Here is a 47,306-nt window from a genome sequence, read left to right as displayed (position 1 = left end):
TTTTTTCTTTTTCGCTAATCTCTCTCAGCGACAAGTGTTATCTTATCATATACACTTTTCTCTGTCAACAAGTTTTTTCATTTCTTTTTGATCAATTTTTGTTGATTAATTTCTTATCTGAAATGTTTTGTTGTTCTTGCGACGTGTTTTATCTTAACACCTATATGCTACATAATATTTCTCAATATTCCTAGTTATATTAAATTAATCTTATTTATCTAATAATTCCTTTTAATTTCTTTGTTTTCTTATTATTGATACACTAGGACATGTTTCTATACTAAATTGCTATTTAAATTTAAATACACTATATTTTCTTCTATATTTATTATTTATATACTCCTTTGTTTAACTTATTTTTTGTACTTTTTATAAATAAATATGTTTTATTTTTATTTATAATATTTGAATGTATTATATATTTTCCTATTTGATTTGCTAATTTATAATAATAAAAAGCCACTACAATTTTATAATTTGTAATGACTTTTTATTATTTTTTGTTTATTTTTCTTCTTCTGATCTTTCTAATAGTTTCTCTATAGAAGTATCATCCTCAGTTTTCACTGTATCTATACTTTCTACTACTACTTCCTGTAGAATTTCATTCTTTTCACTGCTATCTGCTGAAGATATTTTTGCAACTGCAACAACTTTTTCCTCTCCTAATGTTCTCATAAGAGTTACTCCCATTGCGGATCTACTAGTTATTGATATATCAGCTACATTAATTCTTATAGCTACTCCTGATGTGTTTATAAGCATCATTTCATCATCTTTTTTGCATACAGACGCTCCTACTAATTTACCAGTCTTCTCTGCAACTTTATAAGTTATAAGTCCTACTCCACCTCTATTTTGAGTTTTATACTCTGTTAAAGGTGTTCTTTTACCAAAACCATTTTCACTTATAACTAATAATTCTTCATCATCTGTTGCTATATCCATACAAACTGCAATGTCATTCTTTCTTAAGGATATTGCCTTTACCCCAGATGCTGTTCTACCCATTGGTCTTACATCTTTTTCACTGAATTTTATAGCATATCCGTCTTGAGTAACAATAATTATCTTAGCATCTCCAAATGTTAACTTAACTTTAAGAAGTTCATCTTCATCTCTCAAATTAAGAGCTATTAATCCATTCTTTCTTAGATTCTTAAATTCACTTAAAGGTGTCTTTTTGACTATTCCATTTTTTGTAGCCATAAATAAGTATCCCTCTAAATTAGGATCCTTTATAGAAAGTACAGTTTCAACTCTTTCATCTTGTTCTATTGGAATTATATTAACAAGATTAGTTCCTTTTGCTGATCTTCCTGCATCAGGTATCTCATATGCTCTAACTTTATATACTCTACCTCTATTAGTAAAGAATAATACATCTGAGTGAGTTGATGTTACTACAACATGATCAACAAAATCATCCTCTTTAGTAGTCATTGCCTGTATGCCTTTTCCCCCTCTTTTTTGAGCAGAATAAGTATCAGCTGCAATTCTTTTTACATATCCACTATGAGTTAATGTAATAACGATATCCTCTTCTTGTATTAAGTCTTCAAGATCAATTTCATTTTCTTGTTTCTCTATTTGAGTTCTTCTTTCATCGCCATATCTACTCTTTATTTCTAAAAGTTCTTCTTTTATAACTTCTAGAAGTTTGACTTCTGATCCTAATATATCTTTTAATCTATTTATTAGTACCATAAGCTCGTTATATTCATCTTCTATTTTATCTCTTTCTAGTCCTGTTAATCTTGCAAGTCTCATATCTAGTATAGCTTGAGATTGTTTTTCACTTAATGCAAATCTTTCAATAAGAGTGTTTCTAGCTATTTCTGAGTTTTTAGATCCTCTTATAATGCTTATAACTTCATCAATATTATCTAATGCTATCTTTAATCCTTCTAAGATATGAGCTCTTTCTTCAGCTTTACTTAGTTCAAATTCTGTTCTTCTAGTTATTACTTGCTTTTGGAAGTTTATATAATGAACTAGTATTTCTTTTAAATTAAGTACCTTTGGTTCATTATCAACTAATGCCAACATTATTACTCCAAAAGTATCCTGCATTTTAGTATGTTTATATAATAAATTAAGAACTACACTAGGATTTGCATCTCTTTTTAGTTCAATTACTATTCTCATACCATCTCTATCTGACTCATCTCTTAAATCATATATTCCATTTATTTTTTTGTCTTTAACTAAATCTGCTATATTTTCTATTAATTTAGCTTTATTTACTTGGTACGGTATTTCGGTAACAACTATTCTATGTCTTCCGTTTTCCTCTTCTATATCAGCTTTTGCTCTAACTATAACTTTACCTTTTCCAGTTTCATAAGCTTCTCTTATTCCATTTTTGCCCATTATAGTTGCCGCTGTTGGAAAGTCTGGTCCTTTAATTTTAGACATTAAATCAAGAACCGTAACCTCTGAATTATCTATTAGCATTATTGTTCCATCTATAATTTCACCTAAATTATGTGGAGGTATATTAGTTGCCATTCCAACTGCAATACCAGATGACCCATTAACTAAAAGATTAGGAAATCTTGATGGTAATACTACTGGCTCTTGCTCTTCTCCATCGAAATTATCTATAAAGTCTACGGTATTTTTGTTAATGTCTCTTAATATTTCTGATGAAATTTTGTTCATTTTTGCTTCTGTATATCTCATTGCTGCTGCTGAGTCACCGTCTACAGAACCAAAATTTCCATGTCCATCAACTAACATATACCTCATAGAGAAATCTTGTGCCATTCTAACTAAAGCATCATATACAGATGAATCTCCATGTGGATGATATTTACCTAAAACTTCTCCAACTATTCTTGCGCATTTTCTGTATCCCTTATCTGGTCTTATCCCCAATTCATGCATAGAAAATAAAATTCTTCTATGCACTGGTTTTAATCCATCTCTAACATCAGGAAGTGCACGGCCTACAATTACACTCATAGCATAATCAATATAACACTTTTTCATTTCATTTCTTATGTCAACGGGTACTACTTTTCCCTCATTTAAACTCATAGGTTTCACCTCAATTTTTAACTATATATCTAGATTAACTACTTTTTTTGCATTATTAGTTATGAACTCTCTTCTAGGTTCTACTTTGTCTCCCATTAAAATAGTGAATATTTCATCTGCTGCCATTGCATCATCAACAGTAGCTTTTAATAATGTTCTTTTATCAGGATCCATTGTAGTTTCCCAAAGTTGACTTGCATTCATTTCTCCAAGTCCCTTATATCTTTGTATGTTGGTATTATTATCTTTTCCGCCTATTTCTTTTAAGACTACTTCTAATTCAGCATCAGTATATGCATACCACTCTTTTTTATTTCTAGTAACTTTATATAGTGGTGGTTGCGCTATATATACATGCCCTCCGTCTATAAGCTCTCTCATATATCTATAGAAGAACGTCAATAATAGTGTTCTTATATGAGCTCCATCTACATCTGCATCTGTCATTATTATTATTCTGTTATACCTTATTTTTTCTACATCAAAATCGGTTCCTATTCCAGCACCAAACGCAGTAATCATACTTCTAATCGAATCAGCATTAAGAATTCTATCTAATCTTTGTTTCTCAACATTTAATATTTTTCCTCTAAGTGGTAATATAGCTTGGAATCGTCTATTTCTACCTTGTTTAGCCGATCCCCCCGCAGAATCACCCTCAACTATATAAATTTCACATTCTAGAGGATCTTTAGATGAACAGTCTGCAAGTTTCCCTGGTAAAGAACTTCTTTCCAATACTGATTTTCTTGTTAATTCTCTAGCTTTCCTAGCAGCTTCTCTAGCTCTAGCTGCAACTAAAGCTTTATCTATTATTATTTTACCTATATTAGGATTTTCTTCTAAGAATAAAGAAACCGTTTCTCCTACTACTCCGTCTACTATTCCTCTAACCTCTGAATTTCCCAACTTAGTTTTTGTTTGACCTTCAAATTGTGGATCTGATATTTTTACTGATACAACCGCAGTTAGTCCTTCTCTAATATCATCTCCAGATAAATTTTTGTCAGCATCCTTTAAATGCCCGAATTTTTTTCCATAGTCGTTAACAGCTCTTGTTAATGCAGTTTTAAATCCTACTAGATGGGTTCCCCCCTCTATAGTATCTATGTTATTTGCAAAAGAAAATATGTTTTCATTATAACCATCGTGGTATTGAAGTGCTACTTCAACAGCTACACCATCTTTTAATCCTTCAACATATATAGGCTCCTTATGAAGAACTTCTTTGTTTCTATTTAAATAACTAACAAAAGATTTAATTCCACCTTCGTAGTAATATAATTCCTCATTTTCATCTCTTTCATCTACAAGTCTTATGTTTATTCCTTTATTTAAAAAAGCTAACTCTCTTAACCTTTTCGATAAAATCTCAAAATCAAAAACTGTTTCTTCAAAAATTTCTTCATCAGGCTTAAAATGAGTTTTAGTACCATGAGCTTCTGGTTCTGATTCTTCTAGTTTAATTAATGGTGTTAATACATTACCTTTAGAATAGCTTTGTTTCCATATATATCCATCTCTTGTTACTATAACTTCGCAAGCTTCTGAGAGAGCATTAACAACCGATGCTCCTACCCCATGTAATCCACCGGATACTTTATATCCTCCACCGCCGAATTTTCCTCCAGCATGTAGGACTGTCATTATAACTTCAACAGTAGCTTTTCCTAGCTTATCATTTATCCCTACCGGCATGCCTCTACCATCATCTATTACAGTTATTGAATTATCTTCATGTATATAAACATCTATATTTTTACAATAACCTGCTAAGGCCTCATCTATACTATTATCAACTATTTCATAAACCAAATGATGAAGACCTCTAGAACTAGTGCTTCCTATATACATTCCTGGTCTTTTTCTTACTGCCTCAAGTCCTTCAAGAACCTGAATCTGGCTGTCGTCATATTTTTGCTTATTTTCCTCCAACATTAACTCCTCCTAAACTATAATTTTATTTTTTATCTATATTAAGTTAAACATTGGAACAACTTATGTATTGTAATCTATGTCTGTTCTTTTTGTTAAAGTAGATGAGGATATCGGCGAAAGATATATTTTACTTTTTTTATTAACTTCAGCAATAACAAAAGATTTTGGTTTTTCTTTTGATATTCTTTGTACGAATCCATCCTCCTCAGCTAGCCTTAAAAACTGACTAGTATCTGAACTATACATAGTATTTTGTAAATCAAATATTCCTATAACATCTTTTATAGGAACTACAACATTTTCTCCCAAGTGTAAAAACACAAATATTCCTCCTTTAAACTTTAACACTACCATCCTTAACGTTAAAAACTTTTGCACTTTCTTTTATATATTTAGATATATCTTCTATTCCTGTACAGGTTATTAAGGTTTGTATTCCGTGAATAGAATTTAAAATATATGCTTTTCTAGTAAAATCTAATTCTGATAATACATCATCTAAAAGAAGTACAGGATATTCTTTCGTGATATCTTTTATGATGTTCAACGAAGCGAATTTTATGGTTAAAACTGCCGTTCTTTGTTGTCCCTGCGATCCATAACTCTTAGCATCAATATTATTTATAAGTATTATAAAATCATCTCTATGTGGTCCAATACTAGTAATTCTTCTTTCGATATCCTTTGGTCTGTTTTTTAAAAGTCCTTCTTTCATGGATATTTCTATATTTCCTAAATCTTTCACACTAGAGACATATTTAAATTCAATATCTTCTTTTCCAGAAGTAATGTCTTTATGAATTGCTTTCCCATGATTATTCAAGTTATTTATATAATTAATACGATCTTTTATTATTTGCTCTGCAAAATTTGATAATTGTTCATCATAAACATCTAGAATGAATTCATCTATTTTTCTATTTTTTAAAACTAAATTTCTTTCATTTAAAACCTTATTATATTGAACCAGATTATAATAATACCTATTACTTAGTTGGCACAACTCCATATCTATAAATCTTCGTCTTATCCCTGGAGATTCTTTAACTATTTTTAAGTCTTCTGGAGAAAACATAACTACATTGAAAACTCCAATTAGTTCCCCTATTTTAGTTATTTTTATAGAATTAACCCGAATAGATTTTTTTCCATCTTTCAAAATATTAATATCTATTTTTTTATCCAGTCTATCCTTACTTACACTCACACTAACATAAGCATTATTTTCATTCCAATTAACAAGTTCCCTATCTTTTGAATTTCTATGAGATCTTGCAAAACCACAATAATAAATTGATTCTAGTATATTAGTTTTTCCTTGAGCATTATTTCCTATAAACACATTTACAGCTGGACCAAGTTCTATATCCAGCTTCCTATAATTCCTATAATTTAATAACATTAATTTTTTTATATACATAAAAACACCCAACTTGATTATAACACATAATATCTTTTGTGGCTTTACATGAAAATTTTAAACAATTTTAAAACTTTCATGCTCTATAGAAATTATATCTCCACTTCTTAATTTTCTTCCTCTTTGGGTACATACTTCTCCATTAACTAAAACTTCACCATCTTGAATTATCATTTTAGCCTCAGATCCTAATGAAACTGCTCCTACCCATTTTAGAAATGAATCTAACTTTATAAATTCTGTATTTATACTAACTTCATTCATACATAACTCCTCATTACAGATGCATAATTATTATTTTTAGTATATTTATGCATCTGTAAATTTGCTCCTCCCTTAAATTATCTAGCTAATCTTACAGGTAAAACTAGATATTTACTATCTTCTATATTTTTATTTCTAATAACACAAGGACTTACACTAGATGTTAACTCCAAAATAACTTCCTCTTCATCCATAACTTTTAGCACATCTAATAAATATCTAGAGTTAAATGCAATTTGCATTTCATCTCCTTGCAAATTCACCGAAACCTCTTCTCTTACTTTTCCCAATTGAGAATTGGATGTTATGATTAAAGTGTCTTCTTTTAATTCAAATTTTATAAGATTAGTGTTTCCTTCTTTTGCCATAAGAGAAGCTCTTTCTATTCCATTTTGAAGTTCTTGTTTATTTGCAGTTACCAATCCTTTATATTCTTGAGGAAGTAAAGAGCTGTATTTTATAAATTCTCCCTCTAATAATCTTGATATAACTTTAGTGTCACCTAAGTTAAATAATATGTGATTAGTAGTAAATGTTATATCTACGTCTTTATCTGTATCTTCTAATATTTTTGCAACTTCATTTAATGTTTTTCCTGGAATGACAGAACTTATTGTATTTTCTGAGTCTATGATTTCTTTTCTTATAGCTAATCTATAGCCATCTAATGCAACTAAATTTAAATATGAATTGTTTACTTCAAAAAGAATTCCTTGAAGTATAGGTCTTGCTTCATCTTGAGCTATTGCAAAAGATGTACCTTTAATCATATTTTTTAATAAGTTTTGAGGAATTGAAAATATTTTAGTTTCGTTTATGTTTGGTAAAGATGGAAATTCGTCGCTGTTCATATAAAGTAAATTAAAGACAGATTTTTTACAAGTTATTTGTATAGTATTATCTTCGCCAATTTGTAGTTGTTCTATTACAATTTTGTCATTTGGTAGTTTTCTTATAATTTCTCCAAATAATTTAGCATCTACAACTATTGTTCCTTTTTGTAGTACTTCAGCATTTATTTTTGTTTCTATTGATATATCTATGTCAGATCCAATTAATGTTAATCCTTCAGAATCTGCTTTTATATAAATACCTTCTAAAATAGGCATAGTAGATTTTCCAGTTATAGCTTTTTGGGCTATTGATATAGCCTCTTGTAATTTTGTTTTTTCACATATGAATTTCAATATAAAACCTCCCTAATTATTCACAGCAAAATTGCTATAAATATAGATAAAATTAATAATAAAATATAGTAACAATAGTAGTAGGGACTGTGGATTTGTTTATAAGTACCTCTAGGCCTTATAAACACAAAAAAGTTAACAAAAAAATACTGTGGATAAGTTGAGTGTATTTACTATAAACTATCCACATTATTAAAAGCAAAATGTTAATTAAAATTTTATCAACAGAATATTAACTTTAGTTATGTACATTGTTAATTATTTTTGAGTAAGCTTCTTTGTTAAATCATTTATTGTATTTTGTGTTGATTCATCATTTTTTAAACTACCAGATATTTTTTCATATGCATGAATAACGGTAGTGTGATCTCTTCCACCAAATTCTTCTCCTATTTTAGGTAAAGATAAATCTGTAAGTTTTCTACTTAAATACATAGCTATTTGTCTTGGATATGCGATGTTTCTAGTTCTTCTTTGAGATTTTAGGTCCTCTACTCTTAAGTTATAATATGATGAAACAACATCTTGAATTGTTTCAATGGTTATATTTTTGCTTTGTTTATTGGATATGATATCTTTTAACGCCTCTGTAGCTAGATCTACTGTAATATCTCTACCGGTAAGAGATGAATACGCAACTATTCTAATAAGGGCGCCTTCTAACTCTCTAATATTAGATTTAATTTTTGTAGCTATATAGACCATTACTTCGTTAGCAACATTTAAATTTTCTACATCTGCTTTCTTCTTTAATATCGCCATTCTAGTTTCAAAATCAGGTGCTTGAATATCAGCGATAAGCCCCCATTCGAATCTACTTCTTAATCTGTCTTCTAAAGTAGGGATTTCTTTAGGTGGTCTATCAGATGATAGAATTATTTGTTTACTGGCTTCATGAAGAGCATTAAATGTATGGAAAAATTCCTCTTGAGTTCTCTCTTTACCAGCTATAAATTGAATATCATCAATAAGAAGCACATCTATATTTCTATATTTATTTCGAAATTCTTCATTTTTATCATCTTTAATTGCATTAATAAGTTCATTAGTAAATTTTTCAGATGATACATAAACAACTTTAGATTTTGAGTTATTTTGAAGAATATAGTGTCCTATAGCATGCATTAAGTGAGTTTTTCCTAGACCAACTCCCCCATATATAAATAAAGGATTATAAGCTTTAGCAGGTGATTCAGCAACAGCAAGTGATGCAGCATGGGCAAATCTGTTGGAATTACCTATAACGAACGAGTCAAAAGTATATTTAGGATTTAAGGTTGCTAGCATTAAATCATTTACTACAACAGCACTGTTTTTTTTATTATGTCTCAACGTAGTATCTTCTGAATGTAATTCACTAGTATCGGATTCAATTAAAAACTCTATATTATATTTCTTAGATGAAATAAGTTTTATTGCATTAGCTACCAAATCCTTGTATCGTTGTTCCAATATGTCCTTAGTAAATTCGTTAGGAACGCCTAGTTTTATGCTATCAGAAGATATAGATAAAGGTTCGCAACTTTTTATCCAAGTATTAAAACTAACTTCAGACATTTCACTTTTTATTATGTTTAATGTTTTTTCCCATAGTTGATTTAGTTGGGTATCCATCGTATATCCTCCAGTTACCTAATTATAAAAATTTCAAAAAAAGTATGTATAAATAAAAAAATCTATAAATATAAACAACTTACTAACAGAAAATATGTACACATCCTATAATGATTGACTATGTATAAAAAAATATTCACATGTTAATAAATTTGTTGATATGTTTTAAAGTGTATATAAAAAGTTATGTTATCAACAATTGTGGAAAAAATAAAATCAACACTATAAACAATGAATAATATCTTGAAATAAGATAAAAATATATAAGGTGATGATGAGAACTGCCAAAAGTTGAACAAGTTATACACATAAATATCCACAGCTGTGGATAAGTTTGGTGTGAAATTAATTTATTCACAACATATTATTAATAATAACATAAATAAACAAAGGGGTTCAATAATTTATCCACAATTTTTATCTTTGTTAAGTATTTTATTAACATATTAAGTTTTCTTGACATGACTATTAAGGAAATATATAATTAAAAGGTAAAACTCAAAATGAGCAATAATATAGTTTTACTATATAAAATATAATTTGAAGGGGGTGTAGCTACATGTTCATGACATACCAACCTAAAAAGAAACAAAGAAAAAGAGAACATGGATTTAGAAAGAGAATGAGCACTTTATCTGGAAGAAACGTGCTTAAGAGAAGAAGACTAAAAGGAAGAAAAAGATTAACAGCATAAGGGCCGCTTTTGTGGCCTTTTTCTGCAAATGCAGAAATAAAAGGGAGACTTGATAAATGAGTATACAAAAACTAAGAAAAAATCTTGAGTTTAGAAATGTATATAGAAGAGGAAAGTCTTTTTCTAATGATACTTTAGTTTTATATATATTTTATAATAGAAGAAATAGAGATAATAATGATAAATTTAATAGGATTGGGATATCAGTAAGCAAAAAAGTTGGAAAGAGTGTAGTTAGGAGTAGAGTTAAAAGGTTAATTAGCGAGTGTTATAGATTGAATTGTAATAACTTGAAAGAAGGACACGATTTAGTTTTTATTGCTAGAAATGCTATTAAAGATAAGAGCTATTGGGATATAGAAAAAGCTATGCTTAATTTATTTAAAAGGTCAGGGATGATATATAATGAAAAGGATTTTAATAATTCTGATAAAGTTTTATAAAAGGTTCATTTCTCCTATGATGAGGTCCAATTGTATATACATACCAACTTGCTCTCAATATGCAATTGATGCAATTGAAAAATATGGAGCTATAAAAGGAAGTTTTATGGCTATAAAAAGAATTTTAAGATGTCATCCTTTCCACAAGGGTGGTTATGATCCAGTTAAGTAAATTACTAGGAGGTATTTATTTTGTTTAATGGTATAGCTGAACTTTTATATACGGTTGTAGAAAAGTTACAAGGTTTTATTTCAAATATAGGAATAACAGATATAGGTGTATCTTATGTTTTATCAGTATTACTTCTTACATTAATAATAAGATTGTTGATATTACCACTAAATATAAAGTCTATGAAGTCAACAGCTAAGATGCAAGAGATTCAACCTGAATTAAAAAAGATACAAACTAAGTATAAAAATAATCCTGAAAAATTACAACAAGAAACCGTAAAGTTGTATAAAGAAAATAATGTTAGTATGACGGGTGGATGTCTTCCAATGATAATTCAGATGCCGATATTATTTGCTTTATATGGTGCATTTATGAAAATTACTGCAGTAGAAGGACAGTCATTTTTATGGATAGCAGATTTATCTAAAAAAGATCCGTCTTTTATATTACCAGTTTTAGCAGCGGCTTTAACATACTTATCAACGGTGTATTCTACAAAAGCAAATTCTGCATCTGCAGCTCAGGCACCAGGAACTCCAAATATGGGTTCTATGAATATAGCTATGTCTGTTATGATAGGAGTATCAGCGATTAATTTTAGATCATTACTAGTTTTATATTGGATAATGGGTAGCGTAATACAAATAATCCAAACATATGTTATAGTTACTTTACCTAAGAAAAGAAAAGAAAAGCAAGCTCAAATTTCATAGATATTTATTTTATATAACTGCAGGGTAGGTGAATTTAATATGAAGTTAATAGAAGTTAATGGAAGAACTGTAGATGAGGCAGTAGATTCTGCCTTAAAGGAACTGAATGTTACTAAAGATAAAGTTGAAATTGAAATCCTAGATGAAGGAAATAAAGGATTTTTAAACATTTTTGGTGCAAAACCTGCCAGAATAAAAGTTAAAGTTAAAAGAGATTATATAGTTGAAGCAAAAAGTTTTTTGAGAAATGTTTTAAATTCTATGGAAATTAAGGCTGAAATAAGAATGAAGGAAGAAGATGATACTCTAAATATTAATCTAATTGGTCCTAATATGGGATTAATTATTGGTTATAGGGGGGAAACCTTAGATTCTTTGCAATATCTTATTTCTCTTGTAGTTAATAAAGGGCATGAAAATCCTTATAAAAGGGTAGTACTAGATACTGAAAATTATAGAGCTAAGAGAGAAGAAACTCTTAAACGATTAGCTGGAAAAACTGCATTTAAAGTACGAAAATTTAAAAAGGCTATTAAATTAGAACCTATGAATCCTTACGAAAGAAGGATAATACATGCGGCATTACAAAATGATAAATCCGTATACACTTACAGTGAGGGACAAGAGCCTTTCAGAAAAATAGTTATTGATTTTAAAAGAGATTAGAAAGCCTGTTTGGGCTTTCTTTTATATATTCAATAAATTTTGACTAAGATAAATCTATTATGTAAAATATTTTGTAGTAGGGATATATTAGGTATAAATTTTTTAAGGAGGCCTAGTTAATAATGAAAGAGTTTGATACTATAGCTGCCATTGCTACTCCAGTTGGAGAAGGGGGCATATCTATAATAAGAATTTCTGGAAGTAATTCATTGGATATTGTTGATAAAATATTCAAGGCTAAAAATAATAAAAGTATTTTAGATATGAAATCTTATACTATGAGATACGGATATATAGTAAATGATGGAGATATTATAGATGAAGTAATAGTAAGCTTTATGAAAGGTCCTAAGAGTTTTACTTCAGAAGATATAGTTGAGATAAATTGTCATGGTGGAGTTGTTTCAACAAATAAAGTTTTGGATTCGGTTATAAGATTTGGTGCTAGACTTGCAGAACCAGGTGAGTTTACTAAAAGGGCATTTTTAAATGGAAGAATAGACTTAAGTCAAGCAGAGGCTGTTATTGATATAATAAGAGCAAAAACAGACTTGTCTATGAAATCTGCTTTAGCTCAAAGTCAGGGATTACTTTCCCAGGAAATAAATAAATTAAAAGAACATCTTCTTAATGCTTTGGCGTTAATAGAGTATGATGTTGATTTTACGGAAGATGAAGAAGAACCAGATGAGACTATTCCAATAAGAGTAGAAGAAAATTTGGTAGAGTCTATAGACAAAATTAATAAACTAATTGTAAATGCTGAGGAAGGTAAAATATTAAGGGAAGGTTTAAACATGGTTATAATAGGAAAACCTAATGTTGGAAAATCTTCTTTGCTTAACTATTTACTTCAAGAAAAAAGGGCTATAGTAACTGATATTCCTGGAACAACTCGAGATGTAATAGAAGAATATATAAATTTAGATGGAATTCCAGTTAAAATTGTTGATACCGCTGGTATTAGAGAAACAGAAGACATTGTAGAGAAAATAGGTGTTGAAAAATCTAAAGAAAAAATAGATGAGGCAGATTTAGTGGTATTAATGCTGGATATTAGTAGGGATTTTGAAGAACAAGATAGAGAGATAGTTAACTATATTAAAGATAAAAAACATATAGTACTTTTAAATAAGGTGGATTTAGATTATAAGATAAATAGAGATAGTCTTATAGATTTAGAAAATATCTTGGAAGTCTCTATTAGAAATGATGAAGGCATAGAATCTTTTAAAAATAAGATTAAAGAGTTATTTTTTGGTGGAAAATTACAAAGCGAAAGTATTATTATATCCAATACAAGGCATAAAGAAGCTCTATATAGAGCAAAAGAAAATTGTGAATTAGCTTTAATGAGTGTAAGGAAAAATGAGTTTTTGGATTTAATATCTATATATGTAACCTCTGGATTAAAGGCTCTTGGTGAGATTACTGGTTCAGAGATTGAAGAAGATTTAGTGAATAAGATCTTCTCAGAATTCTGTGTAGGAAAGTAGGAAAAAATATGAAGTATTTAGGCGGAATATTTGATGTTATAATAGTTGGAGCAGGTCATGCAGGTAGTGAAGCTGCTCTTGCTTCAGCGAGAATGGGATGCAAGACTTTATTGTGCACAATGAATTTAGATTCTGTAGCATTTATGCCTTGCAATCCCAATATTGGTGGAACAGCAAAAGGACATTTAGTAAAAGAAGTTGATGCCTTAGGGGGAGAAATGGGCGTTAATATAGATTATACTTTTATTCAATCGAGAATGTTAAATACCTCAAAAGGACCTGCAGTACACTCTTTAAGAGCTCAAGCTGATAAAAAAAGGTACCAAGAGAGAATGAAAAATATAATTGAGAATCAAGAAAATCTTTTTTTGCGTCAACTTGAAGTAACAGAACTTGAAGTGGAAGATGGAAAGGTTACTGGAGTAGTTACTAAAAATGGAGCAGTCTTTAAAGCTGCATCAGTGGTATTGGCAACAGGTACATATCTTAAAGGAAAAGTTATAATTGGGGAAACTGCGTATAGTAGTGGCCCTAATGGATTATTTCCTGCAAATGATTTATCTCAGTCATTATTAGATTTAGATATATCGTTAAGAAGGTTCAAAACAGGTACTCCTGTAAGAATAAATAAACGTAGTGTGGATTTCAGCAATATGTCCGAGCAAAAAGGTGATGAAAAAATAGTCCCATTCTCATTTATGCATGATAATATTGATAAAGAGCAGGTATCTTGTTGGTTAGCTTATACTAATGAAAATACTCATGAGGTTATAAGAAAAAATATAAATAGATCTCCAATTTATAATGGGTCAATCGAAGGAATAGGTCCTAGATACTGCCCATCTATTGAAGATAAAGTAATGAGATTTCCAGATAAATTGCAACATCAAATTTTTATAGAACCTGAGGGTAATGATACTGAAGAAATGTATGTAGGTGGAATGAGCTCATCATTGCCTGAGGATGTTCAAATAGAAATGTTAAGAACTATAAAGGGTTTGGAGAATGTTGAAATAATGAGAACTGCCTATGCAATAGAGTATGATTGCATTGATCCAACTCAATTAAAACCTTCTTTGGAATTCAAAAATATAAAAGGATTATTTGGTGCAGGTCAACTTAATGGAAGTTCGGGTTATGAAGAGGCGGCAGCGCAAGGTATAATTGCTGGAATAAATGCAGCTTTAAACGTAAAAAATGAAGAGCCTTTGATTTTAACTAGATCTGATGCTTATATTGGTGTTTTAATAGATGATCTTGTTACTAAGGGAACATCTGAACCATATAGAATGATGACATCTCGTTCAGAGTACAGGTTATTATTAAGGCAGGACAACGCGGATTTAAGATTAACTGAATTTGGATATAAAGTTGGATTAGTAACAGAAGAGCGATATAAAAGATATTTGAATAGAAAAAATAATATAGAACAAGAAATTGATAGAATGAAGAAGCTTCAAGTAACTAACAAAAGAGAGAATAACGAAATATTGTTAGCTTTAGACTCTTCAGAGTTAAAGAAACCTATTTCCATGTATGAGCTTATTAAAAGGCCGGAATTAGATTATTTTTCTGTAAGCCGATTGGATGAAGAGAGAGTAGATTTACCTTATAATATTGGAGAACAAGTAAATATAATTGCAAAATATGAAGGTTATATAGATAAGCAACTTGAACAGGTAGAACAGTTTAAAAAAATAGAAAAGAGATTAATACCACAGGAATTAGACTTTAACGATATTAGAGGATTAAGAAAAGAGGCTATTCAAAAGCTAGCGAAGATTAGACCAATTAATATAGGGCAGGCATCAAGAATTTCTGGTGTATCTCCAGCTGATATTTCTGTTTTATTAATTTATATGGAACAATACAGTAGACAAAAAAATTCTTAAAGGAGAGTTATATGGAATTCTTTGATTTAATGAGTAGAGCTTGTAAAGATGTAGGTTTAGAATTAACAGAAGAGAAATACAATAAATTTATAATGTATAAAGATCTTATACAAGAATGGAATAAACAAATAAATCTAACAGCCATTATTGAAGATGAAGACATAATAAAAAAACATTTTATAGATTGTATAAAAGCTTTTAAAGTAGATGAATTTAAAAATGCAAAATCTATAATTGATGTTGGAACAGGAGCAGGATTTCCTGGTATTCCATTAGCTATAATGAATGAAGATGTTGAAATAACTCTTCTAGATTCACTAAACAAAAGAGTTAATTTCCTTAATGTTGTAGTTAATAAATTAACTCTTAATAACGTTACAACTATTCACTCTAGAGCTGAAGATGGTGCTAGAAATAGTGAATTAAGAGAAAAATTTGATATAGCAACATCTAGAGCAGTTGCGAACATGAGTGTGTTATCAGAGTTATGTATTCCTTATGTCAAAAACAATGGACATTTCATTGCACTTAAAGGTCCATCTATTGAAGGTGAGTTAGAAGGGTCTCGAAATGCATTAAAGGTACTTGGTGCAAAATTAATAGATGTGGTAGAAGTTGAAGTTGAGGATACTGATTTAAAACACAATTTAGTTTTAGTGAAAAAGATTAAATCAACCTCAAATATTTATCCAAGGAAGGCTGGAACTATAAATAAAAAACCGATTGTGTAAATTCTTAGATTATTTTGTCTAACGATTTTTAAATATAAAAGAAGGATAAATTAATGTCTTTGTAGAAAATGTTAAATAATGGGAAATAATGTTAAACCAATAGTAAGGGATGGTAGAGGTCTATGCAAAATGAAGTCTTGTATGTAAATATAGAAAGTATTATACCAAATACTTATCAACCTAGGAAATTCTTCGATGAAGAAACTTTAGTAGAATTATCTCAATCTATAAAACAATATGGAATTATACAACCTTTAACTGTTAGAAAAAGAGGAGTTAGCTATGAATTAGTTGCAGGTGAAAGAAGATGGCGTGCAGCAAAATTAGCAAATATTCAAACTGTTCCTTGTAATATAATTGATATAACTGATACAGAATCGGCTGAGATTGCTTTATTGGAAAATCTACAAAGAGAGGACTTAAACTTTATTGAAGAAGCTGAAGCATATTACAACCTAATAAATGAACATAATTTTACTCAAGATGAATTAGCTAATAGAATGGGAAAAAAGCAATCTACAATTGCAAATAAACTGAGGTTACTAAAACTTGACTCTAAAATTAGAGAGTTATGCTTAGAAAATAGTTTAACAGAAAGACATGCTAGGGCTTTATTATCTTTACCAAATGAAGAAATGCAATTAAAAGTTGTAAAGAAAATTATAGAACAAGGTTTAAATGTTAAGAAAACTGAAGAACTTATAAATAAAGAGCTATTAAAATTAGCTGGGGATGAGTTAAGCTCAAAAGGTACAAAAAGAATAACAGGAATATTTTCTCCTAAGATATATGTTAATTCAATAAAACAAGTATTTGATAAGTTCAAGATTCCAGCTCAATATAAATCTAAGGACTGTGGCGAGTATATTCAGATTACCGTAAATATACCAAAGAAATAAATCTTGAAATCCATCTATTAGTAGGTGGATTTTTTTATTATAAAAGAATAAAGTGTTTCACGTGAAACATTTTTATTAAATTTGAATTATAAATTAGATAAATGCTTTTAATATATGTATTTAAAATATATAATGTTATTGTACATAATAAAATTAAGGGATAAAAGAGGGGGAACTATGAAAGTTATATGTGTTTTTAATCAAAAAGGCGGAGTTGGTAAAACTACTACTAATATAAATTTATGTTCATATTTAGCAATGGAAGGGTACAAGGTTTTAGCAATAGATATGGATCCTCAGGGAAACACTACTTCTGGAGTTGGCATAGATAAGAGGATATTAGAAAAATCTATATATGACGTTATAACTTCAGATGTACCCTTAGAAGAAATTATACAGCAGTCAAGTTTGGTAGAAAATCTATACATAGCACCTGCAACAATGGAATTAGCTGGAGCAGAAGTTGAGATAATAAATAATACTCAGAGAGAAAAAATTCTATTAAATCAAATTAAGAAGTTAGATGGAAAATTCGATTTTGTATTTATTGATTGCCCGCCTTCGTTAGGGATACTAACTATTAATGCATTAACCAGTTCAAATTCTGTTTTTATACCAATTCAATGTGAATTTTATGCTTTGGAAGGCGTTGGTCAACTTATAAATACAATTGGTTTAGTAAAAAAGTCCTTAAATAAGAATATAGATATCGAGGGTGTTGTTATGACTATGTATGACAGCAGAACAAATTTGAGTAATGAAGTGCTTAAGGAAGTTGATAAATATTTCGGAGATAAGGTATATAAAACAACAATTCCTAGAAATATTAGGTTAGCTGAGGCTCCAAGTTTTGGACTACCTATAATGTTATATGATGATAAATGTAAAGGTGCAGAATCATATGCAAATTTGACAAAAGAATTTTTAAGTAGGCAATAAGGGGTAGGATATGAGTAAAAAATTTGGACTAGGGAAAGGGTTAAATGCTCTAATCCCTAATGATTATGAAGAAATAGCAGTGGAAAAAAGCAGTCAAAGTTTAATATCACTAAATGATATTAAAGCTAATAGAGAGCAGCCAAGAAAAAGTTTTGATAATGAAAAAATATTGGAGTTATCACAATCAATTAAAAATCATGGCATTATTCAACCTTTAATTTTAAAAAAGAAAGATGATTTTTATGTAATAATTGCAGGAGAAAGAAGATGGAGAGCCGCAAAATTAGCAGGTTTAAAAGAGGTTCCAGCAATTATAATGGATATCACAGATAGAGAGTTGCTAGAACTTTCTTTAATAGAAAATATCCAAAGAGAGGATTTAAATCCTATAGAAGAAGGAAAAGCTTTTAAAAAATTACTTGAGGATTTTAATTTAACTCAGGAATCTTTGAGTGAAACTCTATCCAAATCCAGAACATCTATAACGAATACTATGAGATTACTTAATTTAGATGATAGAGTTCAAGATTATATAATAGATGGTGTTATTAGTGAAGGTCATGGAAGAACTTTATTAGGAATTAAAGAAAAGGATATTCAATATGAACTTGCACAAAAGGTTATAGATGATAAAATATCTGTACGTGAACTAGAAAAAATAGTTAGAAATATTACGGATATTAAAAATGAAAAAAAATTAGAGGAAAAGATTAAAGATTTATCTATTTACTACAAAGATATTAGAGAAAAATTAGAAAACTACTTTGGAACTAAGGTCAATATTGAAAAAAAGAAGAATAAAGGTAAAATAGAAATAGAGTATTATTCTGAAGAAGATTTACAAAGAATATTAGATATAATTAATATGCAATAGACAGTTTCACGTGAAACATAATGAAAAGGAGAAAATGATGGAAAATATACTTAGTATTATAAATTCTTACGGAGCATATATATTTATGGGTATGGGAGTAGTAATAGTATTATTATTCATTCTAATAATGATATTATTTAGATCTCTTAATAAGGTTGAAAATAGGTATAGAAAATTAATGCGTGGAGCAAATAGTAAAAATATTGAAGAGCTAATAATGGGATATCTAGACAAAGTAGATAAAGCAAATGAAAAATCTCAAGAGGCATTTGATCTATGCAATAAAGTTGAAGAAAAAATGAAAAAGTCAATTCAAAAGGTTTCTGTTATAAGATATAAGGCGTTTGAAGATGTTGGAAGCGATTTGAGTTTCTCTGTAGCACTTTTAGATGAAAACAATGATGGTGTGATACTTACAGGAATATATGGAAGAAATGAAAGCACTACTTATGCAAAACCAATAGATAAAGGAATATCAAGATATGATTTATCAGAAGAAGAGATGAGTGTTTTAAATAAAGCAATTGGAACTGTTTAATACAAAAGTATAAAAACCTCCCTTAAAGAAATACTAGCTTTAAGGGAGGTTTTTTACATGAATATATACATAAGTGATGAACTAGAGTATCTAAGAAAAGATTTTATAAGTAAAGGATATAAATTAGTAAAAGATCCTTATAAAAGTGATGTAATATTAACCAATCTAAAAGAAACAAACTTAAGTAATATCAATAATAGAATGAGAAATTCAAATATAATAATAATAGATTCTGTAAGTAGGAATATAAAAGATATAGAAAATATATTAACAAACTACTATGGAAATGACTTGTATTAAATATATTCTATAAATTTTCTAAAACTTTACCGATGGAGTTATTTCTACCACCAATAGCTTTTATAGCAAAATGATAAATACCTTTAGATATAGTGTCAGCTAAAGTCATAACTGTGAAAAGTCTAGTATTTTGAAGAACCATAAATTCAAAATTTCCAGAAATATTAACAATACCAGTTATGCTTAAATCCCCTACAGCCGGTAGGTCTTTATTAACAGCTAGGCCAGGAAACAACGGTTTTTGGTCCAATATAACCTTACCTACATTCTGAAGATTACCTAAACAAGCATCAATGGCAATGATATATGGATCATCATATAAAGAATTAATTTCATTAAGTGTTTGGTGAAGATTTTTTGCATGTACAGGATTCTCTAAATCTCCATAAAGTATAATGTTTTTTCTGATTAAACATTTGAGTTTATAACCAACTAAAGGACCAAGAGAATCTCCAGTGGATCTATCAGTGCCAATGCATATAAAAACAATAGTTCTATTATCACTTATTATAGGTTTTAACTTTTCAAATAGATAATCTCTTATTTCAAATATAGTTTTTGAAGACGTAGCATCGCAAATTAATTTAGACATAAAAAAACCTCCTTTAAATGAAATTATTTCCATTTAAGGAGGTTTCTATACTTAAAGAATACCTTCTTCTTTAAATATAGCATAAAACACTACCATAAACATACAAAAGAACATACCTGAAACACCATTAGCTTTTAATCCAATAAATATGGCAGCTAATACTGCAACAGGATTTAATCCTAATGAAGTTGACATAACCTTAGGTTCAATAATTTGTCTTGTGATAAATACAATGACATACCAAATCAATAAACCTACGCCAACCAAATGATTTCCAATAAACAGATTATAAATAATTAATGGTATATAAATCATAGGCATTCCTAGTACAGGCAATAGATCTAACAATGCACATAACATACTAAGGATAAGTGCATATTTAACTCTAAAGATAGTAAAGCCAATAAGAGTGATTACAAAAGACATCAAAATTAATAACATATATGAAATTCCATAAGTAATAAGTTTATGTCTTACCTTGGCAAAAATAACAAAAAAAGAATTGTTCTCTAAAGGTAATGAAGACATCAAATCTCTTGAGTCAGAGGTTGCAAATTTTTTTGTAAAGAAGTATGTTGTTAAAAGTGTAAAAATTATTATCATAAGCATGTAAGGAATATAAGAAGCAACTGATAAAACAAAAGTAACAACTGATGATCCAACTGAAACACTAATATTTACAATTTTACTTATAGACCCTGATGTAGCATCTTGAATAGAGCTAATTATAACTGGGTCTATATCTAGATTATAAAAGTAATCCTGAATTTCAGTAAACTTAGTCGCAATATCAGCAGGGTTTTTGGATAAGTATTCCTGAACATTTTTTGTTAAATTTACAATTTGAGAAGATAATGACCCAATGAGTATAGTTATTGTTATAATAAGTATAGAGAAAAACAAAAGCGTTGTTATAATTGAAGCTAACGAATCCTTTAATTTAAAGCTCTTAATTAGGTACTTAGTTGGTTTACGCAAAATCAAAGCAAATAAAGCAGCAAGCACAAATGGAACTGTGTATGGCAAGGTTTTAAAGAAAATAATAAATCCCAATGTGTAAAGAATAAAAAAAAGTGCTAATTTGCTAATTTTATCTTCAAACTTTTTCATGATCATCTCCCCTTTAATAAAGTACTTATAAGCAATAAGCTTGTTCTACACATTATACCAAATATTTCATAATACATAAAGTCTAATTGATAAGTGAAGTATAAAAGATAGAATATTAAATTTTAGACTATACAAAAAAAATTTAATCAATAATATTAAAATATAACTTAAAAAAATAATGGATGTTTTGTATAATATAATATGAAAAAGCATGAAATAAGTTTTGTGTAAAACTAATGAAAGATAAGCACAAGTAAATAGCTGGAGGAAGATTAAATGTATATATTAAACTCTTTTTTTTCGATAGATTTTGATAGTGAGAAGGTATATATAGGAAAATATCCTATTGATCTAGAAAAAATTCAAAATATAATAGGTAAAATTATTCAGATTATAATAATATTAATATTAATGGCAATAGCTATTAAAGTGGGTAATTATATTATAAATAGGTTTGTGAAAAGGCAGGCAATGAGTAGAGCAAGTTTTACATTAGATGAAAAGAAAGCTACTACTATTGGGGAGGTTTTAAAAAGTATATTAAGATATTCAGTTTACTTTTTTGGAGTAGCTGCAATTGTTGCAAATATATTTACCGGTATTTCATTAACTTTAGCATCTATTGGAGGGGTAGCTTTAGGGTTTGGAGCTCAAAATCTAGTTAAAGACTTGATAAATGGATTTTTTATATTATTTGAAGATCAATATGCTGTAGGAGATTATGTAACCATAGGTTCATTTTCTGGAACAGTTGAAACAATTGGTATTAGGACAACAGTACTAAAAGGATTTAGTGGAGATATTCATTTAATACCAAATGGAACAATACAGCAAGTAACAAACCATTCTAGAGGAGCAATGAAGGTAGAAGTTGATGTTGTTGTACCTTATAAAGAAAACTATGATAAAGTATCAAATATAATAAATAATGCATGTAAGAAAGTCGTTGAAGAAAATGAAAATGTTATAGATGAGCCTAAGGTATTAGGAATAGTTTCATTAGATAGTTCATCAATGACAATAAGAGTAAATGGAACAAGTAAGCCAATGGGACAATGGGAAATAGAAAGAACCTTGAAGAAGGAAATCAAAAAAGCACTAGAAGAAGGATCAATAGAAATACCATATCCTAGAACTGAAATGATAACAATTAAAAGTATTGATAACGAGTAAAGAGTGGGGGAATAAATAATGGAAGAATTTAATTTAGGTGATGTAGTATTAATGAAAAAACAACATCCTTGTGGAAGCTCTGAATGGGAAATAATAAGACTAGGAGCAGATATAAAAATAAAATGTGTTGGATGTGGAAGGCTAGTAATGCTACCTAGAAATAAATTTCAAAAAGGGGTAAAAAAAATCGTAAATTCTACTAAAGAGGAAAAAAGCAAATAATTTACATAATAATGCTTGAAATAGATATATAAAAGTGATATACTAGTTTATTGTAAGTCCCTGCTATGTTTAGCATAGCCAATAGTCCGGAGGGAGGTGAAAAGAATGAGAAAATATGAAACTATATTTGTAATACACCCATCATTCGAAGAGGAGGCTGTTAAAGCTACAATCGAGAAGTTTAAAGGTGTTATTGAAAATGGTGGAGGAACTGTTGACAACGTAGATTTCTGGGGTAAGAGAAAACTTGCTTATGAAATAAAAAAAGTTAACGAAGGATTCTACACATTATTCAACTTCAGTGCTAACCCAGAATTACCAAGCGAGTTAGACAGAGTATTTAGAATAACAGACGGAATCATAAGACACATAATAGTTAAAGAAGAGAAATAAGGTGGTGTTTTGAATGAATAAAGTAGTTCTAATAGGCAGACTTACTAAAGATCCTGAGTTAAAGTTTACTCCAGGAAATGGTACTGCAGTAACCACTGTAACTCTAGCAGTTGATAAGTATAATTCTTCAACTGGACAAAGAGAAGCGGACTTTATCTCAGTAACAATATGGGGTAAACAAGCGGAATCTACGGCTAATTACATGAGCAAAGGAAGCTTAATGGCTATTAGCGGTAGAATACAAACTAGATCTTATGATGCTAAAGATGGAACCAAGAGATATGTTACAGAAGTTGTTGCTAATGAAGTAAGCTTCTTGAGCAAATCTAATTCTTCTTCAAATGGAAGAAGCAATGGTTTCAACAATGGTTCTGAATATAATGCGCCACAAGATACATTCGGTGGTGGAATGAGCTTTGAAGAGGATATGACTCCTGTAGATGATGGAGACATTCCATTCTAAAATTTAGGTAAGGAGGGAAAATGATGAGCAGAGAAGTAAGAAAAGGCGGCAAGATGAGAAGACCAAAGAGAAAAGTTTGTGCTTTTTGTGTTGATAAAGCTGACTCTATAGATTATAAAGATATAAATAAGCTAAGAAAGTATGTTACTGAAAGAGGTAAGATATTACCAAGAAGAATTTCAGGTACATGCGCAAAACATCAAAGACAATTAACTGATGCTGTAAAGAGAGCTAGAAATATAGCTTTATTACCATTTACAACAGAGTAAACAAAAACCCCTGTATAAGGGGTTTTATTTTTTATTATGAGAATTTTAAAAAGGTATAGTTGAAATAGTATCAAAAAAAAACTAAAATAGATATACAGGGTATTGAATAATAAAGGGGGGAGCGGTCCTTGAAGAAAGATAATTTAAATATAATGGGTGACATAAAGTTAATTGAAGAAATGAAAGCTCAATTATTGTGTATAATAGGAGAATTTTATTTATTATTAACTAAGGGAAGTAATGTGGCTAAAGATGCAGTTTTAGAGTGTATATCTTCAGCAATGATAATATTATATCTACTAGGAGAAAAGCTCGGATATTCATATATACAGATAGATGAAAATACAAAAGAAAAAATAAGAATTGGTATATTAGATGATGATGAAGATAAATATGGAAGTTCACTAAATAAATTGCATAGCCATTTAAAAGATAGAGTATAATTTATAAATATAGAGTACTAAAAATTTATTTAAATGAATGCAAATTATTTATAGAAAAAAATAGAGTAGCCTCAAAAATAGCCATAAAGGAGGCAATTAATGAAGGAAAGTATTAAAAAGTATGATAAATTAATTATACTGATCATATTACTGACATTGGCGTCTGTATTTTATATATCAGAGAAAATAGGATACTTATTTATAACTTTATTACTGATAGTAGTAGATAGCCTCTATAATATATATAAAAGTAATCAATTACAAAAAAGTTTTTCTACGAAAATAGATAACGTTAGTAAGTATTTAACTAATTCTATAGAAAAAAACATACAAAACAACATATATCCAGTAGCTATAATAAAAGATAATGGAGACATAATATGGAATAATAAAAAGTTTCATAAAGAATTAAATTCGGATAAAAATCCACATTATAATATTTTGAACATCATTAGAGGAGTATCTTTAGATAAGCTAATTAAACAAGATACAAATATACCTCATAGAATAAATCTTAAGGGTAAGATTTATGATGTTTATGCACAGAAAATAGAATTTGTAGATGAGAAAGAATCATTTATAATATATTTTAATGATGTAACATATCTAAAAAGTAGCACTGCAACTAAAGAAAGTATCATGCTTATAGAAGTAGATAATTTAAGTGATGTAGTAAAATCTATGGAGGATGATAATGGACCTCTTTTAGTAGCAGAAGTTGAGAGAGCCATAAATAACTATGCGTCCAACCTAGGAGCAATGATAAGGAAGTATGAATCAAATAAATATGTATTATCTGTATCAAATAAATTAATTGAGGAACAGATAAAGAAAAAATTTGATATCCTTGATGCAATAAGAGATATAGATATGGGAAATAAAATAGATGTTACATTAAGTATAGGGGTTGGAATAGGTGAAAATTCATCTGCAGAAAATCATAGTTATGCAGTAACAGCAAAAGAGCTTGCTTTAGGAAGAGGCGGAGACCAAGCAGTAGTAAAATGGAAAGAAAAAATATCATTTTTTGGTGGAAATACTAAAGAACTAGAGAAAAGAACTAGAGTTAGAGCAAGGGTAGTAGCAAGAGCTTTAAAAGACTTAGTTTATGAAAGTTCTAAAGTATATATAATGGGACATAAAAATCCGGATATGGATTGCTTTGGTTCTGCTTTTGGTTTATCATCAGCAATAAAGCAACTAGGTAAGGAATGTAAGATAATACTAGGAAATGATAATAGAAATATAGAGTTCTTTATGGAGGAAGTGAAGGGTCATAGTAAATACGATGACTTATTTATTTCAGCTCAAGAAGCCGTAGAGAAAATTGATAAAGAAACTTTAGTTATAATAGTTGACGTTCATAACAGTAATTATGTTCAAGATATAGAAACTGTAAATAAAGCACAAAAATTAGTTATAATTGATCACCATAGAAGAAGTCCAGATATGATAGAGGGGGCGCTCCTAAACTTTATAGAAATATATGCCTCTTCAACATCAGAATTGGTAACAGAAGTAGTTCAATATATGCTGGATAAACCTAAACTAGAAACTATAGAAGCAGAAGCTTTACTTGCAGGTATATTTATAGATACTAAAAACTTTATATTTAAAACAGGTGTAAGAACCTTTGAAGCTGCCTCATTCTTAAGAAGATTGGGAGCTGACACAATACACATTAAAAAACTCTTCTCTGATGATTTAGAGAACTATATAAAAAAGGCAGAAACTATTAAATCAGCAGAAGTTGAAAATAATATGGCTATTGCCACCTGTCCACCAGAAACCACAGAAATTGTATTAGCAGCCCAAGCTGCGGATGATCTTCTAAATATTACTGGTATTCAAGCGTCCTTTGTATTTGTTAAAATAGAAGGAGAAATTTATATTAGTGCAAGATCACTTGGTGATATAAATGTTCAGGTTATTTTAGAAGCTTTAGGTGGTGGTGGTCATATGACTATGGCGGGAGCTAAGTTAAGTGACTTAACAATAGCTCAAGCAAAAGAAAAATTGAAAAAAGCTATAAAAAACTACTTAAAGGAAGGTGAATAACATGAAAGTAATATTACTTCAAGATGTTAAAAAAGTTGGAAAGAAAGGTGAGGTTATTGAGGCGTCAGATGGATACGCTAGAAATTTTCTATTTCCTAGGAAATTAGCACAAGAAGCTACAGGCAATAACTTACACATTTTAAATACTCAAAAAGAAAATGAAAGAAAGAAAAAATTAGCTGAAATTGAAGCTGCTCAGAAATTAGCAGGTGAATTAAAGAATAAAGAAATAACAGTAAAAGCTAAAGCAGGGGAACAAGGTAGACTATTTGGAGCTATAACTAGTAAAGATGTTGCAGCACTTATTAAAGTTCAACACAAAGTTGAAATTGATAAGAAAAAAATATCTATGGATACAATTAAGATAGCTGGAACTTATGAAATAGAGTTAAAGCTTTATCCAGAAGTTACAACAAAAATGAAGGTTGTTATTGTTCCTGAAGCATAAGGAGGATAATATATTGAGAACAAAAAATGAAGCTAATGTATTACAAGAATTGATGAATAACGAGCTTTCTTTAGAATCACAAGTTAATGTACTATTTGATATATTAAAGAATGTATTAGATGAAGGAGCTATAAGAGCAAGAACCGTAAAATATAAGCTTCAAAAATACGTTAAATCTGACTCTATATATGAAAGGGTTTATGCATTAAATAAAATTGCATCAGATGGAAAAGGAATAAAAGTAGTTCCGGATTCCAAAAATATTCATGAAGTTATGGAAGAAGTTTTTGGCTGGGTATCAGAAGAACTAGCAAGAAAATATATTCAAAATAGAATAGAGTCTGATGTAGAACAGGCACTAATGGAAAGACAAGATAAATATATTGATGAAATGAGACTTGGAATAATACGCAAACAGAAAGGTCCTGAAAATGCAAAAACTCTTAAAAAATATGCGGATTTAGAAGTCCTTGATGCTAGAAAAACAAGCAAAAATATAATGAGTTTATTAAGACCTTCAGATTTTGATGAAATAGTTGGACAGGAGAGAGCTATTAAATCTATATTATCAAAAATGGCTTCTCCATATCCTCAACATATAATTCTTTATGGACCTCCAGGGGTAGGTAAAACTACAGCTGCAAGAATAGCCCTTGAAGCCGTAAAAAAGATGAATTTTACACCTTTTGATGATGACTCAAAATTCGTTGAAGTAGATGGAACAACCGTAAGATGGGATCCAAGAGAAATAACTAATCCGTTATTAGGATCAGTTCACGACCCTATTTACCAAGGAAGTAAAAGAGACTTGGCTGAAATAGGAGTTCCAGAACCAAAGCCAGGTCTAGTAACTGAAGCTCATGGTGGAGTATTATTTATTGATGAAATTGGAGAATTAGATGATATTCTCCAAAATAAATTATTAAAAGTATTAGAAGATAAAAGAGTGGAGTTCTCATCTTCATATTATGATCCAGATGATGAAAATACACCTAAATATATAAAGTATCTTTTTGAAAATGGAGCGCCAGCAGATTTTGTATTAATAGGTGCTACAACAAGAGATCCAGGAGAAATAAACCCAGCATTAAGATCAAGATGTACAGAAGTATATTTTGAACCATTAGCAGTAAGTGACATAGAAGATATTATAAAAAATGCAGCTAAAAAACTTAATGTTATTCTAGAAGATGGTGTATCAGAATTAATAAGTAGATATACAATTGAAGGAAGAAAAGCAGTAAACATATTAGCAGATGCATATGGATATTCACTTTATAATAATAAAGAAGACATTCCAGAACAATCTACTATAACATTAAAAGATGTTGAAGAAGTATTAGCTATAGGAAGATTTATTCCTTATGAGAGATTAGATAAAAATACAGATAGTGAAGTTGGACATGTATATGGACTTGGAGTTTCAGGATTTTTAGGTTCAACTCTAGAAATAGAAGCTACAGTATATCCTGCAAAGGAAAAAGGGACAGGCTCAATAAGGTTCAATGAAACAGCAGGATCTATGGCTAAGGACTCTGTATTTAATGCTGCATCTGTTATAAGAAAAGTCACAGACAAAGATATTAAAGATTATAATATACATGTAAATGTAGTTGGTGGAGGAAATATAGATGGGCCATCAGCTGGAGTAGCTATTACAATGTGTATAATAAGTGCTTTAGAAGAAAAACCAATAAGACAAGATGTTGCAATTACAGGAGAAGTATCTTTAAGAGGTAAAGTTAAGCCTGTAGGAGGGATATTTGAAAAGATATACGGAGCAAGAAGAAAAGGAATTAATCTTGTTATCATACCTAAAGATAATGAAAAAGAGATTCCTGATGGCTTAAAAGATATTACCGTTAAAACAGTAAGCTCTGTAGAAGAGGTTATGAACATAATATTTGGTTAATACTAAAAAATAGAGGCATAGCCTCTATTTTTTATCGCATGCGAAAATATAGGTTAATTAATCCAAAGGTAATTTACTTTTGGGTGTAAAATTACTATAATCTTTTTATATAGGCATTAATATAGGGTGGTGAAGAGTATGGAAAACAGCATAATGAAGAGTTTGCCACAAAGCATTGAAGCTGAGCAATCTGTAATAGGGTCAATGATTATAGATAAAACAGCTATAGCTCAAGCAGCAGAAGGTTTAAAAGAAGAAGATTTTTATAGAGATTCACATAAAGTAATATTTAAAGCAATAATAAAAATGTTTCAAAAAGATATGGCTGTAGACTTAGTAACATTATTAGAGTATTTAAAATCTACTAGTCAACTTGAAAATGCAGGGGGAGCCACTTATGTTACTGAGATAAGCGGATCAGTTCCAACAACTGCAAATTTAAGTTCATACATAAAGATTGTTTCAGAAAAGTCTTTACTAAGAAGGCTTATAAGGGCGTCTACTGAGATTATTGAGTCTAGTTATAACGAGCAAGGCAATGTAGAAAAAGTATTAGATACTGCTGAGAAAAGAATATTTGATATATCTGAGAAGAGAAGCACCTCTGATTATGAAGCTCTAAGCGATGTTTTGGAAAGAAGTTTTCAACAAATAGAGAAGCTTTTTAATAATAAAGGGGATATAACTGGAGTAGGATCAGGCTTTATGGATTTAGATGCAAAAACATCAGGCTTTCAAAAAGGTGACATGGTTCTGATTGCGGCAAGACCATCAATGGGAAAAACTACGTTTGCACTAAATATAGCTGAGCATGCAGCTTTAAGAGAAGGAAAAAGTGTAGTTATATTTTCTCTGGAAATGTCTAAAGATCAGCTTGCATACAAATTACTTTGTTCAGAGGCAAATGTAGATATGCTTGCGCTTAGAACGGGAAACTTAGAAGACAAAGATTGGGATAGCATAGCTAGGGCTTCAGGACCATTATCAAAGGCTAAAATATATATTGACGATACAGCCGGCGTAACAGTAATGGAAATGAGAAGCAAGTGTAGAAGAATAAAAATAGAACACGGCATAGATCTAATAATGATAGACTATCTTCAGCTTATGTCGGGTTCAGGAAGTGAAAGTAGACAACAAGAAGTTTCTGAAATATCAAGAAGTATAAAAGCATTAGCTAAAGAAATGGAATGCCCTGTAATAGCCTTATCACAGCTATCACGTGCTCCAGAGCAAAGAGCAGACCATAGACCTATGTTATCTGACTTAAGAGAATCTGGGTCAATAGAGCAGGATGCTGACGTTGTTATGTTTTTATATAGAGATGAATACTATAACAAAGAAACAGAAGAAAAAAATGTAGGTGAATGTATAATAGCAAAGCAAAGAAATGGTCCTGTAGGAACGGTAAAGCTTGCATGGTTGGGACAATTCAGTAAATTTGGTAATTTAGACACTGTTCATAGGGATTAATGTTATATAATGAACTATCTTAAAAGCTATCACAATTATTTTGTGGTAGCTTTTTTTTCGATATATAAAAACCATTAAAACTATTTTAACTTCTGATTTGTAGAGGCTTTTTCTCAAGTTCCATTAAAATCCTTTTAGTAATTATGTTTAATAAGAAGTTAAGCACTTTATTACTGTAGAAGCGTTCCTCAGCTTCATCAAAGTTATTTTGCTTGATTTATGTTTAATAAGAAGTTAAGTACTTAAATAGAAAAATAGAAAAGTAGAAAAGTACTTAAATAGAAAAATAGATATCTATTTATATATATAACTATATAACTATATAACTATATAACTATATATAGCATTTATGCGGGTTACAGCTAGGTATGTAATAAATTTTTACCTATATGTATGAAATTATTACCTTAATAAACAAAAATGAAATTGTTTACTGTAAAATAATCTTGTAATAAAAATGAGTTGGAGGGGTTCATTAATGAAAAAAAGAAGAATATTAGCTTTAACACTAAGTACGTTAATGTTAGCTGGAGCTATTACAGCATGCGGTAAGAAGGATGACTCAAGTGCTGATGGCAAGAAGGATTTAAAATTAACAATTTACTGCGGATTAATGGAAGATCACATGGTAAAGGTTGTAGAAGAATTTAAAAAAGAAACAGGGGTTCAGGCTGAAGCTGTTAGAATGTCTTCTGGAGAAATTTTAGGAAGAATAAGAGCAGAAAAGGATAATCCAAAAGCATCAGTATGGTATGGGGGACCAGCAGATGCTTTTGTTCAGGCAAGTGAAGAAGGTTTACTTGAAAATTATATATCTAAAAATGCATCAGATATACCAGATAAATATAAGGATAAAGATGGAGCATGGACAGGAATATATGTTGGATATTTAGGGTTTGCGTCTAACAAAAAATTATTAGATGAAAAGGGGGTTAAGGCACCAACTTCATGGAAAGATTTATTAAAACCAGAATTCAAGGGACAAGTATCTATAGCTAATCCTGGATCTTCAGGAACTGCTTATACAATGTTAGCAACAATGATACAGTTAATGGGCGAAGAAGAAGGATTAAAATATATGAAGGAGCTAAATGCTAATATTAAGTCTTATGAAAAATCTGGAACTGCTCCAGCTAGAATGGCTGGACAAGGTGAAGTAATGGTTGGGATATCATTTTTACATGATGGAATTAAATATAGAGAAGAAGGAATGAAGGATTTAGTATTAACAGCACCTGTAGAAGGTACCGGCTATGAGATAGGTTCAACAGCAATTCTTAAAGGTGGTCCAGATCAAGAGGCTGATAAGATGTTTATAGATTACGTATTAACAAAAGAGGTTCAAGAGCTTGGAAAAACTGTAGGTTCCTATCAATTCTTAACAAATGAAAAAGCTGTAGCACCAGAGTTAGCAAATGAAATCAAAGACACAAAATTAATTGACTATGATTTAGATTGGGCAGGTAAAAATAGAAGTGCTTTAGTTGAAAAATGGAATCAAGCAATAAAATAAATTATTAATAGAGGGGTTTTATCCCCTCTATTATAAAATAATTTTATATAGGAGTGGTAAAAATGGGTTTTAGTTCGCGAAAAATTCGGATGAAACATGAAATAAATGATATGAAAAAGATTTGGAGAGATCCAATGCTTTTAACAACTATAATATTTTTAATAATTACGTTATCAATATTTATAATATACCCATTATATTCGGTATTAAAAGTAAGTTTTATAGAAAATCAAGGGTTTTCTATGAATGCATATCTAAAGGTATTAAGAGATATTGATTTTAGAAAGACATTTTTAAACACATTATTATTAGGAACTACAGTGGGAATATTAGCAACATTAATAGGCTTCATATTTGCTTATGCAGATGCTTACATGCGTTCGCATTTTAAAAGATTATTTAAAATAGTATCGATATTACCAGTAATATCACCACCGTTTGTATTAGCTTTATCAGCTATAATGTTATTTGGACAATTTGGATTAGTGACAAGGCAACTCCTTGGTATAACTAATTTTAATATATACGGATTTAAGGGAGTAGTTATGGTTCAAACCATGACATTTTTTCCAGTGGCTTATCTTTTACTTATAGGATTATTAAATAGAATAGACCCCTCTTTAGAAGAGGCAGCAAGAAATATGGGAGCCTCTAGATGGAAAACCTTTAGGACAGTTACGCTACCACTTATGCTACCAGGACTTGCAAATGCGTTTTTATTAACTTTTATAGAAGTTGTTGCAGACTTTTCTAATCCTATGGTTATAGGAGGAAACTTTTCAACCTTAGCAACAAAAATATACATGCAGGCAATAGGAAACTATGATATGGCAGGAGGAGCAGCTATAGCAGTGGTATTACTTTGTTTATCTATTTTATTGTTTGTAGTTGAAAAATTCTGGCTAGAGAAAAAGTCCTACGTTACAGTAACAGGTAAGGCATCAAGAGAGAGAGATTTAATTAAAGAAAATCATATAGTATGGCCGATAGATATATTTTGTTTATTAGTTTCTATATTTGTATTTTCATTTTACTTATTAATACCATTAGGTGGCTTTTTTAAGGTAATGGGAATAGATTATTCATTTACATTAAATCATTTTAAATATGTATTTGATTTAGGAATGAAGTCGCTTAAAGATACAACAATTCTATCTTTATGGGCTACCCCTATAACAGGTATATTAGGGATGGTTATAGCATTCCTTATAGTAAGAAAGAAATTCTGGGGAAAAGGTTTTATAGAATTTACATCCTTACTAGCTATGGCTGTACCAGGAACTGTTTTAGGACTAGGTTATATAAGTGCATATAATACTAAGCCCCTTATATTAACGGGGACAGCTTTAATAATAGTAATAGCATTTATAGTTAGAAGTATTCCTGTAGGTGTAAGATCAGGAGTAACTGCACTTCAGCAGATAGATCCTGCAATAGAGGAAGCGGCTCAAGACTTAGGCGCTAGTACAATTAAAGTATTTACTTCAGTTACTTTACCATTAATAAAATCTGCATTTTTTAGTGGGTTAGTATATACATTTGTTAGGAGCATGACAGCTGTAAGTGCAGTTATATTTTTAGTAACTCCTAAATATCAATTGCTTACAGCATCTATATTATCTCAGGTTGATAATGGTAGATTTGGAGTTGCATCAGCATTTTCAACAATATTAATAATTATAGTTTATGCAGCAATAGCTATAATGTATTTTGTTTTAGGTAAGTTTGGAGTAAGTAAAACAGAAAGTAATATTATATAACTAATAGAGGTGAGAGATATGCAAAGAAGTAAAGGTGTAAATATAAAAGATATAACTAAGATATATATAACTCATGAAAAAAAATCAGAATTTAAGGCCGTAGATAATGTCTCTGTAGATATAAATGCAGGAGAGTTTGTTACTCTTTTAGGTCCTTCTGGATGTGGAAAAACCACTATACTTAGAATGATAGCTGGGTTTGAAGTGCCAACAGATGGAGAAATATATCTAGGTGGTGATGTTATAAATGATTTAACTCCAGATAAAAGGGACACAGCCATGGTATTCCAAAGCTATGCTTTATTTCCTCATTTAAATATATATGATAATGTAGCATATGGATTAAAATTAAAAAAGATATCAAAAGAGGAAATAAAAAACAGAGTAAATGATATAATAAATTTAGTAGGGCTTGAAGGGATGGAACTAAGATATCCAAACCAACTGTCAGGTGGACAACAGCAAAGGGTAGCTTTAGCTAGAGCTTTAGTTATGGAGCCAGGAGTACTACTATTTGATGAACCTTTATCAAACCTTGATGCTAAATTAAGGGTATATATGAGAACAGAGATAAGAAAGATACAGAAAAAAGTTAAAATTACAGCTATATATGTAACTCATGATCAATCAGAAGCTATGAGTTTATCAGATAGAATAATAATAATGAATAAGGGTGTTATTGAACAAGTAGGAACACCTAAGGAGATATATTATAAACCAGCATCAGAGTTTGTTGCAGACTTTATAGGTGCGGCTAACTTTTTAAATGGAAAAATATTAGAGAAAAAAGACGAGAAAATTAAGCTTGATATAGAGGGAAATATATTAGAATTAAAATATAATGGTAGCAAAGAAGTCGGGGATATATGTAAAATTATTTTAAGACCTGAAGCTATAAAAATTGGTCATAAGGGTAAAATATCTGGGAATATAGTAGATTCTACATTTATGGGAACATTCCAAGATTATAGAGTTAAAGTTGGAGAAAAAGTAGTAATGGTAGAAGATAATAATCCTCAAGGTAAGGATGTATTTGAGGTAGGACAAGATATAATGTTAGACTTTATATCTGACAACGTTCATATTCTTTAGAAATATTAAATATAATAAAAGACAATAATCAAGAGGGGTTGAGGTGATAATGTCAACTATTGAGATCATTTTAAGATTAAGCTTAGCCATATTAATAGGAGGAGCTATAGGATATGAGAGAGCTTTTAGAAATAGCCCTGCGGGATTTAGGACACATATTCTTGTGTGCGTAGGTGCGGCTATAATATCATTAATTCAGATTAATATGGCAAATGAGGCTATTAAAATGATTTCTGATAGACCTGAGCTAGCTCAGGTAATAAAAGTAGATTACGGTAGATTAGGAGCTCAAGTGATAAGTGGGGTAGGATTTTTAGGTGCAGGTACAATACTCCATACAAAAGGTTCTATAAAAGGGTTAACTACGGCGGCTACTCTTTGGGTTGTTGCGTGTGTAGGTTTAGCTATAGGAATGGGGTATTATGAAATAAGTATATTTTCAGGGGTAGCTATAGTTTTAATACTCGTAATTCTTAAGAGATTTCAAAATAAATTTATATCTCAAGCAGGAGTTACCAAGATAGAGATACATTTTCTTGATAAAAAAAAGCTCCTACAATTTCTGGAGGAATACTTCAATTACAAAAATATTCTTATAAAAAATATAGAGTTTTCTATAAATGAAGAAGAGGATACTTACTTTCAAAATGAAAAGCTCCATACATGCTTATATACGATTAAATTGCCTAAATATATGGATGGTACTAGAATTCTAAATGAAATAATTTTAAATGATAATATAATAAAAGCTAGTGAAATAGAGGAATAAGATAAACGACGGACAAGAGTCTGTCGTTTATTGGTATTGAAATAATATATATGCAGGGAGAGTATACGCTGTGAAAAATCAAACTTTTAGAAAAAAACTACAGACTACTTTTTTAATTGTTGGGGTAATTCCATTATTGATACTTGCTATATATAATTTTATATTTGAAGTAAGATATTCAACTAAAAGTATAGAAAAGTATACTGAAAGTAATATAAAGTTAACAGCAAATTTATTAGATGATAATATGAATAATTTCTTTAATATAGTAAATTTTATAGCACAAAATGAAGAAGTAAGAAAAATAGCAAATAAAAACGATGAATACGTTGACAGGAATGAAAGGTTTGAAGATACACAAAAAATGTATACTATAATAAATGGTATAACAGCTGCACAAGCTTTGAAAATACCCATACATATAGTTAATAAAAATGGTATGAGTAGATTTTCTACAACTAATTATTATAAACCTATATATAGTGATGAAAGAGGAAATTTTTTTGATACATTAGCTAAAAATGAAGGGAAGGTAGTCAAACAGATACATAGAAGAGTAGATGGTGAAAATGCTCAGGATATAGTAATGGTAATAGGAGAGGCTATAAAAAATAAGGATAGTGGAGAAATAATAGGGTATGTTGTAGCAGATATCTATGATAGTTATTACGATAATATATTAAATAATATATCTTTTGTAGAGAATAGTAATATTTATTTATTAGATGAAAAGGGTTATATAGTAACTGATAAATTACTTAAAAATCAAACAGGATTTAGATTTAATGAAGAGTATTTAAAAAAAATGAATAAAGAAAATGGGGATCTAAGTATTAATATAAATAATGAAAAATATAAGGCATACTATACTACTTCTAAAAGCAATAATGTAAAAGTTATTCAAACTATACCATCTAATTATTTCTTTACAGAAGCCTTTAAGAATATTGAAATATTTATGATTATAATTTTATTCGTTGCAATAATTGGTTATGTTTTATCAAGAATACTTTCTAATAAGATATCTAAACCAATTCATGAGATATCATTACAGATGAAGGAAGTTGAATTAGGAAATAGAGATGTTTATGTAGATTTTAATAGTAATGACGAAACAGGCCTATTAGTAAAAAGATTTAATAATATGATAAAAGAGATAAATAGATTAATAGAAGAGGATTATAAAAAACAAATATTAATTCAGCAAACAGAATTTAAGGCTTTAAAGGCTCAAATAAACCCTCATTTCCTCTATAATGCACTAAATTCTATAAGTTGGATGGCTAGATTAGGATTAAATAATGAAGTAGAAGATATGACTAATGCACTTAGTAAGTTTTTTAGATATAGTATAAGCAATACTGGGGAAATAGTTGACGTTAAGCAAGAGATAGAGCAGATAAACAATTATTTAAAGATACAAAAAAATAGATACAGAGATAAACTTAGCATATCAATAGAAGTAAGTGAGGAGATCTTAAATCTAAAAATATTAAAATTAATATTACAGCCTTTAGTAGAGAATGCAATAATACATGGGCTTGAACCTAAGATAGATTCAGGTACATTAATAATAAAAGGTTTTATTAAAGATGGCTTATTAATATTTAAAATAATTGATGACGGAATAGGGTTTGGACAAAGTAAACATAATGGAGAAGGAATTGGGATAAGTAATGTAAACAAGAGAATAAAAATTTATTATGGAAAGGATTACGGAGTAACCTATAGTAATATAAATGGATTAACAGAGGCATTAATAAGAATTCCTAAAGATGGTGGTGTTAATAATGATAAAAACCATAATAGTTGATGATGAGTATTATGCAAGAGAAGGGATGAAAAGAACAATACCTTGGAATAAACTGGAATGTGAAATATGTGGTGAAGCAGATAATGCGTTAAAAGCCATTGAGGTAGCAAAAGTATATAAGCCGGAGTTAATTATAACGGATATAAACATGCCTGGGATAGATGGAATTTCTATGTCCCAGGAAATAAAAAAATATTTACCAAGTAGTAAATTTATTATAATTACTGGGTATGATGATTTTCAATATGCTAGAAGAGCTATTAAAATGAATGCATTAGATTTTATTTTAAAACCTATAGATTATGAAGAACTTATAAATGCAATAAAAAACGCAGTAGAAGTAATTAAGGAAGAAAAAAGTAATAGTATAATATCTAGAGAAAAGATGCTACTTGAGATAATAAGAGGACAAAGAAAAATTAATGAGATCTATAATTTTTGGGATAATCAAGATGAAGTGAAAATTTCATTGATAGAAAATGACTATTATGATTATTATGCTAAGAGTTTGCAGAGTAATGTTAATTACAGTATTATAGATCATTTAAAAAATAGATTAAAAGATATATTTAAAGAAAAAGGCTATGTAATAGAGGCACATCAGCATAGGATTGTAGTTATATTTAAAACAGACATTGATTTAGAAAATAGTATATTAAGTTTAAAATATGAAACAGAAAATAAATATAAAACTGTTATTTCTGTAGCTCTAACTCAATATGATAAGGTGGAAAATATAAAAAGCTTATATGATAAAAGTAAAGAACTGCTTGATAATAGATTTAATCTCAATAAAAGATTGATAATTAAAAATAAGCTACAGGCAAATAAGAGCTTTGATAGAAAAATAGCTTCACAAATAATAGAGGACATAGTTCTATCAGTTAATGCCAAAAAGAAAGATAAAGTAATATTATACGTTGATAAACTCTCAGCATATTTCAAAGATGTAAACTTAAATAAAGCCACTGTAATAAATATGGTTATGCAAATAATTATTTCATTTAAAGAAGAAATGGAAAATTATAAGATAGATATAAATATAGAAGAAAAATCGGATATTTATAACAGTAAATACCTAGAGGATATAATAAAGTTTTTAAAAAGTTATTTATTAGATGTTATAGAGAAGTTAAGAGAAAAAAGTTCTAAGCTTGAAGATACATCTATGGAGAAAGCACTTATATATATACAAAAAAATTATAAGAAAAATATATCTTTAGGAATTGTTGCAAAAGAGGTGTATTTAAATGAAAGTTATTTAAGTAGAAGTTTTAAAAAGTATAAAGGGATGAGTTTTACAGAATATATAACAAAACTAAGAATGAAAAAGGCAATTGAATTGATGAAGACAGGAAAGAGCATCAATGAAATAGCAAGTGAAGTAGGATATACTGATTATAGAAACTTTTCTTTAAATTTTAAAAAGTATACAGGCTATATTCCAAGGGAATACTTAAAAAAGAGTGATTAAAAAAATTAATCACTCTTTTTTAAATCCTTTTGTAAACTTAAAGCTAACTCACCTTTTTCTAAAGTATAACGAATAGTTTCCATTTTTATATCAGGCACATAGAACATTCTTCTGGTTTCACCATAATATCTCTCATTAAAAAGAGTATCGGTTGATGTTGTATCAGCTTCGGCTCTCTTTATAGCGATAACTAAAAAGTTATTTTCGTAAGTAATAGTTAAATCTTGCTTATCCACACCAGGAATATCAGCATAAACAATAAATTCTTTAGAGGTTTCCAAAACATGAGTCTTAAAGTTTTTTTCATTTTCTAAGATTTTAAAATCTTCATTAAGGTAAACTTTTTCCCATAATACATCAAAAAACTCTCTAGATGTCATTGAATAAGTAGACTTTGTAGAAAGTAGATCTCTCATAAATGAAGCCTCCTTTCCTATTACAACTTTATTTTATGGATGTAATTAAATCATGATACTGTAATGTTATTGGAGTAGTATATAAAACTTAAAACAAGAGCATAATATTAGTAATAAAAGTTTTTAATAAATCTATTGACAGATATAGAAATATAAAATATACTATATTTAAAGATAGTGATAATCATTATCAAGTAAATAATTATTCTTGAATTTAGAACTGGCAAACACACATATTAGTAACAAAGTAAAACTCCTCTTAATATTACTTTTGTTAGGAAAAACCTAGGTACTGGGCATACCTAGGTTTTTTGTTTTATAAAAGTATAAAAAGTAAGTTCAATAAAATTTATCATAAAAGTTTAAAAATAATATAAAAGAAGTAATTGACAAGAATATAATCATAAGATATACTATATTTATAGCAAGTGATAATCATTATCAGGGCAAGAAGTGATTATTATTGAATTTAGAACTGACAAGCACACATATTAGTAACAAAGTAAAACTCCTCTTAATATTACTTTTGTTAGAAGAATCTAGGTACTGGGCATACCTAGATTTTTTTGCATATACAAATATGTTTAGGAAAAACTATTAGAGAATTAAATTAAAGGAGTGATATGTTTGGCTAAGAATAGAAGTATTAATCCAGAAAATCAATCGTTAAAAGATAAAAGTGAACAATCAGCTAATGCTATTAATGGGTTTAATAATAATGGAAATGCAGGAAAACAAGCAGGAAGAATAAATACTAAAGGGAAAAAATAGAGTTTATAAAAGGATATCTTAAAGTTAAGATATCCTTTTGAATGTTATATACGTGATATACCACTTTCTATAGCAGCTTTTTTTACGGCTTCTGCAACTTTATTTTGAACTGTTCTATCGAAAGATTTTGGGATAATATAATCCTCATTCAGTTCATCTTCTGAAATAGCATTAGCTATAGCATAAGCAGCGGCAACTTTCATTTCTTCATTTATATCTTTTGCTCTAACATCAAGAGCGCCTCTAAATATCCCTGGAAAAGCTAATACGTTATTTACTTGATTAGGGAAGTCAGAACGACCAGTACCTATTACTCTTGCGCCAGCTTCTTTAGCGTCTTCTGGGAAAATTTCTGGTATAGGGTTTGCCATAGCAAAAATGATAGAATCTTTTGCCATAGATTTAACCATATCTTTAGAAACTGAATTTGGAGCAGAAACACCTATAAATACATCAGAGTTTTTAATAACATCCTCTAAAGATCCTGACTCATTATTAGGATTTGTTATTTGAGCTAATTCTTCTACAGATGAGTTTTTGAAAGTCATATTTCTATGTATAGCCCCATCTCTATTACAAACAATAATGTTTTTAACACCAGAAGAAAGTAATAATTTACATATAGCAGTTCCAGCTGCACCAGCTCCATTCATTACTATTTTTAAATCCTTAAGATCTTTTTTTACTATTTTTAAAGCATTTAATAAACCAGCTAAGGTAACTATAGCAGTTCCATGTTGGTCGTCATGAAATACTGGAATGTCTAGCCTTTCTTTTAATCTTTTTTCAATTTCAAAACATCTTGGAGCAGAAATATCTTCTAAATTTATTCCTCCTAATGAAGGGGATATTCGTACAATTGTATCTACTATTTCATCAACATTTTTTGTATCTAAAACTAATGGAAAAGCATCTACATTTCCAAATTCTTTGAATAGGATACTTTTACCTTCCATAACAGGTAAGGAAGCTAAAGGTCCTATATCACCTAATCCTAAAACTGCAGTGCCGTCTGAGATTACAGCAATAGTGTTCCACTTTCTAGTATACTCATAAGCAGTAGATGGATCTTTATGTATCTCTTTACATGGTTCAGCGACACCAGGAGTATAAGCTAAACTTAAGTCCTTAGAGTTTTCTATTTTTACTCTTGAGATTATTTCAAGTTTACCTTTTTTTTCTTTATGAAATTTTAAAGACTCTTCATATATGTTCATAAAACACCTCTTCGACATATTTATTATTTAAGTATATTATAAACAAAATTATCGTTATTTCAAAAGATAATTATAATAAATAGTGGTTGAAGCTATATATACTTTATTATTTATATAGCAAAAGCCTATAGTTTCACGAATTTTTATAAACATATGAATATAAATATTCGCTAATTTATTGACCTTAAGAATTTACTTTGATAGTATTGTATAGGGGACAAGTTTAATGCTTATAAATTTTTCCCAATAGTGAATACTAAGATAAAACTCTCTACTTTACTTGGGAGTTTTATGATTAAAGACATATTTTAAGTAGATGAAATAAAGCTAATATTATATATTAGTACATTTAAGGAGGAAATTTATATGTCAGCATTTGTTGTATTAGGTGCTCAATGGGGAGACGAAGGAAAAGGTAAAATGACAGATTACCTAGCAGAAGAAGCAGATGTAGTAGTTAGATTCCAAGGAGGAAACAACGCAGGACATACAGTAGAAGTTGAGGATAGACAATATAAACTTCGTTTGATTCCATCAGGTATATTACACGATGATAAGTTGAATGTAATAGGTAATGGTGTTGTTGTAGATCCTATAGCTCTATTTGAAGAGATAGATTATCTTGAGAGAGAAGGAGTTAAAGTTACTCCAAAGAAACTTATAATAAGTGATAGAGCTCATGTTATAATGCCATATCATAAAGTTTTAGATAAATTAAAAGAAAAATCAAGAGGAAAAAATGACATAGGTACAACTGGTAGAGGTATAGGACCATGTTATACAGATAAATTTGAAAGATGCGGAATAAGAATATGCGATCTTATGAGCGAAACCTTATTTAAAGATAAATTACAACAAAATATAGAAGCTAAGAATCCTTATATAACTAAGGTTTTAGGTGGAGAAGAATTAAGTTTTGAAGAAATAGCTTCAGAATATTTAAGTGTTGCAGAAAGACTAAGACCATACGTACAAGATACATCAGTTAGAGTTTATAATGAGATAAAGGCTGACAAAAATGTTTTATTTGAAGGTGCTCAAGGAATGTTACTTGATATAGATTATGGTACATATCCATATGTTACATCATCAAATACTACAGCTTGTGGAGTTGCTAGTGGTGTTGGTATTGGACCTAATATGGTAACTAATGCAGTAGGGATTGCAAAAGCATATACTACAAGAGTTGGTAAAGGACCATTCCCAACAGAATTAGATAATGAAATAGGAGAATGGATAAGAGAAAAAGGCCATGAGTATGGAGTTAATACTGGAAGATCAAGAAGATGCGGATGGTTAGATCTTGTAATATTAAAAACAACTGTAAGAGTATCTGGATTAACTTCTCTTTGTATAACAAAGATAGATACTTTAGCAGGACTTGAAAAAATAAAAATGTGTGTAGGATATAAATTTGAAGATAAAGTAATAGATTATTTCCCAGCATCTTTAGAAGATTTAGCTAAGTGTGAACCTATATACGAAGAATTTGATGGATGGGATGATTCTGTAGCTGATGCAAGAAGTTATGAAGAATTACCAGAAAATGCAAAGGTATATTTAAAAAGAATAGAAGAAGCTACAGGGACTAGGGTTTCTATAGTTGGAGTAGGTCCAAAGAGAGATCAAACTATAAGAGTAGGCGAAATCTAATTAATTAGCTGTATAAAGCAAAGGAAAAGTGCTTTATACAGCTAATTTTATTTTATGATTTATCTAAATCAATTTCTCTATTTTCCCATATAATTTTTAATATAGCATAAATAGGAACCACTAAAAATGCTCCAGGTATGCCAAAGAGAGTAGCAGCACCTATAACTAAAAATATGTCTGTAAGTGGGTGAATCTTCATAGCTTTAGACATAATTAATGGAACTACGAATCTGCCCTTTATAGTTTGAGCTATCATAAAAACAATAGTTAATTTAATAATCATTGGAATACCTAGAGTAAGAGCAATTATATAGGGAATTATCATGGAAATAAAGAATCCCAAAAATGGTATAAAAGCTAAAATAAATGTTGATATAGCAAATATTAATTTCCCAGGAAAATTTAAAATCCAGTAACCTATAAAAACTAATACTGCAAGGCAAAATGCAACAGATGCCTGACCTGTTATGTAATTAAATAAAGCATCATCAGCCTTATTTATAATTGTTTCAGCTCTTGAATGATTTTTTATAAATGGAAGATTACTTAAAGATTTTTTGAGTTTTTTATCATCTTTTAAAAGATGATAGGTTATTAATAAAAATAAGATTACATTAGCAAATAGATTCCAACCAAAGTCAAGTACAATCTTGAATATACTTCCTATCTTATATATATAATTTTGGCTTTGCTGAAGTAAAGAGGATTTTATATTATCAATATCTATGTAGTTCTCCAACCAAGCATTAATATCATTAAATTTAGTTAAATCAAAGTTTTTAATGGAGTAACTTACTCTATCTATAAGTAAATAAACTTTATTTACAAGGCTTCTTGATATTGATGATACTAATAATGCAAATACTAAACATGATATAAGTAATGATAGAAAAATTGAAAACCTTATTTTAAAACCTTTTTTCAAAAATATATTTCTTAGTGGTCTTATTAAATAATATAAAAAAGCGCCTATGACTATAGGTAGAAATATAGCTATTAAGAGTTTCTTTATTAAAATAATTAATAAGGGAGTTTTAGAGAATAATATTATTAATAAAAGTACTAAGTTATAGATTAATAAATTAATTAGTATGTTTTTTTTATTCATAGTATTGCTCCTTTTAATGTTGTCTTTAGTTAGTATTTACAATAGTTTAGGCAAATATGTTTGTTACAAGTTAAATCCGACCATTTTACTTGACTTTCTTTTAACAAAGATATATAATTTCTTTATGTTAAATAAAATGATAAAAGTGAGGGTGGTATATTATGGTAACTAAAGACATGACAATAGGTCAAGTAGTAAGGGAAAATCCAGATAAAGTAGATGTACTTATGAGTTTTGGAATGGGTTGTGTAGGATGCCCATCAGCTCAAGCAGAAACTTTAGAAGAAGCGGCTATGGTACATGGATTAAATGTTGAAAATTTATTAGAAGCATTAAATAAATAGACATAATTAAAGGCTAACAAGTTAAACTTGTTAAGCCTTTTTGTTTATTGAAATAGGTTTAAGGGAGATCGTTATGGGGAGAGTTTTTGAAAAACAATATGAAATAAATTATTATAATTTAGATAATAGTTTAAAATGTAAAATAACTTCTATATTAGATTTTTTCTGTGATATAGGTATGCAGCAATCAGAAGAGCTTGGTGTAGGGGTGGATTCCTTAACTGGAAGAAACTTAACATGGGTATTTTATAAATACAATATAAATATGAAAAGATACCCTAGATATGGGGAAAAAATAAAAATAATAACAGATCCAATAGGCTTTAAAAAGTTTTATGCCTTTAGAGATTATACAATATTAGATGAAGCCGATAAGATTATAGGTGAAGGAAAGAGCCTTTTCTTTCTAATAGATTTAGCTAAAAGAAGACCTGCTAGAATACCAAGGGATTTGTATGAAGCTTATGGATGTGCGGATGAAATAAAGGATAATCCAACAATAGTAGATCCAGAAAAACTGGAAGAAGATCAATATTTTAGAGAGTTTTATGTAAGACGTAGTGATATAGATTCTAACAAACATGTAAATAACACTAAGTATGTTGAATGGGCTCTAGAAGTTATTCCAGATGAGATAGTTGATGAATATGAATTAGATAATATTAGTATTATATATTCTAAAGAAATCACTTATGGACATATGGTAAAAACTAAATGTTCAGTTCATAATGAAGAAAATGGAGTAATAAAAATTCGTCATTTAATTCAAGATGATGAGGGAAGAGATATTACTCTTATAAATACTTTTTGGAGAAAAAACTAGCAAAAGAATTTAATCTTTTGCTAGTTTTTTAATGCAGTCGCAACTGTATAAGCTGAGCTCCAAGCCCATTGTAAATTAAATCCACCGCAATCTCCATGAACATCTAAAATTTCACCAGTAAAATATAAATTATCAATAATTTTAGACTCCAAAGTTGAACTATTAACTTCAGAAGTATTTATTCCACCTGACGTAACTTGAGCATTGTTAAATCCATTTGTCCCGACGCAAGAGAATTGCCATTTTTTCATTAGAGAAATAATATTTGATTTTTCTGACCAAGTTAAATCACACACTGGTTTATGTAAGTCATTTATTTTAGCTTCTTTTAGGAATATAGGAATTAATTTTTTATTCAGAACACCTATGAGAGAATCTATAACTTTTCTATGAGAAAACATACTAAAATGACCATATATAAAATTTTCAATATCTTCTTTAGATTTATTAGGAAATAAATCTACAACTACGCTAACTTTCTTATCATTCTCTAAGGATTTAGATGCAATATGAGAAAGCTGAAGGATCGGTGGGCCAGAGATGCCGTAATCAGTAAAAAGTACCTCTCCAAAATCACTTCTTATGACAATATCATCAACTAAAATTGAAGCAAGAGCATCAAACTTAATGCCAGACAAAGCTTTTAAGCTAGGATAGTTAAGCTTTAATTGTACTATAGCAGGAAGCGGTTTTATTATGCTATGGCCTAATTCTTTAGCAAGTTTATAACCAGAACCATCTGAGCCTGTTTTTTCAGCAGATTTTCCTCCGCAAGATAAAATAAGTTTATCACAAGAAAACTCACTCAAATCAGCATTATCTGTGGATAAAATAAATTTTTTGCGTTTGTGGATAGATTTAATTTTACAGGAGTTATACACAGGGATTTTTCTATCCTCTAAAGCTAAACGAAAAATATCCACAACGGAAGAAGCCTGAAGAGACTGTGGATAAAGTTTACCTTTTTCTAATTCAACAATAGGTAATCCTAAAAATGAAAAAAAGTTTAAGGTATCTTCTACAGAAAATTTATTTAAAGCTTCAATAAAAAAATTCTCAGTATCACTGTAATAACCTGAAAAGGGATAATCTATATTATTATTTGATATATTACACCTACCATTACCAGTAGTTAAAATCTTTTTTCCGACTCTGTCTGTACCTTCAACAATTGCTACATCTAGCCCAAAATCTTTTAAAAGTATTGCACTCATTAATCCTGATGCACCACCACCAACTACGAGTATATTATGATGAATCATTAGGAAACCTCCTTCACTATATTGGAATAAATAAATTGTATCATTATTGAAATAATATAACTAGAGTTTATATTTATAATAAATTTTATATAAATAAAATTAATGGTAGTATATATTAATAAATAACGAAATTTATTATAATAAAATTATAGAATTAGAAAAAAGGAGATTTTTTTATGAAAGCTACAGAATTATTAAAATATAAAAATTGGGTTGTAATAGGTGACACATTAAATAAAGATAAGTATGCTAGTAAAATACTGAGCAAGTTAATTTCAAGAGGGTATAATACTGAAGGTGTCCATCCTAAAGGTGGAGAAAATATTTATAAAACATTGGGAGATGTACCATATAAAATTGATGTTATAGATTTATGTATAAATCCTTTAAGTGGAATAAAATTTATAGAAGAAGCAAAAGCTTTAGGTATAAAATATATACTAATACAACCAGGAGCAGAAAGTAGAGAAATCTTAAGCTACTGCAAAGATAATGATATTATAGCTATTGAAGGCTGTGCATTAGTAGCTCTTGGCTAAGAAAAGGAGAAGGTCTAATGGATAATGATAAAAACAGAAAAAAAGATAGAGAAAAGTCTAATGCAGAATTAAGAAAAATGAATCCTAAAAATGGTGCTGAAATTGGAGTAATAGATGGAGAAAAGATAGGTCATTACGCGAATTCTAAAGATCATAGTAAATAATATAAAAAAGCTATCAAAAAATGATAGCTTTTTTAAAAGTTTTATTAGAATTATGTTTATAATTAAGATAAAATCAATATTTAAGGCAGTATTTAAAAAAAAATAAAAAAAGTGTTGACACTATTATCAATTTTAGGTATCATATTCATTGTCGGGTCGCAAGATAAGGCGACAATAGATTAAATAATTATGGCCCCTTGGTCAAGC

The 47,306-nt window shown here is 29.2% G+C and carries 48 protein-coding genes; 35 read left to right on the top strand and 13 right to left on the bottom strand.

What is annotated here, in order from left to right:
* Positions 1-504 precede the first annotated feature (504 nt).
* From gyrA to dnaA, 7 genes are all read right to left on the bottom strand, one after another.
* A complete protein-coding gene (gene gyrA, locus B3N22_RS08030) occupies positions 505-3,042 on the bottom strand; it encodes a DNA gyrase subunit A (protein WP_073021307.1) in 2,538 nt (845 codons plus the stop codon).
* Positions 3,043-3,063: 21 nt separating this feature from the next.
* Positions 3,064-4,980 carry a DNA topoisomerase (ATP-hydrolyzing) subunit B gene (gyrB, locus tag B3N22_RS08025; RefSeq protein WP_175550919.1) on the bottom strand — a complete coding sequence of 639 codons (1,917 nt, stop codon included), beginning with the start codon at positions 4,978-4,980 and terminating at the stop codon, positions 3,064-3,066.
* A gap of 60 nt (positions 4,981-5,040) precedes the next feature.
* Entirely contained in the window at positions 5,041-5,301 is a 261-nt protein-coding gene (gene remB, locus B3N22_RS08020) for an extracellular matrix regulator RemB (RefSeq protein WP_021803992.1), read from the bottom strand.
* Between the two features lie 13 nt (positions 5,302-5,314).
* Positions 5,315-6,400, bottom strand: a complete 1,086-nt coding sequence (gene recF / locus B3N22_RS08015; protein WP_286906121.1) for a DNA replication/repair protein RecF — start codon at positions 6,398-6,400, stop codon at positions 5,315-5,317.
* A gap of 57 nt (positions 6,401-6,457) precedes the next feature.
* Positions 6,458-6,664 (bottom strand): S4 domain-containing protein YaaA, encoded by a 207-nt coding sequence (gene yaaA / locus B3N22_RS08010; protein WP_286906119.1) that lies wholly within the window; start codon positions 6,662-6,664, stop codon positions 6,458-6,460.
* A 77-nt stretch (positions 6,665-6,741) separates the two neighbouring features.
* Positions 6,742-7,851, bottom strand: a complete 1,110-nt coding sequence (dnaN, locus tag B3N22_RS08005; RefSeq protein WP_286906117.1) for a DNA polymerase III subunit beta — start codon at positions 7,849-7,851, stop codon at positions 6,742-6,744.
* A 258-nt stretch (positions 7,852-8,109) separates the two neighbouring features.
* Positions 8,110-9,465, bottom strand: a complete 1,356-nt coding sequence (gene dnaA, locus B3N22_RS08000; protein ID WP_286906115.1) for a chromosomal replication initiator protein DnaA — start codon at positions 9,463-9,465, stop codon at positions 8,110-8,112.
* Between the two features lie 559 nt (positions 9,466-10,024).
* Here dnaA and rpmH point away from each other — a divergent pair.
* The 13 genes from rpmH to B3N22_RS07935 all read left to right on the top strand — a co-directional run bounded on the left by rpmH (position 10,025) and on the right by B3N22_RS07935 (position 19,825).
* Positions 10,025-10,159, top strand: a complete 135-nt coding sequence (rpmH, locus tag B3N22_RS07995; RefSeq protein WP_021803997.1) for a 50S ribosomal protein L34 — start codon at positions 10,025-10,027, stop codon at positions 10,157-10,159.
* 56 nt (positions 10,160-10,215) lie between these two features.
* A complete protein-coding gene (gene rnpA / locus B3N22_RS07990) occupies positions 10,216-10,602 on the top strand; it encodes a ribonuclease P protein component (RefSeq protein ID WP_073021296.1) in 387 nt (128 codons plus the stop codon).
* Positions 10,562-10,774, top strand: coding sequence for a membrane protein insertion efficiency factor YidD (gene yidD, locus B3N22_RS07985; RefSeq protein ID WP_175550921.1), 213 nt, complete (start codon positions 10,562-10,564; stop codon positions 10,772-10,774). The genes rnpA and yidD overlap by 41 nt, the downstream gene beginning before the upstream one ends.
* Before the next feature lie 20 nt (positions 10,775-10,794).
* On the top strand, positions 10,795-11,490 hold the full coding sequence (yidC, locus tag B3N22_RS07980; protein ID WP_286906112.1) for a membrane protein insertase YidC: 696 nt from the start codon (positions 10,795-10,797) through the stop codon (positions 11,488-11,490).
* Positions 11,491-11,529: 39 nt separating this feature from the next.
* Positions 11,530-12,156 carry an RNA-binding cell elongation regulator Jag/EloR gene (gene jag, locus B3N22_RS07975; protein WP_286906110.1) on the top strand — a complete coding sequence of 209 codons (627 nt, stop codon included), beginning with the start codon at positions 11,530-11,532 and terminating at the stop codon, positions 12,154-12,156.
* 122 nt (positions 12,157-12,278) lie between these two features.
* A complete protein-coding gene (gene mnmE / locus B3N22_RS07970; RefSeq protein WP_286906108.1) occupies positions 12,279-13,652 on the top strand; it encodes a tRNA uridine-5-carboxymethylaminomethyl(34) synthesis GTPase MnmE in 1,374 nt (457 codons plus the stop codon).
* Between the two features lie 8 nt (positions 13,653-13,660).
* The gene (mnmG, locus tag B3N22_RS07965; RefSeq protein WP_286906107.1) at positions 13,661-15,544 is read left to right on the top strand and encodes a tRNA uridine-5-carboxymethylaminomethyl(34) synthesis enzyme MnmG; all 1,884 of its coding nucleotides are present in this window, start codon (positions 13,661-13,663) and stop codon (positions 15,542-15,544) included.
* A gap of 11 nt (positions 15,545-15,555) precedes the next feature.
* Positions 15,556-16,275 carry a 16S rRNA (guanine(527)-N(7))-methyltransferase RsmG gene (gene rsmG, locus B3N22_RS07960; protein WP_073021281.1) on the top strand — a complete coding sequence of 240 codons (720 nt, stop codon included), beginning with the start codon at positions 15,556-15,558 and terminating at the stop codon, positions 16,273-16,275.
* A 122-nt stretch (positions 16,276-16,397) separates the two neighbouring features.
* Positions 16,398-17,174, top strand: coding sequence for a nucleoid occlusion protein (gene noc / locus B3N22_RS07955; RefSeq protein ID WP_073021279.1), 777 nt, complete (start codon positions 16,398-16,400; stop codon positions 17,172-17,174).
* A 177-nt stretch (positions 17,175-17,351) separates the two neighbouring features.
* A complete protein-coding gene (locus B3N22_RS07950; protein ID WP_073021276.1) occupies positions 17,352-18,113 on the top strand; it encodes a ParA family protein in 762 nt (253 codons plus the stop codon).
* A gap of 10 nt (positions 18,114-18,123) precedes the next feature.
* Positions 18,124-18,987 (top strand): ParB/RepB/Spo0J family partition protein, encoded by an 864-nt coding sequence (locus B3N22_RS07945; protein ID WP_238907115.1) that lies wholly within the window; start codon positions 18,124-18,126, stop codon positions 18,985-18,987.
* Positions 18,988-19,024: 37 nt separating this feature from the next.
* Positions 19,025-19,525, top strand: a complete 501-nt coding sequence (locus B3N22_RS07940; RefSeq protein WP_238907114.1) for a DUF4446 family protein — start codon at positions 19,025-19,027, stop codon at positions 19,523-19,525.
* 57 nt (positions 19,526-19,582) lie between these two features.
* Positions 19,583-19,825, top strand: a complete 243-nt coding sequence (locus tag B3N22_RS07935) for a hypothetical protein (protein ID WP_238907113.1) — start codon at positions 19,583-19,585, stop codon at positions 19,823-19,825.
* A 7-nt stretch (positions 19,826-19,832) separates the two neighbouring features.
* Here B3N22_RS07935 and yyaC read toward each other — a convergent pair whose 3' ends face one another.
* Both yyaC and ytvI read right to left on the bottom strand, forming a co-directional pair.
* Entirely contained in the window at positions 19,833-20,417 is a 585-nt protein-coding gene (gene yyaC / locus B3N22_RS07930) for a spore protease YyaC (protein WP_286906101.1), read from the bottom strand.
* A 51-nt stretch (positions 20,418-20,468) separates the two neighbouring features.
* Positions 20,469-21,527, bottom strand: a complete 1,059-nt coding sequence (gene ytvI / locus B3N22_RS07925) for a sporulation integral membrane protein YtvI (protein WP_073021261.1) — start codon at positions 21,525-21,527, stop codon at positions 20,469-20,471.
* 276 nt (positions 21,528-21,803) lie between these two features.
* On the opposite strand from ytvI, the gene B3N22_RS07920 reads away from it, so the two are divergent.
* The 16 genes from B3N22_RS07920 (at position 21,804) to B3N22_RS07845 (ending at position 38,802) form a co-directional block, all read left to right on the top strand.
* Complete coding sequence (locus B3N22_RS07920; protein ID WP_073021259.1) at positions 21,804-22,700, top strand: mechanosensitive ion channel family protein; 897 nt, start codon at positions 21,804-21,806, stop codon at positions 22,698-22,700.
* A 15-nt stretch (positions 22,701-22,715) separates the two neighbouring features.
* Entirely contained in the window at positions 22,716-22,922 is a 207-nt protein-coding gene (locus B3N22_RS07915) for a DUF951 domain-containing protein (protein WP_073021257.1), read from the top strand.
* Between the two features lie 105 nt (positions 22,923-23,027).
* The gene (gene rpsF / locus B3N22_RS07910; RefSeq protein ID WP_073021255.1) at positions 23,028-23,315 is read left to right on the top strand and encodes a 30S ribosomal protein S6; all 288 of its coding nucleotides are present in this window, start codon (positions 23,028-23,030) and stop codon (positions 23,313-23,315) included.
* Positions 23,316-23,328: 13 nt separating this feature from the next.
* A complete protein-coding gene (locus tag B3N22_RS07905; protein WP_021804015.1) occupies positions 23,329-23,778 on the top strand; it encodes a single-stranded DNA-binding protein in 450 nt (149 codons plus the stop codon).
* Between the two features lie 23 nt (positions 23,779-23,801).
* Positions 23,802-24,047, top strand: a complete 246-nt coding sequence (gene rpsR, locus B3N22_RS07900; protein ID WP_021804016.1) for a 30S ribosomal protein S18 — start codon at positions 23,802-23,804, stop codon at positions 24,045-24,047.
* Between the two features lie 128 nt (positions 24,048-24,175).
* Positions 24,176-24,490, top strand: a complete 315-nt coding sequence (locus B3N22_RS07895; RefSeq protein WP_073021253.1) for a MazG-like family protein — start codon at positions 24,176-24,178, stop codon at positions 24,488-24,490.
* A gap of 99 nt (positions 24,491-24,589) precedes the next feature.
* Positions 24,590-26,548 (top strand): DHH family phosphoesterase, encoded by a 1,959-nt coding sequence (locus tag B3N22_RS07890; RefSeq protein WP_286906093.1) that lies wholly within the window; start codon positions 24,590-24,592, stop codon positions 26,546-26,548.
* 1 nt (position 26,549) lies between these two features.
* Positions 26,550-26,996: a 50S ribosomal protein L9 gene (gene rplI / locus B3N22_RS07885; RefSeq protein ID WP_021804019.1), complete on the top strand. Its 447-nt coding sequence runs from the start codon at positions 26,550-26,552 to the stop codon at positions 26,994-26,996.
* A gap of 52 nt (positions 26,997-27,048) precedes the next feature.
* Entirely contained in the window at positions 27,049-28,908 is a 1,860-nt protein-coding gene (gene lonC, locus B3N22_RS07880) for a Lon family ATP-dependent protease (RefSeq protein ID WP_414632227.1), read from the top strand.
* A gap of 138 nt (positions 28,909-29,046) precedes the next feature.
* Complete coding sequence (locus B3N22_RS07875; RefSeq protein ID WP_073021249.1) at positions 29,047-30,381, top strand: replicative DNA helicase; 1,335 nt, start codon at positions 29,047-29,049, stop codon at positions 30,379-30,381.
* A gap of 478 nt (positions 30,382-30,859) precedes the next feature.
* A complete protein-coding gene (locus B3N22_RS07870; protein WP_286906088.1) occupies positions 30,860-31,894 on the top strand; it encodes an ABC transporter substrate-binding protein in 1,035 nt (344 codons plus the stop codon).
* Positions 31,895-31,956: 62 nt separating this feature from the next.
* Entirely contained in the window at positions 31,957-33,654 is a 1,698-nt protein-coding gene (locus B3N22_RS07865) for an ABC transporter permease (RefSeq protein ID WP_286906086.1), read from the top strand.
* An 18-nt stretch (positions 33,655-33,672) separates the two neighbouring features.
* Positions 33,673-34,746: an ABC transporter ATP-binding protein gene (locus tag B3N22_RS07860; RefSeq protein ID WP_286906084.1), complete on the top strand. Its 1,074-nt coding sequence runs from the start codon at positions 33,673-33,675 to the stop codon at positions 34,744-34,746.
* 49 nt (positions 34,747-34,795) lie between these two features.
* Positions 34,796-35,515: an MgtC/SapB family protein gene (locus B3N22_RS07855; RefSeq protein WP_073021245.1), complete on the top strand. Its 720-nt coding sequence runs from the start codon at positions 34,796-34,798 to the stop codon at positions 35,513-35,515.
* A gap of 70 nt (positions 35,516-35,585) precedes the next feature.
* The gene (locus B3N22_RS07850; protein WP_286906080.1) at positions 35,586-37,328 is read left to right on the top strand and encodes a sensor histidine kinase; all 1,743 of its coding nucleotides are present in this window, start codon (positions 35,586-35,588) and stop codon (positions 37,326-37,328) included.
* Positions 37,306-38,802, top strand: coding sequence for a response regulator transcription factor (locus B3N22_RS07845; protein WP_286906078.1), 1,497 nt, complete (start codon positions 37,306-37,308; stop codon positions 38,800-38,802). The genes B3N22_RS07850 and B3N22_RS07845 overlap by 23 nt, the downstream gene beginning before the upstream one ends.
* A 5-nt stretch (positions 38,803-38,807) precedes the next feature.
* Here the strand turns inward: B3N22_RS07845 and B3N22_RS07840 are convergent, their stop codons facing one another.
* On the bottom strand, positions 38,808-39,218 hold the full coding sequence (locus tag B3N22_RS07840) for an Hsp20 family protein (RefSeq protein ID WP_286906077.1): 411 nt from the start codon (positions 39,216-39,218) through the stop codon (positions 38,808-38,810).
* A 627-nt stretch (positions 39,219-39,845) separates the two neighbouring features.
* Here B3N22_RS07840 and B3N22_RS07835 point away from each other — a divergent pair.
* Entirely contained in the window at positions 39,846-39,989 is a 144-nt protein-coding gene (locus B3N22_RS07835; RefSeq protein WP_175550918.1) for a hypothetical protein, read from the top strand.
* A 44-nt stretch (positions 39,990-40,033) separates the two neighbouring features.
* Here B3N22_RS07835 and B3N22_RS07830 read toward each other — a convergent pair whose 3' ends face one another.
* Positions 40,034-41,206, bottom strand: coding sequence for an NAD(P)-dependent malic enzyme (locus tag B3N22_RS07830; RefSeq protein WP_286906076.1), 1,173 nt, complete (start codon positions 41,204-41,206; stop codon positions 40,034-40,036).
* Between the two features lie 366 nt (positions 41,207-41,572).
* On the opposite strand from B3N22_RS07830, the gene B3N22_RS07825 reads away from it, so the two are divergent.
* The gene (locus tag B3N22_RS07825; protein ID WP_286906075.1) at positions 41,573-42,859 is read left to right on the top strand and encodes an adenylosuccinate synthase; all 1,287 of its coding nucleotides are present in this window, start codon (positions 41,573-41,575) and stop codon (positions 42,857-42,859) included.
* Between the two features lie 52 nt (positions 42,860-42,911).
* Here the strand turns inward: B3N22_RS07825 and B3N22_RS07820 are convergent, their stop codons facing one another.
* Positions 42,912-43,967 carry an AI-2E family transporter gene (locus B3N22_RS07820; protein ID WP_286906073.1) on the bottom strand — a complete coding sequence of 352 codons (1,056 nt, stop codon included), beginning with the start codon at positions 43,965-43,967 and terminating at the stop codon, positions 42,912-42,914.
* A gap of 161 nt (positions 43,968-44,128) precedes the next feature.
* Between B3N22_RS07820 and B3N22_RS07815 the strand changes: the two genes are divergently transcribed.
* Together B3N22_RS07815 and B3N22_RS07810 are read left to right on the top strand one after the other, a co-directional pair.
* On the top strand, positions 44,129-44,311 hold the full coding sequence (locus B3N22_RS07815; RefSeq protein ID WP_021804033.1) for a DUF1858 domain-containing protein: 183 nt from the start codon (positions 44,129-44,131) through the stop codon (positions 44,309-44,311).
* A 73-nt stretch (positions 44,312-44,384) separates the two neighbouring features.
* The gene (locus B3N22_RS07810; protein ID WP_073021231.1) at positions 44,385-45,134 is read left to right on the top strand and encodes an acyl-[acyl-carrier-protein] thioesterase; all 750 of its coding nucleotides are present in this window, start codon (positions 44,385-44,387) and stop codon (positions 45,132-45,134) included.
* A gap of 20 nt (positions 45,135-45,154) precedes the next feature.
* Here B3N22_RS07810 and B3N22_RS07805 read toward each other — a convergent pair whose 3' ends face one another.
* Entirely contained in the window at positions 45,155-46,396 is a 1,242-nt protein-coding gene (locus B3N22_RS07805) for a BaiN/RdsA family NAD(P)/FAD-dependent oxidoreductase (protein WP_286906065.1), read from the bottom strand.
* 176 nt (positions 46,397-46,572) lie between these two features.
* On the opposite strand from B3N22_RS07805, the gene B3N22_RS07800 reads away from it, so the two are divergent.
* Together B3N22_RS07800 and B3N22_RS07795 are read left to right on the top strand one after the other, a co-directional pair.
* Positions 46,573-46,935, top strand: coding sequence for a CoA-binding protein (locus tag B3N22_RS07800; RefSeq protein WP_286906062.1), 363 nt, complete (start codon positions 46,573-46,575; stop codon positions 46,933-46,935).
* A gap of 17 nt (positions 46,936-46,952) precedes the next feature.
* On the top strand, positions 46,953-47,099 hold the full coding sequence (locus tag B3N22_RS07795) for a hypothetical protein (RefSeq protein WP_286906060.1): 147 nt from the start codon (positions 46,953-46,955) through the stop codon (positions 47,097-47,099).
* Positions 47,100-47,306: the final 207 nt, after the last annotated feature.

It is taken from the genome of Clostridium sp. UBA1652 (genome assembly GCF_002320975.1).
Lineage (GTDB): Bacteria > Bacillota > Clostridia > Clostridiales > Clostridiaceae > Clostridium_T > Clostridium_T intestinale.
The sequence above is the reverse complement of the archived record's forward strand: the minus strand, read 5'-3'. Positions and strand labels throughout refer to the sequence as shown.

Excerpts from the sequence above, each read along its gene's own strand:
- B3N22_RS07950 (WP_073021276.1), top strand. The coding sequence starts at position 17,352 with ATGAAAGTTATATGTGTTTTTAATCAAAAAGGCGGAGTTGGTAAAACT.
- B3N22_RS07845 (WP_286906078.1), top strand. The coding sequence starts at position 37,306 with ATGATAAAAACCATAATAGTTGATGATGAGTATTATGCAAGAGAAGGG.
- B3N22_RS07795 (WP_286906060.1), top strand. The coding sequence starts at position 46,953 with ATGGATAATGATAAAAACAGAAAAAAAGATAGAGAAAAGTCTAATGCA.
- B3N22_RS07870 (WP_286906088.1), top strand. The coding sequence starts at position 30,860 with ATGAAAAAAAGAAGAATATTAGCTTTAACACTAAGTACGTTAATGTTA.
- B3N22_RS07935 (WP_238907113.1), top strand. The coding sequence starts at position 19,583 with ATGAATATATACATAAGTGATGAACTAGAGTATCTAAGAAAAGATTTT.
- rpmH (WP_021803997.1), top strand. The coding sequence starts at position 10,025 with ATGTTCATGACATACCAACCTAAAAAGAAACAAAGAAAAAGAGAACAT.
- lonC (WP_414632227.1), top strand. The coding sequence starts at position 27,049 with ATGAATAACGAGCTTTCTTTAGAATCACAAGTTAATGTACTATTTGAT.
- rpsF (WP_073021255.1), top strand. The coding sequence starts at position 23,028 with ATGAGAAAATATGAAACTATATTTGTAATACACCCATCATTCGAAGAG.
- dnaA (WP_286906115.1), bottom strand. The coding sequence starts at position 9,465 with ATGGATACCCAACTAAATCAACTATGGGAAAAAACATTAAACATAATA.
- B3N22_RS07815 (WP_021804033.1), top strand. The coding sequence starts at position 44,129 with ATGGTAACTAAAGACATGACAATAGGTCAAGTAGTAAGGGAAAATCCA.
- ytvI (WP_073021261.1), bottom strand. The coding sequence starts at position 21,527 with ATGAAAAAGTTTGAAGATAAAATTAGCAAATTAGCACTTTTTTTTATT.
- B3N22_RS07840 (WP_286906077.1), bottom strand. The coding sequence starts at position 39,218 with ATGAGAGATCTACTTTCTACAAAGTCTACTTATTCAATGACATCTAGA.
- rpsR (WP_021804016.1), top strand. The coding sequence starts at position 23,802 with ATGAGCAGAGAAGTAAGAAAAGGCGGCAAGATGAGAAGACCAAAGAGA.
- rplI (WP_021804019.1), top strand. The coding sequence starts at position 26,550 with ATGAAAGTAATATTACTTCAAGATGTTAAAAAAGTTGGAAAGAAAGGT.
- B3N22_RS07820 (WP_286906073.1), bottom strand. The coding sequence starts at position 43,967 with ATGAATAAAAAAAACATACTAATTAATTTATTAATCTATAACTTAGTA.
- B3N22_RS07940 (WP_238907114.1), top strand. The coding sequence starts at position 19,025 with ATGGAAAATATACTTAGTATTATAAATTCTTACGGAGCATATATATTT.
- B3N22_RS07830 (WP_286906076.1), bottom strand. The coding sequence starts at position 41,206 with ATGAACATATATGAAGAGTCTTTAAAATTTCATAAAGAAAAAAAAGGT.
- B3N22_RS07825 (WP_286906075.1), top strand. The coding sequence starts at position 41,573 with ATGTCAGCATTTGTTGTATTAGGTGCTCAATGGGGAGACGAAGGAAAA.
- mnmE (WP_286906108.1), top strand. The coding sequence starts at position 12,279 with ATGAAAGAGTTTGATACTATAGCTGCCATTGCTACTCCAGTTGGAGAA.
- recF (WP_286906121.1), bottom strand. The coding sequence starts at position 6,400 with ATGTATATAAAAAAATTAATGTTATTAAATTATAGGAATTATAGGAAG.
- gyrB (WP_175550919.1), bottom strand. The coding sequence starts at position 4,980 with ATGTTGGAGGAAAATAAGCAAAAATATGACGACAGCCAGATTCAGGTT.
- gyrA (WP_073021307.1), bottom strand. The coding sequence starts at position 3,042 with ATGAGTTTAAATGAGGGAAAAGTAGTACCCGTTGACATAAGAAATGAA.
- B3N22_RS07860 (WP_286906084.1), top strand. The coding sequence starts at position 33,673 with ATGCAAAGAAGTAAAGGTGTAAATATAAAAGATATAACTAAGATATAT.
- B3N22_RS07945 (WP_238907115.1), top strand. The coding sequence starts at position 18,124 with ATGAGTAAAAAATTTGGACTAGGGAAAGGGTTAAATGCTCTAATCCCT.
- B3N22_RS07875 (WP_073021249.1), top strand. The coding sequence starts at position 29,047 with ATGGAAAACAGCATAATGAAGAGTTTGCCACAAAGCATTGAAGCTGAG.
- rnpA (WP_073021296.1), top strand. The coding sequence starts at position 10,216 with ATGAGTATACAAAAACTAAGAAAAAATCTTGAGTTTAGAAATGTATAT.
- B3N22_RS07905 (WP_021804015.1), top strand. The coding sequence starts at position 23,329 with ATGAATAAAGTAGTTCTAATAGGCAGACTTACTAAAGATCCTGAGTTA.
- rsmG (WP_073021281.1), top strand. The coding sequence starts at position 15,556 with ATGGAATTCTTTGATTTAATGAGTAGAGCTTGTAAAGATGTAGGTTTA.
- B3N22_RS07805 (WP_286906065.1), bottom strand. The coding sequence starts at position 46,396 with ATGATTCATCATAATATACTCGTAGTTGGTGGTGGTGCATCAGGATTA.
- B3N22_RS07890 (WP_286906093.1), top strand. The coding sequence starts at position 24,590 with ATGAAGGAAAGTATTAAAAAGTATGATAAATTAATTATACTGATCATA.
- B3N22_RS07810 (WP_073021231.1), top strand. The coding sequence starts at position 44,385 with ATGGGGAGAGTTTTTGAAAAACAATATGAAATAAATTATTATAATTTA.
- mnmG (WP_286906107.1), top strand. The coding sequence starts at position 13,661 with ATGAAGTATTTAGGCGGAATATTTGATGTTATAATAGTTGGAGCAGGT.
- B3N22_RS07800 (WP_286906062.1), top strand. The coding sequence starts at position 46,573 with ATGAAAGCTACAGAATTATTAAAATATAAAAATTGGGTTGTAATAGGT.
- B3N22_RS07865 (WP_286906086.1), top strand. The coding sequence starts at position 31,957 with ATGGGTTTTAGTTCGCGAAAAATTCGGATGAAACATGAAATAAATGAT.
- jag (WP_286906110.1), top strand. The coding sequence starts at position 11,530 with ATGAAGTTAATAGAAGTTAATGGAAGAACTGTAGATGAGGCAGTAGAT.
- yaaA (WP_286906119.1), bottom strand. The coding sequence starts at position 6,664 with ATGAATGAAGTTAGTATAAATACAGAATTTATAAAGTTAGATTCATTT.
- yyaC (WP_286906101.1), bottom strand. The coding sequence starts at position 20,417 with ATGTCTAAATTAATTTGCGATGCTACGTCTTCAAAAACTATATTTGAA.
- noc (WP_073021279.1), top strand. The coding sequence starts at position 16,398 with ATGCAAAATGAAGTCTTGTATGTAAATATAGAAAGTATTATACCAAAT.
- B3N22_RS07855 (WP_073021245.1), top strand. The coding sequence starts at position 34,796 with ATGTCAACTATTGAGATCATTTTAAGATTAAGCTTAGCCATATTAATA.
- B3N22_RS07920 (WP_073021259.1), top strand. The coding sequence starts at position 21,804 with ATGTATATATTAAACTCTTTTTTTTCGATAGATTTTGATAGTGAGAAG.